The organism is Microcoleus sp. A2-C3, assembly GCF_036706065.1.
GTDB lineage: Bacteria > Cyanobacteriota > Cyanobacteriia > Cyanobacteriales > Microcoleaceae > Microcoleus.
The window spans coordinates 1-56981 of the sequence record NZ_JAUBVX010000031.1 but is presented as its reverse complement, the minus strand read 5'-3'; the positions used below and the strand labels follow the sequence as shown (position 1 = coordinate 56981).

Sequence of the window (56981 nt, the reverse complement as noted above, 5' to 3'; positions counted from 1 at the left end):
GTTCCAACTGCGCCGGCGGTAGCGAGTCATGATTCAGAGAACTCCCGAATAATTTTTTGCGCTGATCCGGCGAAGTTCTCTGAGCAAAATCGTCAAAATTATCGTACTCTTCACCGGTTGTCTCCGGCATCACTTCTTTATTTCCCTGAGCCAAATCCTTCATGATTTGACTCTTATAATTATCGCTGCTACTCATGGTATTTCTTTCCCAATCTACACAAATTTTCTGTTTCAAATCTCGATGATTTCGCCAGCCCTAAATTCCAAAATGCTATTAAAGCTACGCGATCATTTAAACTTTCTTACCAAATCAAGAATTGTATTCAATCTGATTTGATTGCTGGTCGTACTTAGCAGTCAAAATCAGTTTTTTATCAGGAGCGTACATCAAAACACTTACATCCTGGTTGGGGAAATTGCGGTGAAAACCTTGAGCTAAAGACTTCGCCAAATCTTTCACTTCATTAGGGCGGACTTGCGGAGTAATTACAACTCCCAACTTATTATTGTCACGCACGTAAGCATCTTGAACTAAGCCTTGAGCAGTCTTTGTTACCCATTGACCAAAGTCTTGACCTGCCGCAGTATTGCCGCGTTCTAGTTGCGCGTAATAACCCTGACTGCCGCCAATTGCTACAGGTACATTAGTCGGTTGTTGGGCGGAAACGCTGGGGGCGCAAGCAGTCGTAACGGCCAGCATTAAAGCCAACATTAGACCCGCAATAATTTTTCCGCTCTGCTGCAATAAACTCACCTTTTTTCCTCCGGTATGACAACATTTTCAATAATTGAGAGGGTCAGCTTTCTCGACCCTCTCAATTAGTATTAGAATTAGTCTAATTTCTTTTTGATTTCATCTTTCACATCTTCGACTGCGTGACGAGCTTGTGCTTCTGTTTGCTTCGCTTTGCCTTCAGCTTTGTCCTTGGGGTCGCCAGTAACATTGCCTAGGGCTTCTTGAGCCGCGCCTTCGATGTTTTTTGCAGTTGCCTTTGCTTTATCTTCAATGCTCATTTGTTTGTCCTTATCTGTATCTAGTTTTACACTTTCTACTTATTATCATAGGGAACAAGTAGTTCGGTTGCACTCTACCTGTAGGAATAAAGTTTGATGTATTCGGAGTGTACAGAATCTAACAGAAGTCAGGAATAGGGAATAGGAAATCAGGAATAGGAAATCAGGAAAAATTATTCTTGAATCGAGGATAGACTAGGACTTTCCTGCTGACCGTTTTTTGACCTAAATTACTAGCTGCAACGAACGAAGTGTAGTATCGCACAAAAAGTTCGGCGTAAAGCCATTGGTGCACCCAGAACAGTATTTTTTTAAACCCAAAAAAATTTTAAATTTTAAATTTTAAATTTATATTGAATGCGGCCGACTTCCATCGAACTTCAAAAAGCGGGTGTGGGCAAGACAGTCTCTTACCCACACCCTCTAAAAATTGGCATTCGTTTTAATCTGGCGTATGGTGACATTCTGTATCTATTTTTTGCTGCAGTTCTGCTTTTAACTGTTCGACAGCGCGCATAGTTTCAGCCTTTTGTTGTTTCTCCTCGCCTAGGGATTTTTCAGTTTCCTCGCCGAGCAATGTTTCTCTGGATTTTGGTAGCGTGACTTGTAGGTCGCTGACCCTGGTGGTTGCGTTTGGTTCAATATTCATTAGTTTTCACCCAACTCTTTGCAAAATTTATTTTTAAGAAGGCTACTTAAGAGTTAGCCTTAGATATATGCTAAGCGCGATCGCAAAGACTTTCCTCTGCCTGAAGGGAGATTAGGGCTGGGGAATAGTTTTTAGTTTTTATTTCTTAATTTAATAGTCAGACAAATCAGGCAAACCTGAATCGGCCGGAAGAGAGATATAGCTTTTCGATCTCTCATATCAGGTACGCGAACGGCATAGGGCATAGGGCATAGGGCATACCTCACTTTTTTGAGAACCGCTATATAGCAGTTACAGTTCTCATATGAGGTATCGCCCAATCTCCAAATCCAAAAATTGAAAATCTCAAATATTCACCTTTTTGAGAAAGGCTATAGGGGAAGGAGAATAGTGCTTGAGTGCGCGAGATTGCTTTGTGACTCGCGCGCGGGGAGTGCGGGGAGTGCGGGGAGTGTGGGGGAGGGATAGAATTTTTGGGGTATCGCGCATTTATGGACTTTTGTCGTTTGTTTGATGAGGCGGTTTCGACATCGGTACAAGATTAAGAGAGAAATAGGCGACAGATTGGTGCAGACTGAGGTCAAGGCGATCAAGTTTGACGGTTAAAATCAACAGGGTGGGGGAATTCCCAAGTTTTGTGGCGATCGCCCGAACAAATCTGCTAAACCAGAGTTAGCATCAAGGCTGACTTCCTGCAGGATCGAACTAAAATTTATGTTATTAGTAAAAAATATCTAAAACCCTATGGGAGCAAGCAGCAGTAACCCTCTCGAAGCAGCAGGCCTAATTCGTGAGCCGATAAAAATAGGCGTGTTGCATTCGCTGACGGGCACGATGTCCATCAGCGAAATTTCTGTTAAAGACGCGACGCTGTTGGCCGTTGAGGAAATTAACGCTGCTGGAGGAGTGCTCGGACGCCCCTTGGCAGCGGTGATAGAGGATGGAGCCAGCGATTTGCAGACTTTTGCTCAAAAAGCTAAGCAATTGCTCTTAGAATCGCAGGTGGCGGTGGTATTTGGCTGTTGGACTTCGGCGAGTCGCAAGGCTGTACTGCCGGTTTTTGAGCAGGGCAACGGGTTGCTGTTTTATCCGGTGCAGTATGAAGGGCTAGAACAGTCTCCGAATATTTTTTATACTGGTGCGGCCCCGAATCAGCAGATTGTGCCTGGGGTGAACTATTTGCTGGCTCAGGGGAAGCGGAAAATTTTTCTGTTGGGTTCGGATTATATCTTTCCCCGCACGGCAAATCTGATTGTGAAAGCTCAACTGGCAGCACTCGGAGGAGAGTTGGCTGGGGAAATGTATCTGTCGCTGGGTTCTAGGGATGTGGATGAGGCGATCGCACATATTTTAGCAGTGAAACCGGATGCGATTCTCAATACTCTTAACGGCGACAGCAATGTGGCTTTTTTCCAAAAGTTGCGAGAAGCTGGCTTGAAACCGGAAAATTTGCCGGTGATGTCGGCGAGCATAGCAGAAGAGGAAGTGCGGGCGATCGGGCCGTCCAATATTGCTGGACATTTGGTGGTTTGGAACTATTTTCAAACGGTGGATACAGCGGAAAATCAGAAATTTGTCAAGGCTTATAAAGCGAGATACGGGGAAAATCGTGTCACGGATGACCCGATCGAAGCGGCTTATTTGGGCGTTTATTTGTGGAAGCAAGCAGTAGAAAAAGCTGGTTCGACAGATGTGGTTAAAGTTAGGGCGGCTGCTAAAAATATGGAGTTTGCAGCTCCATCGGGCATGGTAAAAATAGATGCCCAAACGCAGCATATCTGGAAAACAGTGCGGATTGGTAAGGTGCGATCGGACGGTCAAATTGAGGAGATTTGGAATTCGGGCGCACCGGTGCCGCCAGATCCTTTTCTTAAAGGCTATCCTTGGGCGGCGGCATTTACTCCGAGGCAGATCTCGGTGGGAACTCGGGCTTCTTTGATCGGGCTGTTTATGATCTTGGTACTGATCACTTGGATGGCGGTGGGAGTTGGGTGGATCGGTGCTGTTCAGATGAAGAACTATTTGCTGGCAATAGAAGCTGCCTCGGCGGCGGCGGGAGTTCCTGACGAATTAATGGGGGTGCTGGTGCAGCAAACTCTGTTTGTGGCGAGCGGCACTCAGCACTGGCTGATGGGGGCTTTGGTTTTGAGTTCGATCACGGGAATAGTGGCTTTTGTGTCGGTGTCGTCGCTGATTCGGAATATCGGCTTGCTGCGACAAGCTGCGGAATTGATGGCGAGCGGGGATTTGACGGCTCGATCGCCTATTGTGTCTAATGATGCGATCGGGGTGCTATCTTCTACTCTCAATACAATGGCTCAGCAAATTAGCAGTTTGCTCAATGGTTTGGAGGTGCGGCAACGACAGCTAGAGGAGCGATCGATCGAATTGGAAGTCGCTAAGAACGCTGCGGAAGCTGCTAACCGGGCGAAAAGCACTTTTTTGGCAAATATGACTCACGAGTTGCGGACGCCCCTAAATGCGATTATTGGCTACAGTGAGCTGCTGCAAGAAGAGGCTGTGGAACTCGGCGAGGAAGAGTTTGTGATGGATTTGGCAAGCATTAATATGGCAGGCAAGCAATTGCTGAACATTATTAGTGACATCTTGGATATTTCTAAAATTGAAGCAGGAAAGATGACTCTTTTCTTGGAGAGTTTTGATGTGTTGAAGTTGGTGGAGCAGGTTGTGACTACAGTTCAACCGCTGGTAGGGAAAAATGGCAACACTTTGACTATCAATTGCGATCGCAATATTGGCACGATATACGCTGATTCGGCGAAGCTGCGGCAAGCGTTGTTGAATTTGGCGAGCAATGCTGCTAAGTTTACCGATCGAGGCAAAATTACAATTAATGTTTGGAAGGAAGAATGGGAAGTTTGGCCGGTGGACAATTCCGAGGAACTCTCGGAAATTGGCTATGAGTTTGACAAATATTCGATCGTGTTTCAAGTCACTGATACGGGCATCGGCATGACTGAGGATCAGGTGTCGAGGCTGTTTGGAGCTTTTGCGCAAGCGGACGATTCCACTACCCGCAGGTACGGCGGCACGGGTTTGGGGCTGACAATTAGCCGGAAGTTTTGCCAGATGATGGGCGGGGATATTACGGTTGATAGCGAGTTTGATTGCGGTTCTACTTTTACGATTCGCTTGCCGACTGCGGTTAAAAGCGAGCAAGAAGTGGAGGGCGATCGAGCATCGGAAGAAACAGGGCTGCAAGAAGTGCGATCGCAACCGCTGGAACTTCCCGATGCTGCAACTGTGCTAGTAATTGACGACGATCCAGACTCGCGGGATTTAATCACTCGCTGCTTGTCGAAACAAGGATTTTGGGTACTCTCGTCAGCTAGCGGTGAAGCAGGGCTTCAGTTAGCTAAGGAGTCGCTACCGGATGCGATTACTCTGGACGTGATGATGCCGAGTATGGACGGCTGGGCGGTGCTGTCGGCGTTGAAAGCCGATCCGGATTTAGCTAATATTCCAGTGATTATGTTGACTTTTTTGGACGACCCAAATCATGGTTTGGAATTAGGAGCGGCGGAGTATTTAAGGAAGCCTGTAGATTACAAGCACTTTGCTGATTTACTGAGCAAATATCAACGTCCGCGAAATTAGCGATCGGTCATATCATGCCCGATGGATTACCATAATAAAAACGGTTCGTAGTGCGGACTTCAGTCCGCTCCCGGATTGCGGACTTTAATCCGCACTACGAACCTGACTTATCGAAGTTAATCGATCGGACACGATAGGAAAACGAGAAATTTAAGATATGACTGATAGAACTGCATTGCTTAAAAGGATTACTCAAACACTTGGTAAAGGTGGCGGTCGCCCCTGTATTCGCGGCATGAGAATTCGTGTTAGCGACATTTTAGAACCTCTAGCAGACAATGTAACAGCTAGCGAGATTCTATCTGATTTTCCTGATTTGGAACCAGAAGACATTCAAACCTGTCTGCTTTTTGCATCTCTCAGCATAGATTTCCCCAGGATCGCAGTATGATTTTCTGGTTGAATGCTCAATTGCCTCCAAGTTTGGCGAAATGGTTAACCGAAACATTCGGTGTCAACGCTGTTACATTGCAAGAGCTTGGGTTGCAGGATGCTCAAGATATTGAGATATTTAATAGGTTAAATTAATAGGTTAAATCAATTACTTTAGACGGTTCAATTGCTGAATCGCGAGGGCCAGTAAATTTGCTACGATTGTTTCATTAGTCATTAGCTAACAGTGAAAAACTAATCACCAATTACTAATGACCAATGACTAATGACTACTGACCAATGACCAATGACCAATGACCAATGACCAATGACCAATGACCAATGACTAATAACTAATGACCAATGACCAATTAATCTAAAAATCCCATTAAGGTCGAGCTGTCGTCAATTTCGTTTGAGGCAATGGGGCGCTCTCCTCCCATTGTGGAGTAAACTTCATCAATGTGCAGAGTGCTGGCGGCAATGGGTCGCGCACCGGACATATTGAACATTTCGCTGACTTGCATGGCGCTGGAGCCGATCGGTCTTCTGCCGAGTGTAGCAACCACTTCCAAGTCGCTGGCTTCGATCGGGCGATTGCCTATAGTGCCGTAGGTTTCGCTGATGTGCAGGGTGCTAACGCCGATCGGGCGATTCCCCGATATCGAGACTGTCTCGCTGATGGTAAAATCATCTGGGCCGACGGGGCGGTTATCATGCATGAGTTGCGGGCGATAAAGTTGGATGCCCGCTGATTGACCTTCGCTGGTGGCTGGTAGGGCCTTGGTAGTGCCTTTGTTGCGGGCGCTCGCTTTGACTTTATCTTTGGGTGTGAGAGCCATAATTTTTTTCCTTGCTAATTGCTGGGGGTTGATTGCTGGGTTCGGACAACTGCTTTTCTGGGCTTTCTGCTTGCTATTTCGGCCGATAATTAAAATAGTATTACAAAGTCTAACTATTTTCTTAACTAAATTGCAGAATCCCTGCATTTTTGTTAATATTTATCGGTAATAGCTACATTTTCCTATGGTAACTGCGGCAGCATCTTTTCAATTGCAAGCGCCCTTCCAGCCCACGGGCGACCAACCGCTAGCGATCGAGCAACTCGTCAAAAGCATTTCTGCGGGCGATCGATTTCAAACCTTACTCGGCGCCACAGGTACAGGCAAAACCTTCACCATTGCCTCGGTGATTGAAAAAATCGGTAGACCCACCTTAGTCTTAGCACACAACAAAACCCTGGCCGCTCAACTGTGCAACGAACTGCGAAATTTTTTCCCCAACAATGCAGTCGAATACTTTGTCAGTTATTACGACTACTACCAACCTGAAGCATACATCGCCGTCAGTGATACTTTCATTGAAAAAACCGCAGCAATTAACGACGAGATCGATATGCTGCGACACTCGGCCACGCGATCGCTCTTTGAACGCCGCGACGTAATTGTAGTAGCATCAATTAGCTGCATCTACGGTTTAGGAATGCCCGCAGAATACCTGAAAGCTGCTATTCCTTTGCAAGTAGGAATGGAAGTCAATCAGCGGCAAGTTTTGCGAGATTTAGTCAACGTCCAATATAGCCGCAACGACACAGAATCAGGCAGAGGCAAATTTCGCGTCAAAGGCGACGTTCTAGAAATCGGGCCCGCCTACGAAGATAGAATTATTCGTGTCGAATTCTTCGGCGACCAAATCGATGCCATTCGCTACGTTGACCCCGTAACTGGTAAAATTCTGGCAAGTACAACCGCTTTAAATATTTATCCAGCGCGCCACTTTGTGACGGCAGATGATAAATTAGAGGCAGCTTGTCAAGGAATAGAACTCGAATTAGAAGACCGACTGGTAGAATTTGAGAAAGAAGGAAAACTATTAGAAGCTCAGCGATTAGAACAGCGCACCCGCTACGATTTGGAAATGCTGCGCGAGGTCGGCTATTGCAACGGAGTCGAGAATCATTCGCGGCATTTAGCAGGTAGAAATGCTGGGGAACCGCCAGAATGTTTGATTGATTATTTCCCGAAAGATTGGATGTTGGTGATAGATGAATCCCACGTCACAGTGCCGCAAATTCGGGGAATGTATAACGGCGATCAAGCGCGGAAAAAAGTATTGATTGACCACGGTTTTCGGTTGCCCAGCGCTGCCGATAACCGCCCGTTGAAAGCGGAGGAATTCTGGGAAAAAGCTAATCAGTGTATTTTTGTTTCTGCGACTCCTGGTGATTGGGAAATGGAAATATCGGAAGGCAGGGTTGCTGAGCAAGTGATTCGCCCTACTGGCGTAGTCGATCCGACAATTTTTGTGCGTCCGACGGAGGGACAAATTGATGATTTGTTGGGGGAAATTAAGGAGAGAGTAAGTCGGAATGAGCGTGTTTTGGTGACGACTTTGACGAAGCGGATGGCGGAAGATTTAACGGAATATTTGCAGGAAAGGGCGATTAAAGTTCGGTATTTGCACTCGGAAATTCAGTCGATTCAACGGATAGAAATTATCCAAGATTTGCAGGATGGTAAGTTTGATGTATTAATCGGCGTTAACTTGCTGCGGGAGGGTTTGGATTTGCCGGAGGTGTCGCTGGTGGTGATTTTGGATGCGGATAAGGAGGGGTTTTTGCGATCGGAACGTTCTTTGATTCAAACGATTGGGCGGGCGGCGCGCCATGTGCAGGGACAGGCTATTTTGTATGCGGATAATCTGACGAAAAGCATGATTAAGGCGATCGATGAAACGGATCGCCGCCGGGGGATTCAGGTAGCTTACAATAAGATGCACGGGATTACGCCGCAGCCGATCGCGAAAAAGCGATCGACTAACGCGATTCTGGCGTTTCTGGATGTGTCGCGCAAGCTGAATTCTCAGCAGTTGGAGGAGGTTTACGAACAGGTTGATGAGTTATCTTTGGATGAGATTCCTCAGTTAATCGGGCGGTTGGAGACGCAGATGAAGGCGGCGGCGAAGAAGTTGGAGTTTGAGGAGGCTGGTAAGTTGCGCGATCGCATTAAGCATCTGCGCGATAAACTGTTAGGACTTGCGTAGAAATAAAATCCCAGCCCTGCAATTGTATTGTCGAAGGAGTAGCCAAAGGATTGGTATAGTATTAAGCTGCAAGCCCCTAAGCTATTTCCTGATTTTCTTGCCAGTTTTCCAATATCTAGGGGCTGTTTGAGGCCCCTTTGCACCCCCTTTGCACCCGCCGTGCGATCGCAATTAGCCTGGTTCAATGCCCGTCACGCTTTTGGGCAAGCCTGCCCGAAAAATCAACTCGGCAGTCAACCTCAGCTCTGGAAAAGCCAGCGACTCAACAGTGTCATCGCCCCGAAACTGCTTGATCTGGTACTCCCCGTCTACTAACTGGCAAACCGAAAGGGTGGGTTGTTTGGGATTGCCGATAAACTTGCGACCGCCCAAACCGAGATAGTCCACAATCCAGTATTCGGGAATGCCTATTTCTTCGTAGTCAGCGAACTTGAAATGGTAATCATCTCGCCAATTGGTGCTAACGACCTCTACAGCCAATCGCACCGAACTGCCCATCGTAATGATGGACTCCCTTTTCCAGCGCGGTTCGGACTGGCGTAGAGCGGGCAACTCCAGAACAATTACATCTGGCTGATAACCTGCCTCGTTGCGGACGGGTTTGAGTAGGTACTCTTTCGGCACGATGCAGGGTAATTGTTGCTGCCGAACCTCTAAAAACACTTCGCCAGAAATAAACCCGGCTACGGCCGAGTGGTCGCCTGTTCCTAAAGGCATTTCGACAATTACTCCATTGTGTAGCTCGTAGCGGCGGACAGAGTTCTCTGGATACCAGGCCGCGAATTCGTCAAACGTAACTGTTTGGGGGATTGCTTGGGTTTGGATCATGATGTTCTGATTCATTTACGCGCTCACATTTCTGTACATAGCTGTGCAATGCTGGAGATGTAACGATAGCAATCCCGTCATTACTGACAGAACAGGTCGAATCCGACAAAGCACGTAACAAAATATTACGTGCGCCGTTCAAATCTCGTCCAATTACCGTTTGGCAATTCGGACATTTGAACACTTTAGAGCCACCAAGCTTGCGATGAATATGACCGCATTTTCCACAAGTTTTGGACGTATAGGCTTCAGATACATCAACAACAATCGAACCATTTCTGTCGGCTTGGTGTTTGATGAATTGCTTGAAACGATAATGCGCCCATGTCAGCATTTGACGTGCTGACTTTTTATTGATTTTCCGTTTAGCACGTCTCACCATTTGAGACGTTTCAAATGTTGGTAGGAAAATAACTTGGTAATTTGTGGTCAGAAAGTGTGCAGCTTTTTTATGAAGTTCATTAACAAGATTTTGAATCTTGCTTCTGATTCTTTCCGCAGCCTTTCTTATCGCTCTTCGTTGCTTGGAAGATACTCTAGTCATCTTTCCCATTAACTTGTCAAGATATTGACACAGGCGGGTGATTCTTCCGATATCTCCACTACCAATCTCAATTACTTTTTCCGAGTCGTAGCCCGTGAGGAATGTCCGAATACCAGGGTCTAAAGCAATTGCCGAGTTAGCTTTTGATGGTTTTGAGTCATATTCTTCGGGAAAAATAGCGAACCAATTACTACGATGCAAAACAAGCTGAGTCCCATATTTGCAAGACATTGGAACAGGCTCGGATGCGGTGAATTTTAGTCCTTTAACTTTTGACTTAAACCACATCCCGCCCCTGAAGTTGGCATCATTGAATTTAACTGTAGAGCGAAGATTGCGAATGCTTCGATACTTGGCATCATGGCTAGCAGCATACGCTCTGTGAGCGTCGAAAATAGCATTTTGCCTGATATGACATGGTGTATCTTTTACCCACTTTGGTAAATCTGATTGCATGATTTTGTTACGCAATTTGAGCTTACCTAGACGGTCTTGCTTTTGTTGAGAAATTGCCTGGTTGTAGCAATATCGTGTTGCTGCCATCCACGTTTTCCAAATCTTGCCCAGTGCTGGCTCTGGGTAAATCTGAATCTTCCTTGATTTTAGTTTTATACTTTCGGAGTCCGTAGAGTCTACAGGAAAAGACGTGAATAATGGCAAGGATGTCTTCAACCATTTCTCGCTCTGGAGAAAGATTGTCTTGGTTGAGAACCACGATTTTTGTTCCATCGAGCTGACAGAGCCATTCAATGAGTTCAAAACCAAATCTGGCAAGTCGGTCTTTGTGGGCAACAATAACAGAGCCGACATTGCCTGTACGGACGGCTTCCAAAATGGATCTAAGTCCTTGCCTTTTGAAATTAAGCCCGGAGGCAATGTCGGTAATGAGTTCGGCTGATGGATAGAGTTCAAGTAGTTTTGCAACTTGTCGGTCAAGGTCAGATTTTTGTCCTCGACTAGAGACTCTGGCATACAAAATTGTTCTAAGGTTGGTTTTGTTTTGTCCGGCATAAGAATTAATTGAGTATCGTCGTTGACCAGCGGGTGTGCGGATGGTTTTGATAATGCCATCCTTCTCCCACCGTCTGAGCGTATGCAAGCAAACTCCAAAATGTTCGGCTGCTTGTCTTGGGGTTGAGTAGGTATCCAATTTATGAATAATGCTTACTGCTTTCACAACTTAGCAAATAATTCAGATATTTTCAGTAAAATTCAATAAATCAACCTACAGGACTATGCTCCTTTGCTAGACATCCGCTAGACATTAACTAACTTCCTTGCTTTCCTTGCCCCGCTTAGCTTTGGTGGCTCATGGGGCTTTGGTTTCTGTGGGTACGCTGACTTGATCCGACGCTCGCTCCTTCCTCTCTATCAAGGCTTTCTTGACCAAGACAAGAACCAGTTGAGGAATAGAACGAAATTCAGAATCAGCCCATTTTTTCAACTCCTTGTACTCGTCAAAGTCAAAGCTGATGGTAGTTCTCGGTCGCTTGGTAGCCATATCGCGCAGTTGTCTATACATATCAACATTATCCGCGACTGTCTACCCAGGCTTCAATTTACCATCAGGTACATCACTTGTCAACTGTGATGTACCTGTATATTACTATAGCACCTATAGACGAATCGATTCCAAATCGATTTCAAATTGATTCCCCTAACCAGGCTAAAATATGGAACTCGAAAACCCGACTGTGATTGACGTAGAGGCTGAAGAAATCGATTACCACGAACAAGAATCGATTGAGTGTTGATACACAGCAGCACAGATTCAAAGCATCTTAGGGTTGAACAAGGCGGCATTGCAGAAAGCGATCGCCAAACTGCAAAACATCTACAATATCGAGCTTAAAGCCCTACGCAGAGGGAGTGCCAGAGCTACGGAATACTCCCAGATGGCTTTAGGGACTTGCGTAGAAATAAAATCCCAGCCATGCAATTGTATGAGACTTGCGTAGAAATAAAATCCCAGCCATGCAATTGTATTGTCGAAGGAGTAGCCAAAGGATTGGTATAGTATTAAGCTGCAAGCCCCTTAGGTCATTAAACTAGGCGCCTGATCGCTCGCTGCTTACAACACGCGAGCGGGGACGCTCCCACTTGGATATAATTCCGAGATAACCGGATTAAATTCAACCTAAGAGCCAGCATTTGCCAATTCTTCTCGCAGCATTTTCTGGTAGACTTTGGGCAAACTAGAACTCATAGAATTGTTCTCAATTCCATATCCCAAACTCGTCCAAGTTCCCGAAAGCATCCGCAAAACATCAGTTAATCTTTCCTGCCGCAACATCTCAGGAATATCAGCTTTCCAAAATTTGCGATCGCTCAACCAAGCATAAACCACAGCATCCTGATCTTCCGGTTCAAAACTGTAATCTGCCCAGAATAAAAAATCAGCGCGACGGGCGTGATAGCGCTTCGCCTTATCATTCCAAGTCGTAGTCAAAAATTGATATCTACCCGCCGCCGTAGTACACTTACCCCGATTCGGGCCGTTAACAATTCTCACGCACCAGTCAGGATGACGGCTCAAATCTAATATATATTTTCCGCCGTAAACAACGTGATAAGGCCGAGAAACATTTGACTCGCTAGCAGAAATAGTACGCATCAAAGCTCGAATATAAGGATCGCCCGTTTTCATAGCTAGCGGTGGCGATTTGCTAACCCGACTCGCCGCAGACGAAAACTGCTGATTTCCTCGCAAATTGGCAACCAAAAAAACAGCGCCGCCAATCACAGCGCCGATTAAAAGTAGAAATCCGAGGATTTGAATTTCGGCTCGCCTCAGCAAAGTTTTTTGGCGGCGGCGCAATTTCTTTATTTCAAATGCAGTCATTTCCATTTCGGCGATTTCGGCTAATTTTCGAGTTGCCCGCATCCGGCGTACTCGAAAATCGTGTTGATATAGCGGCGCGGCTAATAGCGTTAAACTCGATAAAGCCCCCGCCAATTTTACCAGCCAGAAATCTAATTCACCGGCGATCGCAATATTTGTGAGAGTAGAGATTCCTGTGAGAAACTTAGCTGGATCGATCGATCGCGCGGGCCAATAAAAAAGAGCAATTTGCACCAGTAGCGACAGATTAAATGCCAAAAAAATCACTACAACAGCATTCAATCCTTCTCGAAAGTGCGATCGAACTCCAGTATGCCGCCGCTTGAACTTGCGCGCAACTCGAAAGCGGCTCGGCAGCATACTGAGTAAGGGATTGATGATTTTAACGACTAAAAAATGGGCGACAAAGAACAAAGGTAACTGAATTAGCCAAGCCGCCAGGAACAGAGTTAGAAAGCCGATATCGTCGCTGGCGAAAGGAATCCCGCTGCGAAGGACGAAACTAAAACTCTGGGCGAGAGCAAATGCCCTTAACCACGAAATCGGATAGGGCAACCAAGCTGGCCACTTGAGAATTTTCATGCTGAGAGAGGGAAATTTCAATGGCGGATTGTCAAACTCTTAAGATTTTGCCAGATTTGGCGATCGAAAAATTGCGATCGGGTGCGGAGCCTCCAAATTTCGACTTAAATCAAATAGTTTTTTGTCTAACGCACACCGTCAACGACTGATTACTTGTACATTCTAACTTTTAGAGTTAAGCTTCAATAAATATCTAACTTAAGGTAGATGGCTCAATGGTTAACAAGTTGTTAAGCAAAGTAATGATCGCTGCGGGGCTGTCGCTGCCACTGTTAGCGTTGACAGCACCTAGCGTTTTCGCTCGCACGGTCAGAGTTGCCGTGATCAACAACAGCGGCAAGACGATGACAGCCGTTTATATGTCTGCTCCCAGTAAGGATACGTGGGGAGAAAACGAGCTAGCTGAGCCCATTGCCGATCGGGAAAAGGCAGATTTTGCGTGGAATCAAGGTGACTACGAAGGCGTGGATGCGGGCTGTATTTTTGATGTCAGAGCCGAATACTCGGATGGCCAATCCACAGAGTTGGATGCTGTTAACCTTTGTAAAGAACCAGCGCTCAACTTCAGATAGTTCATAATTTAGTAGACAAAAATCGGGTTTTTTCAAGTCCGATATTCATCAAAAAGATTTTGGACTTTGGAAAAACCCGATTGATGCGATTTTATCGGTTAAAAAAACGGTTTCTTTGTTAGCTACCAGGGGCTAAAGAAACCGAGTTTTTTACCTAAACTGCTGGCTGAAACCCGTCTTTTCGTAAAAAAACTGCTGGTTGAGCGTAGCCGAAACCCGGTTTCTGGACACCTGTGCGCCAGCCCTAATTCAATCAAACTACACTAGCAAACAACTCCTCAAAACTCTTTTGCGGGGCCTCCGGCTTCGCCACAATTTCCACAACCTTGTTGCGAGAAGCCGGCTGAAACAGCGCCTCCACGCAGACTTCAGCTACCTTAGTGCGGGGAATGCTGCTTTCAAACATTGTGTCTGCGCCCGTCATGACGATCGCATCTGAATTATCCTCATTTTTGAGACCGCCCGGACGGACAATGGTATAAGTCAAGCCGCTTTTCTGCAAATACTCCTCGGCTTGCTTCTTCCAAACCAGAATCAGCCAAAACAGATTCAACGGGTGAAAAAACTGAGAAACGCACAGAGAAGTCACCAGCACAAAATGCTCAATTCCCTTAGCCTTAGCTGTCTCCACCAAATTTTTAGTCCCCTCAAAATCCACCTTGTAAGGCGCTGTGGGGTCAAAACCAGGGGCTGCCCCTGTCGCGCACAGCAACACCGTACTATCGCCGATAGCATCGCCCAGAGAAGTCGCATTTAATACATCCCCAGTCACTAACTCTACCTCCGGTGGTAAAATTTGTCTAGCTGTCTCTAGATTTCGGACTAAAGCACGCACGGGAATGCCCCGCTTGACTAATTCTGTGACAATTCGGCGGCCCGTCTGGCCTGTGGCTCCTGCTACAAATGCTTTCATAAGTCAAGTTATGCTGTTCTAGGGTAAGTTTTTTTGCTATCTATTTCTCAATTGTAGGGAGGAAACTCCCTTACCACATCCCCAACCCGATCGATTGGCGCGTATTACAGGAGAGCATACGATGAAGCTGGATTCCGCTGAATATCAAACTGTTGAAGCTACTGACGAAAATTGCTACCCAGATGCGAGTTTTGGGCAGCCCGAAAGTGGAGCTGCGGATGCAACAGATGAAGTGGAGCCGATTTGGTTTCACACGCATTTTGAAGACAGCATGGAGATGTACGCCGATGCTGCTACGGTGGCTGAGCATTTGAACAATCACAAGAGTTGGTTTTGCCAGTGCGCTTTGCCGATGACGGCCCAGGCGATCGGCGAAAACGGCTATGATTTGTTAATCGGGCGTTTTGGGGCTTTCGGCTACCGAGTCGAAGCGAGAATTGGTTTAGAATTGCTGCCACCTGACGCTGAGGGCTGCTATTTGATTAAGACAATCCCGGTTCCGAATTATACCTCGCCCGGATATGAGGTGGATTTTCGATCGGCAATGAAGCTAGTGGAGATACCCTCTGACGAGTTTGCCGCCGATTGGCCTGCGTCAGAGCGTGCTCAGCTACCGCCTGCGATTACCAGTGCTACGTGGAAGCTGGATTTAGCTGTAGGGGTTTGCTTTCCTAAGTTTATTCGATCGATGTCTCAACCTCTGATTGAAAAAACCGGCGATGCCCTTTTGGAAAAAATCATCAAACAAGTCAACCGTCGCTTGACTTATAAAACTCAGCTACTTTTTCACGAAAGTTTGAACATTCCTTTTCCGAAAAATCCTAAGAAACACTAACAAAACTTCCGCCTCAACTCACATTTGTAGGGTGCGCACTGCGCACCTTACCCCTCGAAGTAATTCCTTAGACATAGATAGCAACTTGGCTAAAGTTTGATTTTAGGGTTGAACTAGGTCTAACTCTACAAATGGAGCAGCCACTCTCCCGAACCAAACCTTTTCTAATAACAGTTGTTCAATTGCTTTTCCACGATAAATAAATTTTCCTCTCGGCTCCAAATCTTTTTGATAGCTGAAACGGAATTGATATTTCCCTGGTTTGAGTTCGTCACAAACCCAAACACTACCATCTCCAAAATCTATGGTTAGCCCTGTATAATTACCCTTGTACAAGAGGATAGTATCTGGAAATAAGGTAACAGTTTCTCCTGGCATGGCTAAAATAAAATCCGATGCCGATGGTAATCTAAGTACATTGCTGTTTCTACCCCACTCTCTTATTTTGCCATCCGGTTCCAGAAGTTATGGAATTAATGTTGTATATCCACTGAAGTGAAGAGGGTTCGGAGTACCGTTGGTAATTCTCATCCCTAACTCTACAAAGGTATAACCATCCGAATTAGGTTTTTTACCAAAGCACAGGGGATTTAAGCCCCAGCCTAAAAACTTCGCTGTCAACTGTCAACTGTCAACTGTCAACTGTTAAGCAGCAAGTGTTTCAGATCACAAGGCCGGTCGATCGCCCTCACTACCAAAAAACCTAAAAATATGTCAAATTAAGTAAGGGGTTATCAAATAACTCATGCCATATCCGTAGAAAGTTATGACAACAAAACTAAGAGCTACAGACACAGAAAAAATGGAGATAGACTTGCAACAGTTGAGAGCAGACCAAGAACTGATTCTCAACCAAGTAGACAATGCGATCGCTCTGTTCGACTCGTCTGACAGCTTAGTTTTGTTTAACAAAAAATTAGCAGGAACCTGGGGACTGTCCCCAGAATGGCTCGCTACACAGCCTAAGTGCGACTTGCTGTTTGCCGAAATTGTCGATCGCGGTTACTTATCCCTTCAGCAGTGGGAACAGTTTCAGGAAGCACTGCAAAAATCTCAGGATGAAAGTTTATCATTTTATTTCGAGCAATCGAATGCTATTTGTTTGGAGGTGTGCGCCACAATTACCAACAGTGGCGGGCGGCTGTTTACCTTTCGAGACGTTACAATATACCAAAAATCCCAAGCTAGCTTGAATGCAGAAGTCAGGCGGCTGACATTTCTGTTAGGTTTAACCGAACGCCTGCAAAACTCTCACAGTTTGCAAGAAATAGGTCAGTTTGCCCTCAGCTATCTGGTGGAAGCAACGAATGCTGCTTTCGGAGACGTAAAAGTGATTAGCGGCAAGGGAAACGACAGACAAGCGGCGGCAATTTCCAACCAAGTTTCTAGTCAATTTCTGGCTAGTTACGGCGAACCAGTCGCCGCCGGAATGCAAAAATTGCTCGACAAAGGCATTCCCTACGGCACCGGTTTGCTGTGGGAAGTGGTGGCAACCGGTAAACCTTTGTTGGTCGATGATTATGCCCAACATCCCAAGGCTGTGCCACAATTTCGGCATCCGGGAATCGGACAACTGGGCATTTTTCCGATCGCATCTACCGACGGCACAATCATCGGAGTGCTGACGCTGGAGTCGCGCAACGTCAAAAAACTGCAAGCTTCCCTCCACCAAGAAGTGCTGGAGGCTGCTTGTCGCACGCTGGGGGCGGCAATCGAGCGGGCTCAAACACAAGAAAACCTCCGCCAAGTTAACGAACAATTAGAGTATTCTTCTCAGTTAAAATCCGAGTTTTTAGCCTCGATGTCCCACGAATTGCGGACGCCTCTCAATAGCATTCTCGGCTTTTCTGACTTGCTGCTGCGCCAAAGATCCGGCCAGTTGAGCGATCGACAAATCAACTATGTAGAACTGATCGAAAAAAGCGGTCAGCACTTGTTGCAGCTAATCAACGATATTCTCGATCTTTCTAAAATTGAAGCAGGGAAAGTAGAACTAAATTTACAGCCGGTGCGCGTTCACGAACTCGCCACCGACTGTCTGAAAATGATTCAGCCGCGCGCAGACAAAAAGCGGATCGCTTTGTCTTTAGAACTCGATTACCGCATTACTAAAGTTTTGCTCGACGAGCGGCGAGTCAGACAAATTGTGATTAATTTACTTTCTAATGCTATCAAGTTTACCCCGGAACGGGGACAAGTTAAACTCAGCGGGCGTCTGGCCTACGGCAGCGAAATGAGCGACGATTACCGCCCTGATTGTTCTCCTGTAAATGCCAGCACTCCTTACTTTTGTCTTGAGGTGAAAGACTCCGGTATCGGCATTCCTCAAGACCGCTGGCACTTGCTATTTCGACCTTTTCAACAGGTGGATTCTTCCCTGACTAGGCGGCACGAAGGTACAGGTTTGGGTTTGGCCTTGACTAAGCGTCTGGCGGAATTGCACGGGGGAACTGTTTCTTTTCAATCTGTTTGCGATCGCGGCAGTCTGTTCCGCGTTTGGCTGCCTTTGACGGAGATGCGTCAAGAGTTGGGAACTTTTGCCAATTGTGCCTTGGATTCCAAGTTAGTCCCTGCTTCTGCGATCGCATTACCAATTGGTAGCAAGCGGATTTTGGTGGTGGAAGACCAGCCTTTTAACCAAATGTTAATTTCGGAGGTGATGGAATTGGAGGGGTTCGGGGTAGAGATTCTCGCGGATGGGAAGGCGATGGTCGATCGCATCCTTGCCGCCTCTACTGCGCCGGAGTTGCTGCCGGATTTGATTTTGATGGATATTCAGTTGCCGGATGTTGATGGCTTTGAGTTGATGCGCAGAGTTAAGGCAGATCCTGTCTGGGAGTCGGTACCGATGATTGCGGTGACGGCGATGGCGATGGCTGGCGATCGCGATCGATGTTTGGAAGCTGGCGCTTCGGCTTATTTGAGCAAGCCGCTGGATCTGAATTTGGCGATCGCCACAGTCCGTTCTTTTCTCAACTAACAATAATTATTTGCAGTTCCAGCAATGCGATTTATTACAAGTTATAACAAGAAAGGTTAGACTCAATAGTAGATAAATATCTATAGGACTTGCGTACACTTGCCTCCGAAACCCGGTTCCTAAGAAAAATATCGAATTTAATAACCAGAAATACACGAATCAACCAGGTTTCGAGCATCTACACGCGCAAGTCCCCAGCTAAATTCAAAACCTATCATATTCCATGTCAAACAAGTCGCCCTGCATCATGTTGGTTGATGACGAGCCAGCTAATCTGATTTTATTGGAAGAGTTATTGCAAATGAAAGGATACGCCACAGTATCGGCGCGATCGGGCGATGAAGCCCTTTCCCTCGCCCGCGCATCTCGACCCGATTTAATTTTACTGGATATCATGATGCCAGAGATGGACGGTTTTGATGTGTGCGATCGCCTGCGGAATGATACGGCTTTGCAAACAGTACCAGTGATTTTTTTGACGGCTCTTGATGACGATTCCTCTCGCCTTAGAGGGTTGGAAATGATGGCCGATGATTATTTAACAAAGCCTTTTAACAGTCGCTTGCTGCTGGCGAAAGTTGAAAATATTTTGCAGTTGAGCCAAATGCGATCGCAAGTTGTATCTTCTCAATTCAACCAGCAGGTAAAAGAGCAAAGCAAACGCCAAATTGCTGCCGCTTGGGAGGCTAATGAGTATCTTTCTGAAAAATTTCAGCTATTTGTGCCGGAGCAGCTTCTCGAACGAATTGCGCCTAAAGGAATAGAATCGATTCAGTTGGGCAATGTCACAGAAGAAGAGCTGACTATTTTATTTTGCGACATTCGCGGGTTTACGGCGATCGCAGAATCCCAAGAAGCACGCGAGACTTTTGAATGGCTGAATGCTTTTTTTACTAAAATGAACGATTGCATAACATTTCACGGCGGGTTTATTGACAAATACCTAGGCGATGCTATCATGGCAGTATTTGACCAGCCGAATTCTCACGCAGTAAATGCGATCGAAGCCGCAGTAGCAATGCAAGAAAGTTTGCAGGAATTTAATGCCCAGCGCCACAAATACAATTTAAAATATCCCGTCAATATCGGTACGGGAATTAACACAGGTATCGGCATGATTGGCACCTTGGGCTCCGATCGCCGGATGGACTCTACAGTCATCGGCGACGTGGTAAATACAGCTTCTCGGTTAGAAAATTTAACCAAAATATACGGCTGCCAAATTATTGTTAGCGAAAATGCGATCGTTCATGCGAGAGAATTTCTAACTAACACAAGTCCAAACTCAACAGAAAATCTATTATTAAAGTGCGACTTGGAAGCGGAAAAACCAAAGAGGATGATTTCTACTTCTCACGCAACAGCAGCCGACAGCCATTCGCCAACCAACAATTATTACTATCGCTGGATCGATCGAGTAACCCCGCGCGGCAAACAGCAAGCCATTGAAATCTACGAAATCTGGCCCGCCTCCAGTCCCGACTCTGAAGCAAAACAGCTTACCCAGGTTTTATTTGACAAAGGAATTCAAGGATGGCAATCCGAAAGATTTGTCGCCGCCTTGGGATATTTTCAGCAACTAATCGAACAAAACCCTGCGGATACAGTCGTCAGTTTTTATATAACCCGCTGCCAGGAAAAACTAGGTCTTATACCTGCAAGTAGCAGCTCAGAAATGAGATAAATATAATCGGTTCGTAGTGAAAAATTGAGTCCTATATTGAAAGTGCAAGTAAGGACTCAATTCCTCACTACAAACCTATGAGAATATTTTAATTAGAGTTCACATCAAACAGTCGTCAAAACTTGCTCTCTCAACTTCCCAATCAACTCATTAACCCCCCCAGAATTCAAACGATAACTCAAAGGATGACCGATTAAATAAGCCGAACTTTGAAACAAAACATCAATTTCCACCAAACCATTTTCCCGCAAAGTTTTGCCAGTAGAAATTAAATCCACAATCGCCTCCGACATACCCGTAATCGGCCCCAACTCCACAGAACCGTAAAGCGGCACAATTTCCACCGGCAAATTCAAATTATGAAAATATTCTCTCGCACAGTTTACGAACTTAGAAGCAACTCTACCGTGAGGAGGCAAATCCACACTTCGCCGATAGGGACTAGATTCCTTCACCGCCACAGATAGCCGACACTTACCAAAATTTAAATCAACTAAATTAGCAACTTTCGGTTTTTTTTCCCGCAATACATCATAACCCGCAATTCCCAAATCAGCTTGACCATATTCTACATAAACCGGCACGTCGTGCGTTCTTACCAGCAAAGCTTTTGCAGTTCCGGTAGGGTCATAAATTTGAAGTTGACGGTTAGAGGAATCGAGAAAAGCACTGAAGTCTAATCCAACCGATTTAAACAGCCGAATGCTATCTCCTAACAGTCCGCCTTTGGGAAGTGCAACAGTAATCATGTCAATTTTTAGAGTGTAAATTGCTCAATTTGGGAAGGGGGCGATCGCGGCACAAGCAGAAACAGCTTTTACCAAACCCAGAATAGCACATAGAGTTCACAGCGGAAAATAAATTTCGGGTATTGCTCGATCCTTTGTTTGGGTATATATTATATTTAGTCAGTTTTTTCAAGGGCGGTCACTATGGAAAACAATCAAGAGTTTGAGAGTCAAGAATTTGACGGAGAATTTCACAGTGTAGACCCGGATTCCCTGAAAATTACAGTAGATGAAATCCTCTCAGGCGGCGGTGTAGAGGCCGAGGAAATGCACTATACAGTGGTCGTACCTACCGCTAACGATGTCAAACTCGACCGACACAGATCATTCAATGCCAAATCAGGTGTGTTCGGTACAGCCCCCCGATCGCCGTTTGCAGAAAAACGCGGAACGCTGGGAGGCTGTTAATTTAAAATGCTTGCAGAGGCTGGTGCAGAGAACTGGGCGATCCTCTTCGTTGGCGTAGCCCCCGTAGGGCTCGCCATTGTGTGTCACACATCTAACAGTGTATTCAACTCTAAAACTTAAAATTTAACGGGCGATCGCCAATAGCTGACAGCTAAACTATGACTGAATTGACACTTGTTATTGGTAACAAAAATTATTCCTCTTGGTCGCTGCGTGCTTGGCTGGCGATGAAACAAGCTGGACTGGAATTTGCCGAAGTGAGAATCTCCCTAGATAGCCCGACAACCCACGAGGAAATTCGACGCTATTCTCCTTCGGGAAAAGTGCCTGTTTTAATTGACGGCGATCTGAAAGTGTGGGAATCTTTAGCAATCTGCGAATACGTAGCCGATCGCTTTGCGAATGATTTGTGGCCGGCCGATGTAGCCCAAAGGGCGATCGCCCGTTCCATCTGCGCCGAGATACACGCAGGATTCCAAAATCTGCGCGAAAATATGCCGATGGACTGCCGCAACCGCTATCCAGGTGAAGGGATCACTCCCGGTGTCGAAGCAGAGATCGATCGCATCTTTGCCATTTGGCGCGAATGCCGCCAAAAATTCGGCACAGGCGGCGATATGCTGTTCGGAAAATTCACAGTTGTTGACGCTATGTTTGCCCCCGTTGTCCTGCGTTTTGTCACCTACGGAGTCAAATTAGATTCATCAACAAAAGCTTATACTGATGCGATTTTGTCACTGCCGGCAATCCAGGAATGGGTAGCAGCAGCTTGCAGCGAATCGGAAAATTTTGCACATTTTAAGGTGTAGTAAAAATTAGTTCAATTAACCTAAAATCTCAAATCTAAAATCAGGATGCGGATTCTTTTAGTTGATGATGAAGTTGAGTTTACTGACCCCTTGAGTCGAGTTTTAAGCCGCGAAGGTTATACCGTTGATGTGGCATTTGACGGCGCAAATGGCAGCAATTTAGCAATGCAGGGAAATTACGATTTGCTAATTTTGGATTGGATGTTGCCGAGACAAACCGGATTGGCAATTTGTCAGAATTTGCGATCGCAAGGACGGAATACACCAGTCCTATTTCTGACCGCCAAAGACACTATAGACGATCGCGTACAAGGACTCGACGCAGGCGCAGACGACTATCTAGTCAAACCATTTGAACTGCGAGAGCTCCTAGCCAGAGTCCGCGCCTTGCTGCGTCGCCCTCCAACTTTTGACGCCGAAGTGGCTGTCGGGCGGCTGCAAGTGGCAGATTTACAGCTAGACTACGACAATCAAATAGCCTATCGGGGCGATCGGACAATTGACCTATCAGAAAAAGAATGTCAATTATTAGAATACCTAATGCGGCATCCCGGTCAATTACTAACACACGAACAAATCCACCAATACTTGTGGAGTGAAGCAGAAAAACCCAGCAGCAACGTATTAGCAGCTCAAATTCGCCTGCTGCGGCGCAAAATAGAAGCACCGGGTGAATCCGTCCTAATTCACACAGTCTACGGCAGAGGCTATCGCTTTGGAGAAGATAGGACGGCGGTTGAAACCGCGTCTTCTCAAACTAAGTCCGCCTCTGCGGACTGAACAAAACAACCTAATTTTAACCTTCCACTATTCAACCCGCTTTTCTAAGCTTTTGTCTGTATAGACGCGCTTTCAACCGCCGAGTCTTCTTGACAAACCAAAGTAATTACTGTCACCTCCGGCGGACAAAATAGCCTCCCCGGCGCATAAGTCCCCAAACCGCGATTCACATACAACAAATTACTCCCAACCCGATGCAAACCGCTAGCCCATTCCCAATGAGTAACTACTCGATCGAAAGCCGAGAGAAAAGGAATGAACTTTCGGATTGCTGGAGGAATCAAATAACCAATCTTTCTCACCCAAGCATACAAAGGCCCGATCCCAGGAATCACAATTTGACCGCCGTGAGTGTGCCCAGAAAACTGCAAATCAATCCGCCACTTTTGCAGATTTTCAGCAGTATCAGGATTGTGAGACAACACAATCCGAGGAATCGCCGGATTGATTGATATCATTACAGGTGTAGGCGCAAAATCGCCAGACCAAAAATCTGCAAACCCAACTAAAGCCAATTCAGACCCCAAAGGATAAATAGCTTCATTGTACAAAACCCGAATACCTGCATTATTCAAAGCATTAGCAACCTTAATTTTTGCCCCTGGGTAATAGTGATCATGATTGCCTAAAACAGCGTAAATTCCCACCCGACTCTGCAAGTTTTTCAAGCGCTGCACTAAGTCATAAATAGGTGCGGGATCGTAGGTAATAAAATCTCCGGTTAAAAAAATTAAGTCTGGTTCCGCTTCATTAGCCGCTGCAATCGCCTCTTCTAGCAACCATTCCGACAGCCGCTTCCCGTCATAATGAAAATCAGTAAGCTGTACAATTTTAGTACCCGATAGATTTTCTGGAAGATTTGCGATCGGTATTGTTAAACAGTCTACCCGCAGTTTCCCAGTTAATAACCTGTGCATAAATCTAAGGTTTATTGACAGAGCGCAATTTATAGCTTAGCAAATAAACAGGCAAGACTGCAAAACTAAATATTTTTCCCTCTTCATTAAAAATAAGGGTGATGTTTGGATCGCTGATTAAATGCACAACAGCTTAGGGCGGACAGAATATAGTTAACGACTAATAACTAAGTAGGTAGGTACGAATAAATTCGTCTACGGGGATGGCTGCCGCTTTTTCTCCAGATACTGCTGGTGGTAATCCTCTGCTAGATAAAAATCACCAGCGGGTAGGATTTCAGTGGCAATATTTTTGTCGTATTTATAGGACATTTGCAATTTTTGTTTTGACTCACGAGCTGCTTTTTCTTGTTCGGAATTGTGATAAAAAATCACTGATCTGTACTGTTCGCCTCTGTCGGGGCCTTGGCGATTGATTTGGGTTGGATCGTGACAATTCCAGAATACATCTAGCAATGCTTCGTAACTCACTTGCGATCGCTCGTATTCTACCAACACTGCCTCAGCATGACCGGTGATGCGGGCGCAAACATCCAGGTAGCAGGGATTTGGCCAATGACCTCCTGTGTAGCCCGCAGCAGTCGAGACGACACCCGCAACGGCGCGAAACTTGTCTTCGACTCCCCAAAAACAACCGGCGGCAAATGTGGCTTTTTCCATTGTGTTAAGAAGAAGGAAGAAGGAAGAAGGAAGAAGGAAGAAGGAAGAATGAAGAAGGAAGAATGAAGAAGGAAGAATGAAGAAGGAAGAACAGAAATGGAAGTCGGAGGACGGCTTTAGTTATCGTCCCGATAGAAATAATAAGACATACACAGCAAGCTTTTTAGCGATCAATTATTTTATGTTTAATTAAGTAAGTTGATTTACTTAGTTATCTGATTGCGATCGAACTTGGCACTTTGATTATACTTGACAGATTCCCATTAGTGTGCATTCCCAAACTAATCGCGGCTGTACGTAGTTTAGCAAATATTGGCGGGCTTTTTCTAAGGGCTCTAAGGGCGATCGGCTAATCCGCCCTGCTAAAAATTGCTGCCAGTAACAATGCTGTAAATAATCGATTAACCACAACTGAGATTCAGTATCTAAAGTTTTATCAATTTCCTTGGCTAACTCTAAAGCCGATCGCAGATTTTGAGGTAACTGCTTCACTTTTTGCAGGAAATCATCGGGTATTGATTGCAGTTGCTGCCAAATAGCAATTGCTTCCCCAGGACTTCCCTGCGCCATCCCCATTACTTCGGGATGGGATAAAATCTCGGCGAATCCTGCTTGCTGCAAAACTTGTGCCATTGCTTCGGGATTCAGTCGAGAAAACTGGATTTTTTGACAGCGGGAAATCAATGTTGGCAGCAAAGCTTCCACAGTTGGAGCAATTAAAATTAGCGCTGCTTTTCCCGGTTCTTCTAATGTTTTTAATAAGCCGTTGGCTGCTCCTTCACCCATTGTTTCTGCTTGTTCCAAAACTACGACTGAACGCCCAGCTTCTAGGGGCGGTCTGCTTAGAAATTCACCGATTTCTCGAACTTGTTCTAGGCGAATTTGAGGCGGTGCTTTTCGCTTTAAGCCTGCTTCTTCTGCTTCTTTTGTGGAAAGCCGTTTGCCTTGGTTCATGTAGGTTGGTTCTACCCAGAGTAAGTCTGGATGATTTCGCTGTCGCACGCGATTTTGTACGGATTCTGTCGATCGCCTTTCGGGAAGATTGGCTGAGAATAAAAGCTCGATGAAACACTGGGCGGCTAAGCTTTTGCCGATACCGTTAGAGCCTACAAATAAGTAACCGGGAGCAATTCGGTTGCGATCGACTGCTTGGGTTAGTAATTCTACGGCTCGATTTTGTCCGATTAATGATGTGAAATAATCCATGTGACAGTTGATAGTTGACAGTTGATAGTTGATAGTTGACAGTTGAGAGTTGATAGTTGATAGTTGATAGTTGATAGTTGATAGTTGATAGTTGACAGTTGATAGTTGATAGTTGATAGTTGATAGTTGATAGTTGATAGTTGATAGTTGATAGTTGACAGCCCCCTGACGCACCCTATGGTTAGTTAGGTAGGAACTTAGAAATCGGTTTTTTTATCGAGATTGGGGATTTTTAGCAAAAAGTTTGGTAAAAAACCCGGTTTCTGGCTACGTATGTCAGCTTACTTTTCAGCATTGGGATTATTTGAATATCCCCAAGCTTCTAACTTGCGAGTTACGATAGCTTGAATTTCCTGGGCGATTGCATCTTCAGGGCGATCGGCATTGATCCGGACAATTCGAGATTTATTTGACTCGGCTAATTCTGTAAAACCTTGCTGTACGCGCTTGTGAAACTGCAAATCAGCTTGCTCGATGCGATCGCGCTCTCCCCTAGCCTTTACCCTCGCCAAACCCGCCTCCACGTTAATATCCAGCCACAAAGTCAGATCGCTTTCCAAGCCGCCGGTGGCAATAGCATTCAACTGTTTGATTAAATTTAAGTTAAGATTGCGACCGTAGCCCTGATAAGCAATCGTCGAGTCTGTAAAACGATCGCATAAAACAATCGTTCCCTTCGATAACTCAGGTTTGAGACAAGTTTCGACGTGCTGAGCGCGATCGGCAGCATACATCAATAATTCTGCCATCTCGGATACAAATTCTTCCGGATCTTGTTTTAATAGCAAATGTCGCAGTCCCTTTCCCAACTCCGTACCCCCCGGTTCGCGAGTAACCACCAACCGGACTTTCTGAAAGTAACTTGCTCGCAGCAAATGTATCAATCGCTGCATTTGCGTAGTTTTGCCCGCACCTTCAACCCCCTCAAACACGATAAGTTTGCCCTTCATTGCCTTAACTTTCCATCTAAATAAAATAAATCCATATTGTTCTGTTCATCTCTTCTAGGTTCGGTATGATAATAAAATCTAAATGCCTCACCGCTGGAGTTTTCTATGGCTCGCTATACTGGGTTTTTTATCGTTGCCGTTCCCATCGACCGTCTCCGTCAGTCCCTGATTGAAATTTTAGAGTCATGCAATCTTGACATTATCTACAATACAGGAGATTCGCTCATGGCTCGCGAAATTCCCGGTCAAGTTTCGATTCCCAAACTTGTCACCGCCGAAGTCCTAATTGAGAAAAACACGGCTAGCGACTCAGAGGTTCGGATGAACTTCGTGATTAAAAACGAGGAATTGCCCTTGCAAACCAACAACCACTGCCGTCAAATGTTCGAGCTAGTCAGTCATTCAATTATGAATAACAATAATTGGCGACTCTTGGAAAGTATGGCACTGTAGCCATCAGCCATTAGTCATTAGTCATCAGTCATTGGTCATTAGTTCCTAGCTAATCACCAATAACTGATGACTTTTATGTGGAAGGCCTAAATTTAAGCTCGAAAGTTCCGACGACGCAGCAGCAAAGAATTTGTAACTACGCTAACAGAACTAAACGCCATAAATGCACCTGCCGCCGCCGGACTGAGTAGGATTCCAGTTGCAGGCAGTAAGAGACCGGCCGCAACCGGAATTCCCAGAGTATTGTAAGCAAAAGCCCAGAACAAATTTTGGCGAATCTTATTAAAAGTAGCGCGCCCAAGGTCGATCGACTCAACAACATCCATCAAAGCATTTCGCATCAACACAATTTGAGCAGTCTCAACCGCCACATCAGTGCCACAGTGCAAACCGATACCAACATCAGCTTGAGCCAAAGCCGGCGCATCATTGATACCATCTCCCACCACAGCCACTTTACAGCCTTGGGCTTGCAAACTGGCGATCGCCCTGGCTTTCCCATCCGGCCGCACTTCGGCCAAAACGTCAGCCGTCGCCAAACCTAGCTGCTGCGCCACCACAGCCGCAGCCGACGCAGTATCCCCCGTCAGCATGATCACCCGCAATCCCATTTCCCGGAGGCGATCGACCGTCGCCTTAGCATCCAGCCTCAGAGTATCTTTTAGCCCGATTACCCCCAGCAAAACGCCCCCAGAAGCCACGTAAACTGCCGTTTTGCCCTGCAAAGACTCCGACAATTGCGTCGCCACAACGACCCCCTGCTCGCTCATCCACGCGGCATTCCCAGCGAACACCCGCCGGCCATCCACCAAAGCAGAAACCCCAAATCCCGGTTCCGTGTAGAAATCCTCAGCAGGTAGCAGCGGCAAAGCTTGTTTTTGAGATTCCAGTAAAATCGCGGCGGCGATGGGATGACAAGCGCCTCTTTCCACCGCCGCCACAATTTGCAGCAGTTTTGAGTCAATTGTGGAACAGGCATCTTGTCTGTTTCCAGAAACATCATCAATTGCGGAAATTGTGGAAATTGTGGAAATTGTGGAACAGGCATCTTGCCTATTTCCGACATTAATATCCGAGTTAAAATCCAAATCAGAATTCACAAAAATCGGCAAATAATCAGTGAGTGTGAGATTGCCGGTTGTGAGAGTCCCAGTTTTGTCAAAAACCACCGTATCTAATTGATGTACCCGTTCCAAAACATCACCGCCGCGAATCAAAAGCCCGCGTTCCGCCCCGATGCCAGAACCGACTAAAATTGCAGTTGGGGTAGCCAGTCCCAAAGCGCAAGGACAAGCAATAACTAAAACTGCGATCGCCAATTTCAAACTTAACAGCAAAGAAGATTGATAATGAATCATGGGTAATTGATTTCCCAGATTGATTGCGCCGTGTTCCATATTCATCGCCCCTTGTCCTAAAAGCACAGAAGGCCAAATATGAGTCCCGGCAAAATACCAAAATAGGAAAGTTAAAGCCGATATCGCCATTACGCCATACACAAAATATCCGGCGACAGTATCAGCTAAATTTTGAATTGGTGCTTTGCGAGTTTGGGCTGCTTGCACTAAAGCCACCATTTGGGCTACAGTTGTTTCTTGACCGGTGCGAGTTGCCCGCATCACAACTGCCCCGGATTTATTGATAGTTCCCGCCGCAACTGTATCTCCTGGTTGCTTTAAAACTGGCATCGATTCGCCAGTCAGCATCGACTCATCTACAGTTGTTTTGCCTTCGCAGACTTCGCCGTCTACGGGAATTTTTTCGCCTGGCAAAACTTGCAGCCATTCTCCGACTCGGACGCGATCGGCTGGAATTTCAATGTATTGTGGATTGTGGAGTTGAGATGTCGAGTTTACAGGCAATTCTTGAGAGCCCAAATCTAAAATTGGGAGTTTAAAATCAACTAAGCGGGCTGTCGCGGGTTGTAGTGCGATCAAAGCTTGTAAAGCTGATGCAGCGCGCCGTCTGGCTTGCTGTTCGAGAGTTTTGCCCAACAAAATAAAGCCCAGCAGCATCACTGGTTCGTCAAAAAAGCACTCCCATCCCATGCGTGGAAACAGCAGCGCCGCGTTGCTAGCGGTGTAAGCTGTGACTGCGCCTAAAGCTACTAAAGTATTCATGTTGGGTGCGTTTCGCCACAAACTGCGGCACCCGTCAACGATAATCGGGCGGCCAGGTAGCAGCAATGCGAGGGTGGCGAGTCCCCAGTGAAACCAAATGTTGCTGAGAATTGGGGCTTTGGTGCCGAGTACGTGACCTAAACCGGATAGAATAATTAGGATTAGGGCGATCGACAATTGATTGATTTGCTGTCGAATTTCTTGCCGCCGTCGTTCAATTATCGCCGCTTCCGCTTCCCGCTGATTTCCACCTAAGCGAGACTGGGAGGGAAATCCATTATCAGTCAATTTTTTTGCTAAAGCTTCTGCATCGACAGCCCCCGGTTGACACTCAACCGTTGCGACTTCTACGGCTAAGTTAACGCAAGCTGAAATTACGCCTGAATGCTGCATGAGTTGGCGTTCAACTGCTTTGGCGCAGCCCGCACATTTCATCCCGCTGACATCGAAAGTAACAAGTTCTGGCGGCGGTGATTCTTTAACTGGGATGATTTCGGGTTGAATTTCGGGGATTGCTTTGGGGACAAATTGCATGGTTTTTTTTGGTATTGATTAGAATATTTTGGTGTTTCGGAAATTGTTTAATGCAAAAATGAAATAAATGTATCCATTTTGATAATAGATAGTTTCTCCGGCATCTACCGAAAGTGTTAGTTTTTTTTAATTTTTCTCCCAATTCTGAAGATTAGATGGCGGTTGAAACCGCGCCTACACAGACAAAACCCGCCTTCGCGGGTTGAAGATTAGACGGTTATTGTCTTCAGTCCGCGGAGGCGGACATGGTTTGTATAGACGCGGTTTCAACCGTACGTCTTATATTAGTTAGTATCGATCTTTTACTTGACGAATTTAGCTATGACAGAATCACAGAAATTTTATATTGTCAAACGTCCTGCTGGCAATTGCGAGATTTTACCCATCGCCCAAATCGAACAGCAAAGCCCCACTATTATAGAACAGTGGGGCCCTTATGATTCTGCTGAAGATGCGATCGCCCGACGTATCGGATTAATTCGTGCCCGAAAATGTCAACCGCAATAAATCAGATTCCATAAACCGTTCGATTGTTCGGACTTTAGTCCTTCAAAACTTGGAAAGGACTGAAGTCCGAACGATCAAACTTGCTACTTAGATTTAGAAGGTGTCGGACTCGGTTTGGCCTGCGCCGCAGTCGGTTTAGGTGACGCAGCCTTCGGTTTCGACTCAGCCTTATCGTTCCCGGTTTTACCAGTAACTTGCTTTGTCAAAACTTCCAAAGCTTTCGCGTACTGCGGATCTGCCGTCGTAGCAATTTTATCGCGATCGCGCCGCAACTCCTGTTTTTGAGCATCAGTGAGTTCAACCACAAAATCCGGTTTAATTCCCATGTGATTGATATCGGTGCCATTGGGAGTAAAATACTTGGCAATTGTCACCGCCAAACCGGAACCATTTCCCACGCCGCGTACTGACTGAACTAAACCCTTACCAAAGGTTTTAGTTCCCACCAAAACCGCGCGCTTGTTGTCTTGTAAAGCACCGGATAGAATCTCGCTAGCACTTGCTGAACCGCCGTCTACGAGTACAACCAAGGGTTTGTCGGTGATCTCTCCCTTGTTTGCAGTTTGTTTGTCTGCTTCACCGACGCGATCGACCGTTGAGACGATCGTACCTTCCTTGAGCCACATCCGAGCAATTTCAATACTTCCGTACAGCAACCCGCCCGGATTGGAACGCAAGTCTAGGATATAGCCTGCCACCTTTTTCTGTTCCAAATCCTTAATTGCCGATCGCATTTCCGATGCAGCATTGGCGCTAAACTGATTTAAGCGAATATAGCCGATTTCGCCGATCGGGCTTTTCTGCACCGACTTCCGCACGGGATGAATTTCAATTTTCGCGCGTTTCAGCTTAAATTGTAATTCCTTGGTATCCCGCAAAATAGTCAGCGTCACCTCAGTATTCGCCTGGCCGCGAATCAAACTTACCGCTTGATTCGTATCCATGCCTTCCGTGCTCTTGCCGTCAATCTTAGTAATGATATCTTTTGCTAGAATACCAGCAGTAAAAGCCGGAGTATCCTCAATGGGAGAAATCACCACCAACTTCTTAGTTTTCTCATCTTGAGTTAATTGAATCCCGACTCCAATCAACTCCCCAGAAGTTTCAACCTGCATATTTTTGAACTCTTCAGGGTTCATAAACCGCGTGTAAGGATCATCAAGCTTCTTCAGCATTTCGCGAATTGCCTTATAAGCTTCCTCATCGCTGGTATAAGTCCGGTTCAAATAATCATTTCGCACCGCTTTCCAGTCAACCTGGTTAAAAGTGCCATCAACATAACTTTTGTCAATAATCTGCCAAACTTCATCAACCAACTCTTTAGGACTTCCCCGAAAAGAAGCCAGAGATTTAGAACTGCAACCAGTGTTGACAAGAGTTACAGCAGTGAGTGCAACTGCTGTAGCACTTAGAATAAGGCCTCGTTTTGTTATAACCATTTGTCTGACGCGCCGGAGCAAAAGATTTCAGAATAATCACGCCCAATCTAACACAGGCAAGGCTTGGTCGGATTTTGGATACATATTTATTCAACTTTGCCAAGTTGTATTCCCGAAGCCGAGGCTGCCGCGCCTGAATGCGGACGCGGGTTTAGGGGATGGATTTGCAAATGCCTAGAATCCTTTGTATATCTGCTGCACAAGTCTCGATCCCCTAAATCCCCCTTAAGAAGGGGGACTTTGAGAAGACTTTCTTGTCCCCCCCTCTTCTTAAAGGGGGCTAGGGGGACTTTGATCGCTCTTGTCCCCCCCTTCTTAAGGGGGGCTAGGGGGGATCTGGCCTCGGATACAAAGCGAGATTTTTTAACGGTTTCAGGCGATTGTTGACACCCTTTGCTTTGATCAACGCCCCAAACCTCAAAACTAAATCCAGTAAAACCTACTCAGGTTCAAACCAGCGATCGTCCGACTTAATCAAATCAATCAATTCTGCCACACCCTGAGACTCAGGAACCTTCTTAATCTCATCCCGGCCGCGGTACAGAGAAATATAACCCGGTTGCTTCCCGACATAGCCGTAATCAGCATCAGCCATTTCCCCCGGCCCATTGACAATACAACCCATAACTGCAATATCCAAACCAGTCAGATGCTTCGTCGCCTCTCTCACTTTGTGTAACACTTCCTCTAAATTAAACAAAGTGCGGCCGCAAGAAGGACAAGCCACATACTCAACCATCGTTTTCCGCAATCCCAAAGCTTGCAGAATGCTGTAACAGACAGGAATCTCCTTTTCCGGCGCCTCTGTCAGCGAGACGCGAATCGTGTCGCCGATACCGTCAGCCAACAGCGGGGCGATACCAGCCGTGGATTTAATGCGGCCGTATTCGCCATCCCCAGCTTCCGTAACGCCCAAATGTAGCGGGTAATCCATGCCCAATTCGTCCATCCGGTGCGCCATCAAGCGGTAAGCAGCCACCATCACCGGCGCGCGGGAAGCTTTCAGGGAAATCACGATGTTGCGGAAGTCGAGGGATTCGCAAATTTTGATAAATTCCAGGGCGGATTCCACCATACCTTCGGGCGTGTCGCCGTAGGTAAACAGCATCCGTTCGGCGAGGGAACCGTGATTAACGCCGATTCGCAAAGCTTTACCTTGATCGCGCAGGGAAATCACCAGAGGTTCCAGGGTTTCGCGGATTTTTTCGCCAATTTCCGCGAATTCCGCATCAGTGTATTCGGTTCTGTCGGCTTTCGGCTTCTCGAACACGTAAAGTCCGGGATTGATTCTCACTTTGTCTACGTGTTTGGCGACTTCGAGGGCAATTTTCATCCCGTTGTGGTGGACATCAGCAACCAGGGGCACGGCTTGGTAGGTTTCTTGCAATTTTTGCTTGATTTCGGCTAAAGCTTTGGCGTGGGCCATGCTGGGCACGGTAACGCGGACGATTTCGCAGCCTATCTCGTGCAAGCGCCGAATTCCTGCGACTGAACCGTCGATGTCGAGGGTGTCTTCGTTAATCATCGATTGTACGACGACTGGGTTGCCTCCGCCGATCGTGATGCTGCCGACTTTGACGGGACGGGTTTTGCGGCGTTTGATGCTGGTGTCGAAAATCGGTTCGGTTGTGGGGGTTTTAGTTGGATTGGGCAGAGTTTGCATAGTTGATTGGTAGAGTTTTGTTACGAAGGTCTATAAAATTGTGTCTGCTGTTTTTTAGGTTGCCATAGAAAGGGTCTGTTTGGGTAATGAGGTTTTGGGATTTAGGATTTTTGATAAAAATTCGCGTACCTCTGACTCGCATGACGTATGTTGAGCCCGTCGCGAGTCTTACGCAGCTATCACCGGGAAAGCGAAAATATGTTGATGAAGATTTTGGGTGAAATTTATCGTTACAATTCCGGTAAATATCTGGCAAAATTATATAATAAATACTTTGGAGTGTTTAGCAGTTATGCCCGATGAAATGATTAGCATTGCGATAGGTGGTGATACTCCCGATGAGTCACCGGAAGCACCTGATTTGGAAGGTGCGAAGATTGGGGCACATACAGGAGACTATTCTGGTTTTTTTGACGCACAACAGCCCGCTGAGTCTGCACACAAACAGGTGACAAAAGCGGTGGATAGCTTGCGGCTGCACAAAGTCAGCATCAAGAAATTAGAAAGAGAACTGGCTGAGTTCATGAAAACGGTGGATAAAATGTTCAGTGCAGCGGATCTGGAAGCTGACATGAAGGCGATCGAGTTATCTGAAATTGAGTTATCTGTTGGTATTAATGCTGAAGGTTCTTTCAGTTTAATGGCTATGGGTGCAAAAGTTGCAGATACAAGAACTGTATTGTTAAGGTTTAAACGTAAGTCTTAAGGTAAAATGGGAAGAAATTTGGCAATATCAATTGGCATTAATCAATACGAGTTCTCGCAACCGTTAAAGTATGCCAAGCGGGATGCAGAGTTAATGCGAGATTTTCTTGTCAAAGAAGCGGGATTTGAGCGAGTTTTGTTCTGCTCCGACGAGTCGCCAAATATTAAAGGTAAATCGACTCGTGCTTCTTTTGTCAACCTGAGACGAGTTTTGAGGACGACGTTTGAAAAGCCATTTATGGAAGCTGGGGATAACTTTTGGTTTTTCTTCAGTGGGCACGGGATGCGCCATAAGGGGTATGATTATCTGATGGCTTGTGATAGCGATCCGGGAGATGTTGCAGGTACAGCGATTTCGATTAGTTACGTGACAGAACAATTGCGTCGCTGTGGTGCTGATAATGTTGTCCTGATTCTGGATGCTTGTCGGAGTCAAGGAAGTAAATCGGGAGAAGGAATCGGCTATCAAGCCGCTCAGGCTGCGCGAGAAAAAGGAGTAATTACAATTTTCTCTTGCAGTCCTGATGAGTTATCCTATGAAATTAATGATTTACAGCAGGGGATTTTTACAAAAGCACTACTGGAAGGGTTAGGCGCTCAAGGTCGATGTGCAACTGTTGAGCGATTGAATCATTATTTGAATGGGCGAGTTCCCGATTTGATTCGGCAATACAAAAAAGGTGATACGTCTCGACAAACTCCTTATATTATTGCTGAGCCTGCCAGCAAGTATCACTTGATTCTTTGCCCGCAATATGCAACTTTAAATGATGTTGCAACGATGAAAAATGATGCTTTTTATGCTGAAATTCACCAAGATTTAGATATAGCAGAACAGTTATGGATTCGGGTGTTGGCTGCATCTCATGGTACCGATATGGATGCGATTAAGGGATTACAAAGAATTGCCGTTGCCAAGATACAGCCAGCAGCTATACCATATCAACCGAGTTCTAAAAATAGTGCTAAAACCGATAAATCCCCGGAAGCTGCACCTCCTAATCCTACTCCTAGACTGGAAGTACCAATACTAGATCCGCCGAGTTCGGAAAATCCTGCTAAAACCAAATCCCCGGAACCTGCACCTCCTAATCCTACTCCTATTGAGCCTGATGTTCCCCTCAAGTCAGAACGCGGAGTAGACTACACTAAGTTGCGCGATTTACTAGCCATCGGAAAGTGGAAAGAGGCGGATCTGGAAACAGCATATGTGATGCTGGAAGGATCGGGTAAAGCAAGGGAAGGCCGTCTGAACAGTGAAGATATCGATCGATTTCCCTGTGAAGATTTATGCACCATTGATCAACTTTGGGTAAAGTATAGTAATGGACGTTTTGGCTTTTCTGTGCAGAAGCGCATCTATGAAAGTTTGGGGGGAACCAAGGAATATGATCATAAAAGTTGGGAAGCTTTTGGCGATCGTGTGGGGTGGCGCGTGAACGGCCGTGTTGGAGAATTAAAATTTGCATCCAATGCACCAATTGGCCATCTCCCTTTGGTTTTTAGCGGTTGGTTTGTTTGGGGTTGGAGGGTGAAGGTTCTCTTCTCTCGCGTCGAAACTTGTAAACTGTATACAACTGTACCATTACCTATTCCGATTTCGGCTAATGTTCCCCTCAAGTCAGAACGCGGAGTAGACTACACTAAGTTGCGCGATTTACTGGCAACTGGAAAATGGCAAGAGGCGGATGAGGAAACTCAGAAAGTGATGTGGAAGGTGGCGGGTACGGAGGAACAAGAATGGCTGGATGATGAACATATTGATAATTTTCCCTGCGAGGACTTGCGTACCATTGACCAACTTTGGATACAGTACAGTAATGGACACTTTGGCTTTTCGGTGCAGAAGCGCATCTATCAAAGTCTGGGGGGAACTAGGAAATATGAACAGAAAATCTGGGAAGCTTTTGGCGATCATGTAGGGTGGCGCGTGAAGAAAAAATGGTTTTATTATTGTGATCTAAAATTCAACAAGGAAGCACCAGAAGGACACCTTCCAGGGAGGGTATTGGGGTGGGGTATCGGGTGGGGGAAGAATGGATGGGGTCGGATGGAGGTAGAGTTGGAGCATGGGCGTGGCATTCTCTTCTCTCGCGTCGTGACTTGTAATCTGGTAGTAGATTATAATGAGAAATCCTCTCAATCTAGTTCTATTATTTCCAAGTGCAGTAATTCTGTGAGTACGAGCATCGCAGCCAAGGAATCTTCTCAATCCACAGTTTCTCCACCGCCTACAAATGTATCATTAACTATTCCAATTTCGGCGGATGTTCCCCTGAAGTCAAAACGCGGAGTAGACTATACTCAATTGCGCTATTTACTGGCTAGTGGACAATGGAAAAAAGCGGATGAGGAAACGGCGAATAAGATGGTGGAGGTAGCGGGGAGAAGAGAGGATGGGTGGCTGAGATTTGAAGATATCGATCGATTTCCCTGTGAAGATTTACGCACCATTGACCAACTTTGGGTAAAATATAGTAATGGACACTTTGGCTTTTCTGTACAGAAGCGCATCTATGAAAGTCTGGGGGGAACGAGGGAGGAATATGATGATAAAATATTGCAAGCTTTTGCCGATCGCGTCGGGTGGCGTGTGAAAACCAAATGGTTGTCTTTTTATGATCTAAAATTCAACATCAAAGCACCAGAAGGACACCTCCCCGTAGGGGTGGTATGGTCCGTGCGTTGGTGGCGCTTTGGGGGGGCATTTGGAGGTCTCTCTTCTATCGCATCAAGACTTGTAAAATGTAACATCTAAGCGTTACAGGGTTTCGTGAATATTTCTAACCAAGGCTTTAACCACGAAACCGCGCCAATTCTACGTTTCCGATACCTGGCACATTCGATTTACCAAATTACTAAAGAGTAGAAACTAGCTATTTTTCGATCTGCTGTAATAATAGCAGCTTGATTCCTTTGAGCAACTGCTACAACCACTCTATCTGCTGGATCTCGGTGTTCCCATTCTAACTTGACACTTTCTAGCCAAATATCCTCATCAATTGGAACGATCCGAATAACATTAGACTTTTTTAAAGTAGCGATATAGTCATCAATACTTACTCCTAAATCTAACTTATGATTTTTGTTCTTGATAGCTATTTCCCAGATTGCCGTTGATGGAACCAAACCATTTTTTTCTTGTTCCATCTGCTGACAAGCTGCTTTTGCTGGTTGAGAAAGTTTGTCTGGATCTAAACTCCACCAGATGAGAGCGCAGGTATCAAGAACAAATGTCATACTTCCTGCCATTCTTCAGTTGTTGGCGTAGTTAAGTCTTCAAAATATTTTACTTTCCCCCGCATATCCTTAAATAATTCTTCAGTTGAAAGAGACTTTTCATACTGACAAATTCTCACAACTGGTTTATTCCCATCCATCACTAAAATTTCTTCGCCTTCAAGCTCGACAAGTTGCAAAAATTCTAGTAATTGAGCGGTTAATTGGCTTTTGTCAACAGTTTTCATAGGACAATGATTTGTGTTGTGTTAAAACTACATTATATCTCAATAGGGTTCAGTCGTAGGGTGTGTCGCCTCGAAAATTCCTCAACAAAAATCGACAATCTCATAGCGACGCACCTTACAAAATACTTGAGGAAACAAATTGTGTTATGATAAATAAACCTGAGTGTTAACATCGCAAATGTATGACAGCCAAAATACACATCAGCAAATTAGGTAACTCCTTGGCTTTGCCAATACCAGACTACATAGTAAAGTTTCTCAATCTTAAAGCCGAAGATTCAGTAATTTGCACCATAGAAAATGGGAAACTGGTCATAGAGCCTGTAAATAATAAAATATCCAAATATACCCTAGATGAATTATTGGCCGGCGAAATAGAATCTAGCGAAGAAGTCTCTTGGGGAAAACCAGAAGGAGAAGAAGTTTGGTAAACTATATCCCCGAACGAGGTCATTTTATTCGCCTCAATTTTGACCCTCAAGCAGGACACGAACAAATGGGGACTAGGCCTGCATTGGTTGTGAGTCAAACTAAATTTAACCGAAAAATGGGGTTTGTATTCGTCTGTCCTATTAGCAGCACACAACGCAAAAATCCGTTTTATGTTCCCATTCCAGAAGGTGAAGCGATAACAGGTGTAATTATGACGGATCAACTGCGTTCTTTAGATTATCGGGCAAGGCAAGCAAGTTTTCTTAGTGAATGTCGATCGGATATAATTGAGGAGGTCTTGAGGCGAATTCAACCTATTTTGTTTGATAATATGACTGTTGATGAATAGTCAATCAAAGTCAATAGAAAAGAATATTCATAGGTTGAGTTTTGAGTATGACAAACTAAATAGGACTTAGGTACAGGTAGCTAGAAACCGGGTTTTTTAACCAAAATATTTGCTTAAAATCTTCAATTTCGATTGAAAAACCCGGTTTCTTTGCCTTGATGGGTAAGTCCTGCTAAAAGAAGGATTTGGCGTTTTATTTCATCCAAGCGTGGAGAACTTTTAATGCAAAACTTAACTCAACTAACTCAGCTTGAATTAGTGCTTCTTGCATTGGTAGCTAGAGGTAAAGGAAAATGCAATTGGTACCAACTCGCAAAGCAACTTTCCTATCGAGATGTACCGCGAGAACCTGATATGATGGTTGTCTTAAAAAAACTGGCGGCTGATGGTTTGGTTAAACGATATATCGAAACAGGTTCGTGGCACGACAGATGGAAATTGACGGCAGAAGGGTCGATTTTGATGACAGACGCAACCGTTTATGAACTAACTACTTTATCCGAATATGAAGTTTAACTTACCAACCCAATTTGTAGTTTGCATTAACAATCAAGACTATCAAGCATCCTTGGAAGTGCGAAAAATCTATCGAATCATACCCGATAATCGCGCTGCGGAACATCAATTCATCCGAGTTATTGATGAATCCGGCGAAGATTATTTGTATCCAGTCGCATATTTCGTGCCGATAGAATTGCCGAAATCCGTAGAAGCAGTATTTGCATAGGAGAAATTAACAATGCTATCTGTAGAAAAATGCCCAATTTGCGGCGGTGAAATAGTTATCAAAGAAGTCGATAAACTTTTACGGGGCGGCAAGCATACTGCTATCTTAAAAGTATCCGCTGAAGTTTGCCTAAGCTGTGGAGAACGGTTGTACTCTGTGGAAACAGTTAGGAAATTTGCCAAAATTAGACAGCAATTGCAGCGAGAAGAGACTCAAGAATTTTAAGCGATGGGCCAATCTTTTCGCGTTGGGTAAGTAACAGTGCAGTCGTAGGGTGTGTCGCCTCGAAAAATCCTCAACAAAAATCGACAATCTGATCGCGACGCACCTTACAAAATACTTGAGGAAACAAATGTTGGCGTAGTTAAATCTTCAAAGTATTTTACTTTCCCCGCATACCCCAATACGGTTCACTTAAGCAGATAATTGCTCAGCGCGACTTAACCGATAAGTGTCATAGTCTCTGCGATTGCTCTCACGCGCGATCGCTGCTGACAAAAAACGTTAAGTGAACCGTATTGCTTCATAGACAAGATTGTAATTCTTGATCCGCTGTTGAAATACATCTGCGTTGGGCTGGGTTTATCTACCTTGAAGGAGCGGTTTTGCGATCGATCAAAGATTTATCCAATAAGTCTCAACCCATAAATCTAATCAAATCACCACTTCCCCAACGCCCCCCAAACAGTACCCGAAATTACGCCCCAAATCGCGCCCAAACCAGCTCCCACGATCGCACCCGCCACAGGCGCCAACTGCACCGACACCCCACTGCTGACAGCCGGAAACATCGCAGAAACCCCCGCCCCCAACACCGCACCCGCAAAAGTCCCCAAAAAACTGCCCCAAATCGAACCCAAAGCCGCACCGCTGACACCCGAAGGCTGAAACGACACCGGCAGCTTCGGCGCAAACCCACAAACACCCAACAAACTCCCAGAAACCACACCCCCGATCGCACCCACACCCGCCGCCACGATCGCCACACCCAGCAATAAACCCCCAAACTCGATCATCGGCCGCATCTGCCCGTTATATTGCTGCCAAACCACCAACCCAGCCCCCAAACAAACACCAGCCAAAGTCCCTAAAAACGCTCCCCAAACCGCCCCCAAAAATGCTCCCCGCCGGCCCCACACTCTGCCCATTGGCAGCGCCAGAGGAGGCGGAAAACCAGCCCAAACACAGCCCCACACAGTACCAATCCCCGCGCCAGATAAAATCGCCTGTCCGATCGCCGAATTATCACTAATCGCCCCAAACACCACACCGCTGATCGCAGCCAAAAAGAAAGCCCCCCAGAGAGTCCCCACCAAAACTCCCCCCCACTTCCGCCAAATCTGGTTCGGCGACAAAGTAAAAATACCCCACATCATCCCAAAAAAACTGCCCCAAATCGAACCGACAAAAATCGCCCCCAAAATCGCGCCGCCACCCTCAGTAATTGCCGAAAAAATCCCCGCCACCGCCGCCAAACACAAAGTCCCCCAAACACCTCCCCAAGCAGCATCCTGAACAATGCGCTCAAACTTGCTAGGGGGAATCCGAGGCACCGGAGTCCGACTCCGAGAAGGTATCGGTAGCATCGGCAGTTGATAGTTTCCCATTTGGCGTGGCAGCCCCGTGGACTGGTGTTGGCGACGCACTGCGGTCTCCCTCACGACGGGCGGTGGCTGGGGCTTTTTACGCTTGGTTTTCGCGGGCTGCAAGTGCAATCCGTTGCTGACTGCCTGCCGCGAAGGAAACGGATCGCGACCTTTGAGAAGTTTTGCCCGATCGCACCAAGGGCACCGACTCAGATGATTTCCGTATTTGTGCTGAGTGTTTTTGCTGCAAGTAATTAGGGAATCTTCGGCTTCCCGAATCGCATTCACCCAAGTTTTCGCATCCGGGCGCGCCGCCGGATTGCCGTGCCCTTCCTCAAAACAGCGGAGAAACATCTGCCGCAGTTGGGGATGCAGCATCTCGAAGGCTGGCGCAGCGGGCATCGGGCGGTAGGGAATCCGCTTGGTACCGCTGGGAAAATGGCCCGATCGAATTCTCGCTTCTAAAGACGGCGGTTCGTCGCTACCGAGATAAACTCCCGAAAACGGGTGCGTACCTTCCATCAGCAATTGAAAAATTAATACCGCTAAACCGAACAAATCGTGCTCTGGAGCTCGATCGATATCACGGAAAGTCTGCCCCTGCAATTCCGGCGGCGTAAACTCCGGTTTCCCCACCGGACACCGATAAACGTAACCTGTATAAGGATCGCGCACTTGAAACGAATCGGTGTCTACCAGCGTTACCAAAGCCGTATCCGTGACGAGAATGTTCGACTCGTTGACATCGCCAATGACGTAACCCCTGACGTGGAGGGCGTTTACAGCCGAGGCGAGATTTCTGGCGGTGCGATGGAGGTAAAGATAGTTAAATAGCGGTTTTTGTTCGCGCCTGGTTTTGGGTGTGTAGAAAGTGTGTACCGGCAAGGCTTTCTTGACGCGCGGCATCACAAAACCGACGATTTTTTCGCGCCCGCCGACAGTATGCAGCAAATCTATCGGCCAAGCAATTGATGAGTGTCCCACTTCCGAGATCGGCGCATCGGGCGGCATACTGAACATGACAGTGAGTTTGTCGCCGTCTTCGTCTGTCGGTTTGTGGTAGATTTTTGCTACAAGGGACGAGTCTTTGGCGATCGGGTAGATGCGACCTTCACCGCCACTGGCGATCGCGCTGTTGGTGTCGATCGCAATCAGTTGTCCGCTAAATTGGCGCTGCAACTGCATAGAATTCCGTTAGGGGATAGAGGATTAATCAATTTGAGATTTGAGATTTTGGATTTTAGATTAAAGAAAGCTACCCCACTGATAAACCCGTAATTCTATTTTATTGTGAGATGGGCATCCTGCCCGTCCTGGAAAACTCAGCAAGAGGCTTTCGGGCCTGTTCCACAATAGTTCAATTTTGCAATTGTGCTTACAATCGATCGGGATCGATTCCCATTTCTCGCAGTCTTGATTCTAAAGCTTGCGATCGCGATCGTTCTTGTTCCAGCAGCATTTCTGCCTGTTCGGCCCGCTGTCGTTCTTGTTCAGCCCGCAGCCGTTCTTGTTCGGCCCGCGCCTCGGCTTGCTGTCGCAGTCGATCGATCTGAGCAAAACTCATAAATGGTTCTCCAGAGGGCCCGAACATTTCGAGTCCTGTTTCAGATAATTGAAACCGCACTCCCAGTCTCGGACTTACCCAACCCTCCATTTGTTCAATCTGTTCTAATTTTCCCTCAACCCGCAACCATCCTATCAGTTCCAATTTTTCTGGATCGTACAAATAGTATTCTTCCACACCGTAGCGTTCGTAAAATTGAAATTTTTGCATCATCGGAGTCAGACGATTTCCCGGCGACCAAATTTCAAAGGCGACTTGCGGCGCAATATTATCTTCATTCCACTGTTGGTAAGAACCTCGATATCCTTTGGGGATGCCAAAAATTGCCATCACATCTGGTGCTTGGCGTAGTTTATTATTCCCTTCCACTGGATACCAAAGCAAGTCACCTGCTACCAAAACATTTGGATCGTCTGCAAACAGCAATTCTAAATTTTCTTTAATCCAAACGATTAATCGAAACTGATCCGTATTGTTTGACATCGGTTCGCCGTTATCGTCGGGGTAGATGATCTTTGATTTTTCGGGAGATTGCAGTTGTGTAACCATTGCTGTTTTCCCATTTTTTTTAGGAGTTGATTTTATTTTAGTCGATCGCCTGTTTCGTCTTCTAGTTCGTCAACTGCGGTTTTGATGAAATTATCCACCAGCCAGTCGCGGGTACGCGAGAAATTGCTCTCCAATTCTAGGTAATGACTGCCTAATTTTGTTTTAAAGTCTTTCGGGAAAATCTCTTTAGCCCCTAACAGATTTTTCCAACGAGTTAGCTGGCTGCTGTTGCGATCGGGAAAGCGATTGTACAGATAGTCGATCGCGATCGCCTCAAGAATGTCCGCCCCCAGGATTTCCCGCCGTTTTAGCTCATTTTCCAGCGTACCTTTCGACTGCTGAGTTAGATCGAGATGTTCGCCCAGAGTTGGTTCAATCAACTTTTGAATCAGCCAGTTACCCGCACGGCAAAAATCGCGATCGAACTCTAAGTAAATCGCGCCAAACAAAGCCTCAAAAGTCTCAGCTAAAAAAATATTGTACTCGCTTTTGTCTGTTTCTTTCCCGCTCCTAACCCGCCAACTAAGTTCCTTCAATTTCCAACTTTGTGTAAATTCCGCCAGTTTTTTATTGTCTGCTAAACGAGATTTTAAAGTTGAGATAGCATCGCAGTTCAGGTAGGGATATTCGCGGTACAGGTAATCGGTAACAACAGCACCGAAAATCGCTTCCCCTAGGAGTGACAGCCGTTGCTGCTTCACCTCTTGCCCAGTGGGAGACTCGTGCGGGCGATCGCACTCGCTGGTATGGCAGTGGCTAGTCAAGGCGATTTCCAGCAGTTTGGTTTGCCCAAAGTCCGAAAGGTCGATCGCTACTTTGACTGCTTCAACATCTACCTGTTTAATTTTGATCAACTCTAATTCTTCTTCACATTTTCCCCACTTTTCCAACCAATCACCGCCAGCATCTTCCACATAGAAATCAACAAAATCTACCCCATGATTCATCCAATCATCCTGCATTTTTCGGGCAGCTTCTAGTTCTTCAAAGACTTTTTGCAAGTTGCTTTCAACGGTGCTTGTGCCTTGTACTGTCATAGTATTGATGTTGATGTAATTTGATTTTATTTCCAACAACTTCACCGCGATTAAATCAAATCTCTATCTTTCGTAGGGTGCGCAATGGGTACCTTACCGCTATTGATTGCTGCGGTAAATCTTCCCGTTGCTTAGCATTTGTATCAAGTACCTGTTGCCGCAGCTTGCCATACACCTCCCCGAAATAGAAAATGGGAGGAAAAATCTTGGCGTAGCCTTCCTTTTTGCGGGAAGCGGGCTGAGGGTTAGGTTTGTGGCCTTGTCTAGAATTCTGCAATATGTGAGTTATTCAAAATTTTTTGTTCACCGAGTTTTTAGCAGTCGAACTATTCTCAGCAGCAGATCGGGTGAATTTATGGGAATTTGAGGTAACGACCTGCGGGCAAATTATCACTATTATATAATGCAATGTTAACTAACTGGTTCAGGAAATTTGCATCTTTTGTATCATAACTTAAAAATAGTCCTCTGTCAATCCCCCAGCCTTGAAGAGTTTGTTGCCATTGTTGATATTTTTGTTCCGAAAATTCATCAGAAAGAGTGGTGACTTGAATGCAGAGGGGCTGCTGTTGGCGGTTGCTAACGATCGAATCGGTTGCCATAGAAAGATCTGCTACATAGCGATACAAAACACTGCCTTGGCGTTCGACTATCCGGGAGGCGATCGCACGAATGACGCCATCGTCAGCCGGATCGAATTTACCCGCCTTGAGTTTTTGTTTCCAGATGTAAAATTTGCGATCGTTTTCACTCAGCCATTTAGGAAATAGATAGCCGTACCAATACCTTTCTCCCGGAGTCATTAACTCAAACGCCGCTTGTTTTTCTATTTCCGAAGGTAGAGATTGAACTGCCAGCCAAACCTGAGAATCTCGGATAAGCTGTAGCAAAAAAGCCACCACAAATTTCTTAGCAGTTAGCGAACCGGGTTTAACATCTTTCACCCAGCGATTGATTTCATCCAATCTTCTCGCCAAACTCGGATCTATGAGAGCTGCTTCGCTAATTAGGGAGTTGAGCTTATCCTTAATATCTTGTGCTTGCAAGTGACGACCTACTGTACAGACTAAACCAAAATTGTGTGACACCTCGATTTTATTATAGAAGCGCGCCAAATTTTCGCCGCTGGCTCGGTTCAACGAATTAGACTTGTTGCCAAATTCAGAAGCGGGAACTTTTAACCGCAGATCAACGCCGATTGACGCAGATAGATGTTGGCTTTTGCAATTGATCTATTCTAAATTTTCCTTTTCCTCCGAACTCGCAAAAGTTGCCAACAATAATGTTAAGTCATCATCGGTGCGTTCGGAGACTCTGGGCGATCGCAAAAACGACTCTAACTGCTCTTTTGCATCCGAATCTTCCTTCGCTTCGCCCGAAAACCGAAACAACGGCGTAAAAAACGGCTTGTGGGGGGTACCTTCGGGGATTTTGAGAGCTAGCATTTGCAAGCCATCGGAAAACACAGCTAAGTGCCGCAGTTTTTCCCGAAGTACCTGAAATTGCGCTGTTTCGATCGCATTTGGTGAAATCAAAAAGATAGTTTCGTTGATATATTCGCCGCAGGGAGGTATGGTAAGGGCGATCGCATTTCCCTCACTGTCACCCGCCACCGCCGCACCGTCACCAATTTGAGCAACTGCGATTAATTCCGCTGTAGCAACAACCGCAATTAAAGTGCAAGCCAAATCTCTCGCCGCCACTTCCCGCGTTGCCGCTTCTGCTTCCACAGCCGCCCGTGCGACTTGCAGCGATGCTGTTAAAAATACGTGCCACTCGTCATCACTTTCAGGCTGCAAATCCTGTTGGCAAATCGTTTCCACAACCGCTTCCACAGCAATTTTCGCTCCAACTTCGGCGAGTGTAGCCGAGCCCGCGCCGTCGGCAACTGCTGCCACCAAAACACCGTTAGGTAAGACGCGCCAACAGTGGGCATCTTGACAGGGTTGCGATCGTTTTTCGTGGCTCGTACCAGTCACCGATGCCGCGACAACTTGCCAATTAAAAGATGAATTCTCCATTAATAACTCTTGTATTCCAAACTTCGTAAATTCAAAACTATGGAAATTCATTGGGAGCATCTCATTGTTGTAAAAAGCATTTTTCTGTAGTAGTGCTGTCCCCGCTCGCTTCTATAACCAAGCCAGCGGGGATAGCACTCTTAAAGAAAAATTGAGATTCTCCCAATTCATTGTAAGCACTTCGCACCCATGACTAATCACCAATGCCAACTGCCAACTGCCAACTGCCAACTGCCAACTGCCAACTGCCAACTGCCAAATGACTAAACAGTTCCCCATCCGGGCGGCGGTAATGCGACTTGTTCATCAATTTTTGAGTGAGAAACTCTCTGCATACTAGCCGACAGCCAGATGAACATCTCTCGAAAATCTAATCCTCTCAATTTTACAGGCGTGCGCTCGACAATTTCCGCCAGACGGGCGATATTAGCACCTTCCACTCCGACAGCAAAAAACGCCACGCGCTTATTAGTTTCTTCCTGTTGAATGCGCTGTGCTGCTATTTCCACAACATCATCTGATTCGCCTTGAGGTTCACCATCGGTAATCATAAATACCCACGGGCGATAGTAGGTGATCCCATTGTTGCGGTATTCAGATTTACGGGCGGCAATCAAATCTAGTGCTAGCTGAATGCCGGCGCCCATGTGGGTTTGTCCTTGAGCAGTCAGCAGCGGTGTCTCGAACTGGTCGGCGGTCACGAAGTCTTGCACGACTTTGATATTATTGTCAAAGGAAATAATCGCGACTTCGACTCGCTTTTTAGCTAGTTCGTCTTTAATTAGGTCATTCCTAAAAACTTCCAGCCCCTCATTCAAGGCATCTATGGGTGCGCCTTGCATGGAGCCCGATGTGTCCAGCAGGAGGACGCAGGGACAGCGCGGCTCTGGGTTTTCGGCAAATTCTACGGCTTCGTCTAGTCTCATGGTTCGGGGTTGACCTTGGAGTGGCTCGGTTTTTAGGTTGGTTACTTTATAGCAGAAGGAAGAAGGAAGAAGGAAGAAGGAAGAAGGAAGAAGCGATCGACCGCATGGGTTAGGAGCATTAATCACGTTCTAATCGTCTCGATCGCATTTTACCATTTCCGTGAAATATAGCGTGTTAAATATCTGAAGGGCGATGGATGGAGCCCCGCTACGCTACGATCTTTTGTTCATCCGCGCTCATCCGCGTTCATCTGCGGTCAAAAAAACAGATTTATTCCTGTCTGTGCTAGTATAGACTAATAGTATTCCTGCAAAGTAAGGATAAGTCTGATGATTGCAAAAATCAGCTTTGACCAATTTCTTGTAGAATGTCCCGAAGATGGATTATACGAACTGGTGAACGGAGAGATTATCGAAATATTTTCAACCAGAAATCATATTGATGTTGCTAACTGCATCTTAGACTCTTTTCACGCTCAAATAAAAAACCTGAGCTTAAATTATGTAGTGACAAGCAAAACAGCTATCAGAACTGTAACTAAAGCCGGAGTCGAACAAGGACGGAGACCCGATGTCAGCGTAATCGATCGCGATTTGTGGTATTCTGACCGTTCTGCCTATGCTGCTATGCGCGAACCAATTCAGTTAGCGGTGGAGGTAACGTCAATGAATTGGAATGTCGATTATATTCATAAATTGGATGAGTATCAGCGTCTAGGAATTGCCGAATATTGGGTTGTCGATTATTTAGCAATTGCTAGCTCTAAATTCATCGGAAAGCCAAAAGTTGCGACTATATTTGTCCACCTTTTGGATGCAGACGGTAACTATCAAACAACTGCATTTAAGGGTAGCGATCGAATTGTGTCGCAGACTTTTCCAGAATTAACGCTGACAGCCGAACAGGTGATGAATGTTTAAATTGGTTTGCTCTAGAGAGCCAGTCCGTCAATCTATACAAAATTACTGCAAATATGAAAACTGGTTCTGATAAAAAAGCTATTAGTGCTTGGGATTACAAACCTTGGTGGTGTCAGCCTTGGTCGATTCTTTTGACTGGCACGAGTCTGATTTCCGGTAGTTGGTTTTTGCTAAAAACTGTTTGGATAACTGTTTTAGTCGCGATTCCTTTATTAGCTTGGATGGGATTTTTCTTATTAGTTTGGCCGAAGTTGATGGTGTCTAGCGGTGCTTTAGATTCTCATTCAGATTAGGTTTTGGTGGTGCGCTGTTTGAGTAAGGTGCGCCATCAGTGCTCTACGTTTCTAGCAAAGTCTCGATCCCCCTAAATCCCCCTTAAGAAGGGGGACTTTGAAAAGTGGACGGTTTCGCCCTTAACAAAAGGGGCTTTGACGCTCTTGTCCCCCCCTTTTTAAGGGGGGCTAGGGGGGATCGATGGCCTAACGATCAAACAGTGTTTCGCACCCTACAATCACCCTACTTTTGCGGGTAATAGTCTTGAATTGCTTTCACTTCCATCGGGTGAGATTTGAGCGATCGAATTCCCGCTGCTGTCGCTTTGGCACCGGCTATTGTCGTAATAATCGGGATTTTGTAAGTCAAAGCTGTGCGGCGGATAAAGATGCCATCGGCGCGGGATTCTTCGCCGGAAGGTGTGGTAATAATTAGTTGGATATTCTCATTCTTGATCGAATCCAACAAATTTGGCCGCCCTTCATGCAGCTTCAATACCAAATCTATATCTAAACCTTGCTCTAGCAAAACTTTCCGTGTGCCGTGGGTTGCTACTATTTTGAAACCCAATTCCAAGAATTCCTTGACAACCGGTACTACTGCTAGTTTATCCCGATCGCGCATCGAAACCAACACAGTTCCCGACAACGGCATCACTTGGCCTGCGCCAAGTTGAGCTTTGGCAAATGCTTTGCCAAAATCTGTGTCAATCCCCATGACTTCGCCAGTCGATCGCATTTCCGGCCCTAACAATGTATCAGTTCCTGGGAACTTAGCAAATGGTAGCACAGCCTCTTTCACAGAAACGTGAATTGGTACAATCTCTTTAGTAAAACCTAAAGCTTCCAGAGTTTGACCTGACATGACTCGCGATGCCATTTTTGCCAGCGGAACCCCGATCGCTTTTGACACAAAAGGTACTGTACGAGAAGCCCGCGGGTTAGCTTCCAAAATGAAAACTTGTTCGCCTTGTACAGCAAATTGAATGTTCATCAACCCGATCACTTTCAGGGCTTTTGCTAGTTCGATTGTCTGGCGGCGGATTGTGACTAAAGCTGCGTCGGGAAGGGTTTGGTAAGGGATAGAACAAGCCGAGTCGCCGGAGTGGATACCCGCTTCCTCGATGTGCTCCATAATACCGCCGATGGTGACATTGCCCGTAGAATCTGCGATCGCATCTACATCCACTTCGATCGCATTTTCCAAGAACTTGTCAATTAAAATCGGATGATCCGGTTCTACAAGCACCGCATAAGTCATGTAACGTTCCAATTCTGTATCGGAATAAACAATTTCCATGCCCCGCCCGCCCAACACGTAACTCGGCCGCACCACCACCGGATAACCGATGCGCCCAGCTACTATCAAAGCATCCTCAAAACTCCGCGCCAAACCGTTAGCTGCTTGCTGAATATCCAATTCCCGCAGAATCTTTTCAAATCGCTCCCTGTCTTCAGCAGCATCAATAGAATCCGGCGAAGTTCCCCAGATTTTTGTTTGTACGTCAGGATGATTTTCGAGAGCCTTTTGTAAAGGAATCGCCAATTTCAGCGGCGTTTGTCCGCCAAATTGAATGATTACTCCTTCGGGATTTTCCGCCTCAATGATATTGAGAACATCTTCTTTAGTTAGCGGTTCAAAATACAGGCGATCGCTTGTATCATAATCTGTTGAAACCGTCTCCGGGTTCGAGTTGACCATAATTGTTTCAAACCCATCCTCACCTAGAGAATAGGAGGCGTGACAGCAACAATAATCAAACTCAATCCCCTGTCCGATCCGGTTCGGCCCACCACCTAGAATCATCACTTTGCGCTTAGTAGAAGGCAAAACTTCCGACTCCGGCGCGAGACTGTGGCCAACGGGCGAAATCTTCTTTTCTTCATCGCCCAATTCCCAAATTGCCGCTCCCACTTCGTAGGTGGAATAATAATACGGTGTAAACGCTTCAAATTCAGCGGCACAGGTATCAACTGTTTTGTAAATCGGTATTACGCCCAAATTTTTGCGGTAGGCGCGGACTTCATCTTCTGATGTTTTTGTAGCATAAGCAATTTGGCGATCGCTAAATCCCAACTGCTTCACTTCAAACATTGTCTCTTTTGTCAACTGCTTGAGCGTTGTTCGTTTCAAGAACTTCTCTGCTTCCAACAATTCCTGCATTTTATCCAAAAACCAGGGGTCAATTGCTGTGAGCTCGAAGACTTCTTCCACCGACATTCCCATCATCATCGCGTGGCGGACTGTAAAAATGCGATCGGGATTTGGTGTCCGCAATCCGGCGCGAATTTGTTCCAAACTCGGCAATTTTTCCGGTTTGTCGCACCCGAAACCTGCGCGGCCGGTTTCCAATCCCCGCAGCGCTTTTTGGAAAGATTCGTTGAAGCTGCGCCCGATCGCCATTACCTCTCCAACTGACTTCATTTGCGTCGTCAGAGTCGGTTCGGAACCTGGGAACTTTTCAAAAGCAAATCGGGGAATCTTCGTCACCACGTAGTCAATTGTCGGCTCAAAAGACGCGGGAGTTTTCTTGGTGATATCGTTGGAAATTTCGTCTAAGGTGTAGCCTACCGCTAATTTTGCCGCCATTTTGGCAATGGGGAAACCGGTTGCTTTCGAGGCCAAGGCAGAGGAACGAGAAACCCGTGGGTTCATTTCAATTACAATGAAATCTCCGTTAACTGGATTCACCGCAAATTGAATGTTAGAACCGCCAGTTTCCACTCCGATTTCGCGGATAATTTTAATCGAAGCATCCCGCAGGCGCTGATATTCTTTGTCGGTAAGAGTTTGGGCTGGTGCGACGGTAATCGAATCGCCGGTGTGAACGCCCATCGGGTCGAGATTCTCGATCGAACAAATAATCACTACATTATCTGCCAAATCCCGCATCACTTCCAGTTCGTACTCTTTCCAACCAATCAAAGATTGTTCGATCAAGATTTGCGATACGGGACTCGCGTCAACACCACCTTGGGCCATTTCTTCAAACTCTTCTTGATTGTAAGAAATACCGCCTCCCGTACCGCCCATTGTAAAAGCAGGACGAATAATTAACGGATAACTGCCGATTTGGTGACCGATTGTTTTGGCTTCTTCGAGATTGTTAGCAATTCCCGAAGGACAAACGGCGACACCAATTCGCGCCATCGCTTCTTTAAATAACAGTCGGTCTTCTGCCATTTCAATTGCTGGCAATTTAGCACCAATTAACTCGACGTTGTACTTTTCTAAAACGCCATTTTTAGCCAATGCAACTGCTAAATTGAGCGCCGTTTGACCGCCCATTGTCGGCAAAATTGCTTGTGGTCTTTCTTTGGCAATAATTTGTTCGAGGATGCCCGGTGTTAGAGGTTCGATGTAAATGCGATCGGCAGTTTCTGGATCGGTCATAATCGTTGCAGGGTTGGAATTCACCAGAACAACTTCATAACCTTCTTCTCGCAAAGCTTTGCAAGCTTGCGTCCCCGAATAATCAAATTCGCACGCTTGGCCGATAACAATTGGGCCGGAACCAATGAGAAGAATCTTTTTTAAGTCTTGACGACGGGGCATAGGTTCGTAATTGGTAATTGGACAGGATTAACGATAAATTTGATGTTTGGCATCAATCTTAGAAACAGACTTTTTGAGCTGTTCCATCAAAAGCTTACTCAAAATAGTGCAAGTTTTGTTGTTAAGTTGAAATTGTGCACCATTATCAGCATTTTGGAAGCAGAACCTCGCGACTCCGGCTGGCAGACACCGCCAGCTAGGGAGAAATATTGATAGCAAAAGGGTGCAGTCGATCGCTAAATCCAGACTATTTTAAGTGTTGCGCTCAAATCGTGTTGTAAAATACAGAATCCTGGTATTCCGCCCGATCGATCGTTTATTCCTGGGCGCAAGGATAGTCAGAAACCGGGTTTTTTTACGAAAATCCTTGGTTGGAGTCATCAGATTAAGTAAAAAACCCGGTTTCTTTGGTCTTAATGCGTAAGTCCTTGTGCCGTTTCCCTACCGTATGTCATCCAATTTTTAGGGTTTGCGGGACGATCGCTTGATGAGTACACTGATAACTTGTCCCGGCTTTGGGCCTCGCTGCGGCGGACTCCAATCCCCAACGGCGGCAAATCCCAGTCGATACAACGTGTGGATGGTTTCTGACACGGCTGCGGGGGAACCGACAACCGTGATCTGCACGACTTCTTGTTCGGGTACTGTTGAGCCGTCATTTGGACGATCGGACAAGTTGTCGTCAGGCACGAATTCCTGTGACATAATATGGTCTCCTAGTTTTTGGTTTTTCTGGCGAGGAAAACCCAAAAACCCAGCCGCCCCGCACGATAACACAGAGCAGGGCGGCTACAGAGAGTGATAAAATTCTCCATTAGCCTCCAGACTGCTTGTCCCAGTTTGGCGGTTAGCTGTTCATTGCTGTTACAGCAGCTTTGGACAGTGCAACTAGATTTTTGAGCGACGCCAGCTACTTCCTTTCTAAGCAAAGCAGCCTTAATTCCATAGCGTAGCCATAATGGGGGCCGCAGTCAATCAATTTAAGATTTTGGATTTGAGATTCTCCTGAAAGTTCAGTCGGCGTAGCCTAGAAGTTTCTGCGATTGCTTTCCCGAAGCGCAATGACATACAACTCTCCCACTCTCCCACTCTCCCACTCTCCCACTCTCCCACTCTCCCACTCTCCCACTCTCCCACTCTTCCCCTCCCCATCTCCTCTCCCTGAATCCAACCGACTAGATGAGGGAATGCGCCGAGGATCGGGTAAAATATGAAATCGTTCCAAAACCTTAAAATCTAAAATCTAAAATATACCTATGGCTAGAACTCCCAGCGAATATTCCGTCCACCTACTGATTGATGGCGGCCACCGCGAAGAAATCCGTTTTGCAACCCTGCAAGATTTTCAACAGTGGTATAAAACCCTGGTTCCCAAACAAGATTCGTCAGAATTTGTTAATGTCCCGATCAAAAATATTCAAGGCGAATACATGGTAATTCGGCCTACCGCTATTCTCGGAATTCGCGTTGAACCGATATTTAGTTCTAGCATCGAACGATACGATGAATGATCGATCGGGAAAGTTATCAATTGAGTAGGAAAGATTGGAAATTGAGTAAGATTTTTCGTTATCAGCTATTGGCGATCGCCTGTTGTATTTTGGCGATCGCATTTTCGGTGCCCGCGATCGCAATTCCGGCGCTGCAACCCATTAGTGTAAGTCAATTACAACCGAGTGAGTTGGAGTCGATCGCCTTTGACGCTCAAATCTGGGGCGAAAATGGCAAACCGGGGGATAAGCAATTGCTGTTAAAGTCGATCGACAACAGCCTCGGTTATCTCAACTCCCAAGCCGCCGCCAGTGCTTACAGCCGCTATCCTGTAGCAGGTATTACGCGCGATCGAGTTAGGCGATCGCTCGATCGATTCCGGCAATTAGTTGTCAGTTCTACAACTCCAGCAGAACTCCAGGAATCTGTCAAGCGGGAATTTGTGTTTTATAAGTCGATCGGCAAAGACAACAAAGGTACAGTTGCATTTACCGGTTATTTCGAGCCGACTTACCCAGCTTCTCGCACGCCTAATTCCGAATACCGTTACCCCCTGTACAGAGTGCCGCCAAACTTGGGTTCTTGGTCGAAACCTCACCCAACCAGATTGGAATTGGAAGGTGCGGATGCTTTGCAGGGAAGTAAAGGATTGTTGCGGGGGTTGGAATTGGTCTGGTTGCGCGATCGCTTCCAAGCATTTCTCGTCCACGTCCAAGGTTCGGCGAAGTTGCAGTTAGCAGACGGCGGCGTAATGACAGTGGGTTTTGCGGGCAAAACCAGTCAGAGTTATACAGGTGTCGGGCGAGAATTAGTTAAGGACGGCAAGTTTACTTTAGAACAGCTAACATTGCCGAAACTAAACGAATATTTTACCAATTTTCCGGCAGAAATGGACAAGTATTTGCCGAAGAATCAAAGTTTTGTGTTCTTCCGAGATACTAACGGCGCACCTGCTACTGGCAGCATTGGAGTGCCCGTAACTGCCGAAAGGTCGATCGCAACGGATAAAGTGTTAATGCCCCCCGGCGCGCTAGCATTAATTAGCACGAAACTGCCCTATCCCAATGCAGCGGGGAAACTCGAACAAAGTGCCGTAAATCGGTATGTTTTGGATCAGGATACGGGTGGTGCAATTAAAGGCGCGGGCAGAGTTGATGTATTTATGGGGACGGGTAACTCGGCGGGCGATCGGGCGGGTTATATCAACTCTACTGGAGAACTGTATTATCCGCTATTAAAGTAGGAACAAAGCGAGTGGCCATAAACCGAGTTTTTACCAAAATTATTCGCAATCATCGATAGATTAGGAAAAAACCCGGTTTATTCGATATTCACGAGTGGCCATAAACCGGGTTTTTACCAAAATTATTCGCAATCATCGACAGATTAGGAAAAAACCCGGTTTATTCGATATTCACGAGTGGCTAGCAAAACAGAACAAAATAGAAACAACCCCACCCATCACAACCCCACAAATGCTCAACAAAATTTGGCAATTCCTCAAAGGACTAATCCAGCGCCTATTGGGAACTACACCCCCACCTGCGCCACCACCTGCGCCCCGCCCCACCCTAACAGACGCGGAATACGAGTCGAAATTCATGGAAATCCTGGAAGGGGTGAATGCCGGCTGGAGTCGAGGGGATGTCGCGGGATTCTTAATCGCAAAACGCCTGAGAGATGGTGAATTGGCCGCTTGGTTGCGACGGTTTGGGAGTGGATTGTTTGAGGGCGAACATGATGACACCGCTGCTACGGATGCGGTGGTTTCGCTTCAGGAATTGGCGCAGCGGCTGGGTTTGTTGGGGAGATTTGGTAGCGGGGAATTGTCGCAGGTAGCGGGGGATCTTGGGCGGGAGATTTTGACGCGATTTCCGCTGCCGGTGGTTGAGGATGATGGTGGGTATGGGAATGTGATTGAGGCGGTGTTTGTTGGGGATGGTTTGGGTTTTTCTGGGGATGGGAATCGCAGGGATGCGGAGGATGAATCGGAAGTTAATTTAGATGCTGATGCGTGGTGCTATCGAGGGAATGAGCAGTTTGAAGAAGGAGATTTTTTAGCTGCGATCGCATCTTACGACAAAGCCTTAGAATTCAAACCAGATTTACACGACGCCTGGAACAATCGGGGCGGTGCACTGGATAATTTAGGCAGGTTGGAAGATGCGATCGCATCTTACGACAAAGCCTTAGAAATTCAACCTGATTTTGACGAGGCTTGGAACAATCGGGGTCGTGCATTGTTTAATTTAGGCAGGTTTGAAGAGGCGATCACATCTTTCAACCAGGCAATTGCTCTCAAACCAGACTACCACGAATTTTTGCACAACCGAGACGTAGCGCAACGTCAGTTAGAACGTTAGAACAAACTGAATAGCCGAACTCGCCTCGCTCCAGCATTTTGGCGGAGTTGGGCGATCGCCATGATATTCTGATCAATTAAGCTAAGCACCGCATCCGTCGGTAATTTTCACACACTCAAATAAGATGAAAGAGGACTGAAGTCCTCACTACAATCTCAAATCGTAATGACACAAGTAATCGGCATCGACTTAGGCGGCACCGCAATCAAACTCGGCAGATTTAGCGCTGACGGCGTTTGTCACCAATCCTTAACTGTCCCAACGCCTCAACCCGCTACGCCGGAAGCCGTCTTAGCCGCCATCACCGATGCTATTTTACAACTTAATTCACAAGAAAATGCTGTAGGGGCGATCGGCATTGGCACACCAGGCCCCGCAGACGCAGCCGGCAGAATAGCCAGAGTAGCAATTAACCTCAAAAACTGGCATAACGTCCCCCTCGCTGACTGGTTGGAAGCCAAAACCGGACTGCCAACAATATTAGCAAATGATGCCAACTGTGCCGGACTAGGAGAAGCTTGGTTAGGTGCAGGAAAACACTTTAAAAACCTTATTTTACTAACTTTAGGAACAGGAGTCGGCGGTGCAATTATCTTAGATGGTAAACTATTTTCAGGTCATCAAGGCGCCGCCGGAGAACTCGGATTAATTGCCATAAATCCCGATGGCCCAGAGTGCAACAGTGGCAATCGCGGTTCCTTGGAACAGTACGTTTCCGTGCAAGCAATTCGCCGCGAAACGGGTTTAGAACCCCTAGAATTAGCAGATTTAGCAAAGTCTGGAGATGCCAAAGCTTTAGAATATTGGCACAATTACGGACGATATCTCGGTATCGGTTTAGCAAGTCTCATTTATATTTTAACGCCGGAAGCTATTATTATCGGTGGCGGAATTAGTGCCGGTGCAGAGTTTTTCTTGCCAGCAGTTCGATCCGAAATTGAGCGGCGGGTACTCCCCAGTTCTCGCGAATATTTGCAGTTATTGGTGGCCAAATTGGGCAATCAAGCAGGCATCGTAGGCGCAGCAAAACTAGCTTGGCAAGTCGCTCAATAGTGATGAAAAATTAACAATGCAGCGCCTTTGACTGCGCTCTTTTCATCTCTAAACTTACGGTTCGCATCGCGCACATACCACAAAAACAATTAAAATGAATGTTGGGAGTTACTAATAATAATCTCCCTTCATCCTTCATCCTTCTTCCTTCATCCTTCTTCCTTCTTCCTTCTTCCTTCTCAATACTTCTCGGTTAAGGTCTAAGCGGTACTGAGAATAGAAAAATGAAGCTCCTGGCGCTGAGTACCAGTAC

Annotated in this window: 57 protein-coding genes (1 of these 57 running past the window's edge); 27 read left to right on the top strand and 30 right to left on the bottom strand. The window is 46.2% G+C overall.

The annotated features are described in order from the left end of the window. The 4 genes from QUB66_RS18050 to QUB66_RS18035 form a co-directional block, all read right to left on the bottom strand. Positions 1-196: the 5' portion of a hypothetical protein gene (locus QUB66_RS18050; RefSeq protein WP_265233682.1), read on the bottom strand. The gene continues 317 nt to the left of window position 1, outside the view; 196 of the gene's 513 nt are visible here — the first part of the coding sequence; it begins with the start codon at positions 194-196; the stop codon falls past the left edge of the window. 114 nt (positions 197-310) lie between these two features. After that, positions 311-754: a hypothetical protein gene (locus QUB66_RS18045; protein WP_265233683.1), complete on the bottom strand. Its 444-nt coding sequence runs from the start codon at positions 752-754 to the stop codon at positions 311-313. Positions 755-831: 77 nt separating this feature from the next. Beyond that, positions 832-1014 (bottom strand): CsbD family protein, encoded by a 183-nt coding sequence (locus QUB66_RS18040; RefSeq protein WP_265233684.1) that lies wholly within the window; start codon positions 1012-1014, stop codon positions 832-834. 442 nt (positions 1015-1456) lie between these two features. Beyond that, positions 1457-1663, bottom strand: coding sequence for a hypothetical protein (locus tag QUB66_RS18035; RefSeq protein WP_265233685.1), 207 nt, complete (start codon positions 1661-1663; stop codon positions 1457-1459). Positions 1664-2407: 744 nt separating this feature from the next. On the opposite strand from QUB66_RS18035, the gene urtA reads away from it, so the two are divergent. The 3 genes from urtA to QUB66_RS18020 all read left to right on the top strand — a co-directional run bounded on the left by urtA (position 2408) and on the right by QUB66_RS18020 (position 5809). Continuing rightward, a complete protein-coding gene (gene urtA / locus QUB66_RS18030; protein WP_332968991.1) occupies positions 2408-5281 on the top strand; it encodes an urea ABC transporter substrate-binding protein in 2874 nt (957 codons plus the stop codon). A gap of 157 nt (positions 5282-5438) precedes the next feature. Further along, positions 5439-5672, top strand: coding sequence for a DUF433 domain-containing protein (locus QUB66_RS18025; protein ID WP_332968992.1), 234 nt, complete (start codon positions 5439-5441; stop codon positions 5670-5672). Then, complete coding sequence (locus tag QUB66_RS18020; RefSeq protein ID WP_265233689.1) at positions 5669-5809, top strand: DUF5615 family PIN-like protein; 141 nt, start codon at positions 5669-5671, stop codon at positions 5807-5809. The genes QUB66_RS18025 and QUB66_RS18020 overlap by 4 nt, the downstream gene beginning before the upstream one ends. Before the next feature lie 215 nt (positions 5810-6024). Here QUB66_RS18020 and QUB66_RS18015 read toward each other — a convergent pair whose 3' ends face one another. Further along, positions 6025-6495 (bottom strand): hypothetical protein, encoded by a 471-nt coding sequence (locus tag QUB66_RS18015; RefSeq protein WP_265233690.1) that lies wholly within the window; start codon positions 6493-6495, stop codon positions 6025-6027. Between the two features lie 184 nt (positions 6496-6679). Here QUB66_RS18015 and uvrB point away from each other — a divergent pair, with 184 nt between their 5' ends. Further along, positions 6680-8695 (top strand): excinuclease ABC subunit UvrB, encoded by a 2016-nt coding sequence (gene uvrB / locus QUB66_RS18010; protein ID WP_332968993.1) that lies wholly within the window; start codon positions 6680-6682, stop codon positions 8693-8695. A gap of 171 nt (positions 8696-8866) precedes the next feature. On the opposite strand, the gene QUB66_RS18005 is transcribed toward uvrB, so the two are convergent. From QUB66_RS18005 to QUB66_RS17985, 5 genes are all read right to left on the bottom strand, one after another. Beyond that, positions 8867-9523: a Uma2 family endonuclease gene (locus QUB66_RS18005; protein ID WP_332968994.1), complete on the bottom strand. Its 657-nt coding sequence runs from the start codon at positions 9521-9523 to the stop codon at positions 8867-8869. Beyond that, positions 9483-10610, bottom strand: coding sequence for an RNA-guided endonuclease InsQ/TnpB family protein (locus QUB66_RS18000; protein ID WP_265233693.1), 1128 nt, complete (start codon positions 10608-10610; stop codon positions 9483-9485). The genes QUB66_RS18005 and QUB66_RS18000 overlap by 41 nt, the downstream gene beginning before the upstream one ends. Beyond that, complete coding sequence (locus QUB66_RS17995; protein ID WP_321161513.1) at positions 10546-11217, bottom strand: IS607 family transposase; 672 nt, start codon at positions 11215-11217, stop codon at positions 10546-10548. The genes QUB66_RS18000 and QUB66_RS17995 overlap by 65 nt, the downstream gene beginning before the upstream one ends. A 159-nt stretch (positions 11218-11376) precedes the next feature. Beyond that, positions 11377-11589 carry a ribbon-helix-helix domain-containing protein gene (locus QUB66_RS17990; protein ID WP_265233694.1) on the bottom strand — a complete coding sequence of 71 codons (213 nt, stop codon included), beginning with the start codon at positions 11587-11589 and terminating at the stop codon, positions 11377-11379. Between the two features lie 615 nt (positions 11590-12204). Next, the gene (locus QUB66_RS17985) at positions 12205-13491 is read right to left on the bottom strand and encodes a glycoside hydrolase family 24 protein (protein ID WP_332968995.1); all 1287 of its coding nucleotides are present in this window, start codon (positions 13489-13491) and stop codon (positions 12205-12207) included. Between the two features lie 20 nt (positions 13492-13511). Here QUB66_RS17985 and QUB66_RS17980 point away from each other — a divergent pair, with 20 nt between their 5' ends. Both QUB66_RS17980 and QUB66_RS17975 read left to right on the top strand, forming a co-directional pair. Next, entirely contained in the window at positions 13512-13640 is a 129-nt protein-coding gene (locus QUB66_RS17980; RefSeq protein ID WP_265233695.1) for a hypothetical protein, read from the top strand. 66 nt (positions 13641-13706) lie between these two features. Next, a complete protein-coding gene (locus QUB66_RS17975) occupies positions 13707-14063 on the top strand; it encodes a hypothetical protein (RefSeq protein WP_332968996.1) in 357 nt (118 codons plus the stop codon). A gap of 253 nt (positions 14064-14316) precedes the next feature. On the opposite strand, the gene QUB66_RS17970 is transcribed toward QUB66_RS17975, so the two are convergent. Then, positions 14317-14976 carry an NAD(P)H-binding protein gene (locus QUB66_RS17970; RefSeq protein WP_265233697.1) on the bottom strand — a complete coding sequence of 220 codons (660 nt, stop codon included), beginning with the start codon at positions 14974-14976 and terminating at the stop codon, positions 14317-14319. Between the two features lie 121 nt (positions 14977-15097). Here QUB66_RS17970 and QUB66_RS17965 point away from each other — a divergent pair, with 121 nt between their 5' ends. After that, positions 15098-15811 carry a DUF1997 domain-containing protein gene (locus QUB66_RS17965; protein WP_265233698.1) on the top strand — a complete coding sequence of 238 codons (714 nt, stop codon included), beginning with the start codon at positions 15098-15100 and terminating at the stop codon, positions 15809-15811. Positions 15812-15913: 102 nt separating this feature from the next. On the opposite strand, the gene QUB66_RS17960 is transcribed toward QUB66_RS17965, so the two are convergent. Then, positions 15914-16189: a hypothetical protein gene (locus tag QUB66_RS17960; RefSeq protein WP_265233699.1), complete on the bottom strand. Its 276-nt coding sequence runs from the start codon at positions 16187-16189 to the stop codon at positions 15914-15916. 388 nt (positions 16190-16577) lie between these two features. On the opposite strand from QUB66_RS17960, the gene QUB66_RS17955 reads away from it, so the two are divergent. Beyond that, complete coding sequence (locus tag QUB66_RS17955; protein ID WP_332968998.1) at positions 16578-18791, top strand: hybrid sensor histidine kinase/response regulator; 2214 nt, start codon at positions 16578-16580, stop codon at positions 18789-18791. Positions 18792-19014: 223 nt separating this feature from the next. Further along, positions 19015-20475, top strand: a complete 1461-nt coding sequence (locus QUB66_RS17950; RefSeq protein WP_332968999.1) for a response regulator — start codon at positions 19015-19017, stop codon at positions 20473-20475. 104 nt (positions 20476-20579) lie between these two features. Here QUB66_RS17950 and hisG read toward each other — a convergent pair whose 3' ends face one another. Next, complete coding sequence (gene hisG, locus QUB66_RS17945; protein ID WP_265233702.1) at positions 20580-21224, bottom strand: ATP phosphoribosyltransferase; 645 nt, start codon at positions 21222-21224, stop codon at positions 20580-20582. 183 nt (positions 21225-21407) lie between these two features. Here hisG and QUB66_RS17940 point away from each other — a divergent pair, with 183 nt between their 5' ends. The 3 genes from QUB66_RS17940 (at position 21408) to rppA (ending at position 23260) form a co-directional block, all read left to right on the top strand. Further along, complete coding sequence (locus QUB66_RS17940; RefSeq protein ID WP_265233704.1) at positions 21408-21671, top strand: hypothetical protein; 264 nt, start codon at positions 21408-21410, stop codon at positions 21669-21671. A 158-nt stretch (positions 21672-21829) separates the two neighbouring features. Then, on the top strand, positions 21830-22480 hold the full coding sequence (locus QUB66_RS17935; protein WP_332969000.1) for a glutathione S-transferase family protein: 651 nt from the start codon (positions 21830-21832) through the stop codon (positions 22478-22480). A gap of 45 nt (positions 22481-22525) precedes the next feature. Continuing rightward, a complete protein-coding gene (rppA, locus tag QUB66_RS17930) occupies positions 22526-23260 on the top strand; it encodes a two-component system response regulator RppA (protein ID WP_265233706.1) in 735 nt (244 codons plus the stop codon). Between the two features lie 44 nt (positions 23261-23304). Here rppA and QUB66_RS17925 read toward each other — a convergent pair whose 3' ends face one another. The 4 genes from QUB66_RS17925 to tmk form a co-directional block, all read right to left on the bottom strand. Next, positions 23305-24177 (bottom strand): metallophosphoesterase, encoded by an 873-nt coding sequence (locus tag QUB66_RS17925; protein ID WP_332969001.1) that lies wholly within the window; start codon positions 24175-24177, stop codon positions 23305-23307. A gap of 195 nt (positions 24178-24372) precedes the next feature. After that, complete coding sequence (gene msrA, locus QUB66_RS17920) at positions 24373-24837, bottom strand: peptide-methionine (S)-S-oxide reductase MsrA (RefSeq protein ID WP_332969002.1); 465 nt, start codon at positions 24835-24837, stop codon at positions 24373-24375. A gap of 243 nt (positions 24838-25080) precedes the next feature. Further along, positions 25081-26043 carry a DNA polymerase III subunit delta' gene (locus QUB66_RS17915; protein ID WP_265233710.1) on the bottom strand — a complete coding sequence of 321 codons (963 nt, stop codon included), beginning with the start codon at positions 26041-26043 and terminating at the stop codon, positions 25081-25083. A 281-nt stretch (positions 26044-26324) separates the two neighbouring features. Then, on the bottom strand, positions 26325-26993 hold the full coding sequence (gene tmk / locus QUB66_RS17910; RefSeq protein ID WP_265233711.1) for a dTMP kinase: 669 nt from the start codon (positions 26991-26993) through the stop codon (positions 26325-26327). 105 nt (positions 26994-27098) lie between these two features. Here tmk and QUB66_RS17905 point away from each other — a divergent pair, with 105 nt between their 5' ends. After that, on the top strand, positions 27099-27446 hold the full coding sequence (locus tag QUB66_RS17905) for a hypothetical protein (RefSeq protein WP_265233712.1): 348 nt from the start codon (positions 27099-27101) through the stop codon (positions 27444-27446). 92 nt (positions 27447-27538) lie between these two features. Here the strand turns inward: QUB66_RS17905 and QUB66_RS17900 are convergent, their stop codons facing one another. Further along, positions 27539-30100 carry a heavy metal translocating P-type ATPase gene (locus tag QUB66_RS17900; RefSeq protein WP_332969003.1) on the bottom strand — a complete coding sequence of 854 codons (2562 nt, stop codon included), beginning with the start codon at positions 30098-30100 and terminating at the stop codon, positions 27539-27541. A 321-nt stretch (positions 30101-30421) separates the two neighbouring features. Here QUB66_RS17900 and QUB66_RS17895 point away from each other — a divergent pair, with 321 nt between their 5' ends. Next, a complete protein-coding gene (locus tag QUB66_RS17895; RefSeq protein WP_265233714.1) occupies positions 30422-30607 on the top strand; it encodes a DDE transposase family protein in 186 nt (61 codons plus the stop codon). Between the two features lie 83 nt (positions 30608-30690). On the opposite strand, the gene ctpC is transcribed toward QUB66_RS17895, so the two are convergent. After that, positions 30691-32046 (bottom strand): carboxyl-terminal processing protease CtpC, encoded by a 1356-nt coding sequence (gene ctpC / locus QUB66_RS17890; protein ID WP_332969005.1) that lies wholly within the window; start codon positions 32044-32046, stop codon positions 30691-30693. Between the two features lie 439 nt (positions 32047-32485). After that, positions 32486-33709, bottom strand: a complete 1224-nt coding sequence (gene ispG, locus QUB66_RS17885; RefSeq protein ID WP_332969006.1) for a (E)-4-hydroxy-3-methylbut-2-enyl-diphosphate synthase — start codon at positions 33707-33709, stop codon at positions 32486-32488. 217 nt (positions 33710-33926) lie between these two features. Between ispG and QUB66_RS17880 the strand changes: the two genes are divergently transcribed. Continuing rightward, positions 33927-34415 (top strand): Pepco domain-containing protein, encoded by a 489-nt coding sequence (locus QUB66_RS17880; protein ID WP_332969007.1) that lies wholly within the window; start codon positions 33927-33929, stop codon positions 34413-34415. 18 nt (positions 34416-34433) lie between these two features. After that, on the top strand, positions 34434-37172 hold the full coding sequence (locus tag QUB66_RS29780) for a GUN4 domain-containing protein (protein ID WP_442923303.1): 2739 nt from the start codon (positions 34434-34436) through the stop codon (positions 37170-37172). A gap of 89 nt (positions 37173-37261) precedes the next feature. Here the strand turns inward: QUB66_RS29780 and QUB66_RS17860 are convergent, their stop codons facing one another. Further along, entirely contained in the window at positions 37262-37654 is a 393-nt protein-coding gene (locus QUB66_RS17860; RefSeq protein WP_332969008.1) for a type II toxin-antitoxin system VapC family toxin, read from the bottom strand. After that, a complete protein-coding gene (locus tag QUB66_RS17855) occupies positions 37651-37881 on the bottom strand; it encodes a type II toxin-antitoxin system Phd/YefM family antitoxin (RefSeq protein ID WP_332969009.1) in 231 nt (76 codons plus the stop codon). Before QUB66_RS17855 ends, QUB66_RS17860 begins: the two co-directional genes overlap by 4 nt. A gap of 182 nt (positions 37882-38063) precedes the next feature. Here QUB66_RS17855 and QUB66_RS17850 point away from each other — a divergent pair, with 182 nt between their 5' ends. From QUB66_RS17850 to QUB66_RS17830, 5 genes are all read left to right on the top strand, one after another. Then, positions 38064-38312: an AbrB/MazE/SpoVT family DNA-binding domain-containing protein gene (locus tag QUB66_RS17850; RefSeq protein WP_332969010.1), complete on the top strand. Its 249-nt coding sequence runs from the start codon at positions 38064-38066 to the stop codon at positions 38310-38312. Further along, complete coding sequence (locus QUB66_RS17845) at positions 38306-38662, top strand: type II toxin-antitoxin system PemK/MazF family toxin (protein ID WP_332969011.1); 357 nt, start codon at positions 38306-38308, stop codon at positions 38660-38662. The genes QUB66_RS17850 and QUB66_RS17845 overlap by 7 nt, the downstream gene beginning before the upstream one ends. 222 nt (positions 38663-38884) lie before the next feature. Next, a complete protein-coding gene (locus QUB66_RS17840; RefSeq protein WP_332969012.1) occupies positions 38885-39178 on the top strand; it encodes a hypothetical protein in 294 nt (97 codons plus the stop codon). Continuing rightward, complete coding sequence (locus QUB66_RS17835) at positions 39168-39389, top strand: hypothetical protein (RefSeq protein ID WP_332969013.1); 222 nt, start codon at positions 39168-39170, stop codon at positions 39387-39389. The genes QUB66_RS17840 and QUB66_RS17835 overlap by 11 nt, the downstream gene beginning before the upstream one ends. Positions 39390-39401: 12 nt before the next feature. Continuing rightward, positions 39402-39614 (top strand): YgiT-type zinc finger protein, encoded by a 213-nt coding sequence (locus tag QUB66_RS17830; RefSeq protein ID WP_332969014.1) that lies wholly within the window; start codon positions 39402-39404, stop codon positions 39612-39614. Positions 39615-40048: 434 nt separating this feature from the next. Here QUB66_RS17830 and QUB66_RS17825 read toward each other — a convergent pair whose 3' ends face one another. From QUB66_RS17825 to QUB66_RS17800, 6 genes are all read right to left on the bottom strand, one after another. Beyond that, entirely contained in the window at positions 40049-42160 is a 2112-nt protein-coding gene (locus QUB66_RS17825; protein WP_332969015.1) for a DNA-binding protein, read from the bottom strand. A 190-nt stretch (positions 42161-42350) separates the two neighbouring features. Then, positions 42351-43088, bottom strand: coding sequence for a Uma2 family endonuclease (locus tag QUB66_RS17820; RefSeq protein ID WP_265233728.1), 738 nt, complete (start codon positions 43086-43088; stop codon positions 42351-42353). Between the two features lie 32 nt (positions 43089-43120). Further along, on the bottom strand, positions 43121-44125 hold the full coding sequence (locus QUB66_RS17815) for a ribonuclease III domain-containing protein (protein WP_265233729.1): 1005 nt from the start codon (positions 44123-44125) through the stop codon (positions 43121-43123). 353 nt (positions 44126-44478) lie between these two features. Next, positions 44479-45213: a hypothetical protein gene (locus QUB66_RS17810; protein ID WP_332969016.1), complete on the bottom strand. Its 735-nt coding sequence runs from the start codon at positions 45211-45213 to the stop codon at positions 44479-44481. A gap of 144 nt (positions 45214-45357) precedes the next feature. Then, the gene (locus QUB66_RS17805) at positions 45358-46146 is read right to left on the bottom strand and encodes a PP2C family serine/threonine-protein phosphatase (RefSeq protein ID WP_332969017.1); all 789 of its coding nucleotides are present in this window, start codon (positions 46144-46146) and stop codon (positions 45358-45360) included. A 263-nt stretch (positions 46147-46409) separates the two neighbouring features. Next, complete coding sequence (locus QUB66_RS17800) at positions 46410-47072, bottom strand: vWA domain-containing protein (protein WP_265233733.1); 663 nt, start codon at positions 47070-47072, stop codon at positions 46410-46412. 330 nt (positions 47073-47402) lie between these two features. Between QUB66_RS17800 and QUB66_RS17795 the strand changes: the two genes are divergently transcribed. Beyond that, complete coding sequence (locus QUB66_RS17795) at positions 47403-47993, top strand: Uma2 family endonuclease (RefSeq protein ID WP_265233734.1); 591 nt, start codon at positions 47403-47405, stop codon at positions 47991-47993. Positions 47994-48046: 53 nt separating this feature from the next. Beyond that, positions 48047-48286 carry a DUF6737 family protein gene (locus QUB66_RS17790; protein WP_265233735.1) on the top strand — a complete coding sequence of 80 codons (240 nt, stop codon included), beginning with the start codon at positions 48047-48049 and terminating at the stop codon, positions 48284-48286. 223 nt (positions 48287-48509) lie between these two features. Here QUB66_RS17790 and carB read toward each other — a convergent pair whose 3' ends face one another. Then, a complete protein-coding gene (gene carB, locus QUB66_RS17785) occupies positions 48510-51821 on the bottom strand; it encodes a carbamoyl-phosphate synthase large subunit (protein ID WP_332969018.1) in 3312 nt (1103 codons plus the stop codon). Between the two features lie 462 nt (positions 51822-52283). Continuing rightward, positions 52284-52526, bottom strand: coding sequence for a hypothetical protein (locus tag QUB66_RS17780; RefSeq protein ID WP_332969019.1), 243 nt, complete (start codon positions 52524-52526; stop codon positions 52284-52286). Positions 52527-53077: 551 nt separating this feature from the next. Between QUB66_RS17780 and QUB66_RS17775 the strand changes: the two genes are divergently transcribed. The 4 genes from QUB66_RS17775 (at position 53078) to QUB66_RS17760 (ending at position 56728) form a co-directional block, all read left to right on the top strand. Continuing rightward, a complete protein-coding gene (locus tag QUB66_RS17775; RefSeq protein WP_265233738.1) occupies positions 53078-53332 on the top strand; it encodes a hypothetical protein in 255 nt (84 codons plus the stop codon). A 41-nt stretch (positions 53333-53373) separates the two neighbouring features. Beyond that, complete coding sequence (mltA, locus tag QUB66_RS17770; RefSeq protein WP_332969020.1) at positions 53374-54555, top strand: murein transglycosylase A; 1182 nt, start codon at positions 53374-53376, stop codon at positions 54553-54555. Between the two features lie 232 nt (positions 54556-54787). Further along, a complete protein-coding gene (locus QUB66_RS17765) occupies positions 54788-55675 on the top strand; it encodes a tetratricopeptide repeat protein (protein WP_265233739.1) in 888 nt (295 codons plus the stop codon). Between the two features lie 165 nt (positions 55676-55840). Continuing rightward, on the top strand, positions 55841-56728 hold the full coding sequence (locus QUB66_RS17760; RefSeq protein WP_332969022.1) for an ROK family protein: 888 nt from the start codon (positions 55841-55843) through the stop codon (positions 56726-56728). The last annotated feature ends 253 nt before the right edge of the window (positions 56729-56981 follow it).

Bases quoted from the DNA above. Each gene is read 5' to 3' on its own strand.
- QUB66_RS17820 (WP_265233728.1), bottom strand. From the start codon at position 43,088: ATGGTTACACAACTGCAATCTCCCGAAAAATCAAAGATCATCTACCCC.
- QUB66_RS17970 (WP_265233697.1), bottom strand. From the start codon at position 14,976: ATGAAAGCATTTGTAGCAGGAGCCACAGGCCAGACGGGCCGCCGAATT.
- QUB66_RS17975 (WP_332968996.1), top strand. From the start codon at position 13,707: ATGGTTAACAAGTTGTTAAGCAAAGTAATGATCGCTGCGGGGCTGTCG.
- QUB66_RS17830 (WP_332969014.1), top strand. From the start codon at position 39,402: ATGCTATCTGTAGAAAAATGCCCAATTTGCGGCGGTGAAATAGTTATC.
- QUB66_RS18040 (WP_265233684.1), bottom strand. From the start codon at position 1,014: ATGAGCATTGAAGATAAAGCAAAGGCAACTGCAAAAAACATCGAAGGC.
- QUB66_RS17985 (WP_332968995.1), bottom strand. From the start codon at position 13,491: ATGAAAATTCTCAAGTGGCCAGCTTGGTTGCCCTATCCGATTTCGTGG.
- QUB66_RS17855 (WP_332969009.1), bottom strand. From the start codon at position 37,881: ATGAAAACTGTTGACAAAAGCCAATTAACCGCTCAATTACTAGAATTT.
- QUB66_RS17960 (WP_265233699.1), bottom strand. From the start codon at position 16,189: ATGCCAGGAGAAACTGTTACCTTATTTCCAGATACTATCCTCTTGTAC.
- QUB66_RS17815 (WP_265233729.1), bottom strand. From the start codon at position 44,125: ATGACAGTACAAGGCACAAGCACCGTTGAAAGCAACTTGCAAAAAGTC.
- QUB66_RS17895 (WP_265233714.1), top strand. From the start codon at position 30,422: ATGACAGAATCACAGAAATTTTATATTGTCAAACGTCCTGCTGGCAAT.
- QUB66_RS17780 (WP_332969019.1), bottom strand. From the start codon at position 52,526: ATGTCACAGGAATTCGTGCCTGACGACAACTTGTCCGATCGTCCAAAT.
- hisG (WP_265233702.1), bottom strand. From the start codon at position 21,224: ATGATTACTGTTGCACTTCCCAAAGGCGGACTGTTAGGAGATAGCATT.
- QUB66_RS17990 (WP_265233694.1), bottom strand. From the start codon at position 11,589: ATGTATAGACAACTGCGCGATATGGCTACCAAGCGACCGAGAACTACC.
- QUB66_RS17965 (WP_265233698.1), top strand. From the start codon at position 15,098: ATGAAGCTGGATTCCGCTGAATATCAAACTGTTGAAGCTACTGACGAA.
- QUB66_RS17850 (WP_332969010.1), top strand. From the start codon at position 38,064: ATGACAGCCAAAATACACATCAGCAAATTAGGTAACTCCTTGGCTTTG.
- QUB66_RS17915 (WP_265233710.1), bottom strand. From the start codon at position 26,043: ATGGATTATTTCACATCATTAATCGGACAAAATCGAGCCGTAGAATTA.
- msrA (WP_332969002.1), bottom strand. From the start codon at position 24,837: ATGGAAAAAGCCACATTTGCCGCCGGTTGTTTTTGGGGAGTCGAAGAC.
- ctpC (WP_332969005.1), bottom strand. From the start codon at position 32,046: ATGGTTATAACAAAACGAGGCCTTATTCTAAGTGCTACAGCAGTTGCA.
- QUB66_RS17825 (WP_332969015.1), bottom strand. From the start codon at position 42,160: ATGCAGTTGCAGCGCCAATTTAGCGGACAACTGATTGCGATCGACACC.
- QUB66_RS17925 (WP_332969001.1), bottom strand. From the start codon at position 24,177: ATGCACAGGTTATTAACTGGGAAACTGCGGGTAGACTGTTTAACAATA.
- QUB66_RS18005 (WP_332968994.1), bottom strand. From the start codon at position 9,523: ATGATCCAAACCCAAGCAATCCCCCAAACAGTTACGTTTGACGAATTC.
- QUB66_RS18025 (WP_332968992.1), top strand. From the start codon at position 5,439: ATGACTGATAGAACTGCATTGCTTAAAAGGATTACTCAAACACTTGGT.
- QUB66_RS17950 (WP_332968999.1), top strand. From the start codon at position 19,015: ATGTCAAACAAGTCGCCCTGCATCATGTTGGTTGATGACGAGCCAGCT.
- QUB66_RS17860 (WP_332969008.1), bottom strand. From the start codon at position 37,654: ATGACATTTGTTCTTGATACCTGCGCTCTCATCTGGTGGAGTTTAGAT.
- QUB66_RS17955 (WP_332968998.1), top strand. From the start codon at position 16,578: ATGACAACAAAACTAAGAGCTACAGACACAGAAAAAATGGAGATAGAC.
- ispG (WP_332969006.1), bottom strand. From the start codon at position 33,709: ATGCAAACTCTGCCCAATCCAACTAAAACCCCCACAACCGAACCGATT.
- QUB66_RS18015 (WP_265233690.1), bottom strand. From the start codon at position 6,495: ATGGCTCTCACACCCAAAGATAAAGTCAAAGCGAGCGCCCGCAACAAA.
- QUB66_RS17835 (WP_332969013.1), top strand. From the start codon at position 39,168: ATGAAGTTTAACTTACCAACCCAATTTGTAGTTTGCATTAACAATCAA.
- QUB66_RS17805 (WP_332969017.1), bottom strand. From the start codon at position 46,146: ATGGAGAATTCATCTTTTAATTGGCAAGTTGTCGCGGCATCGGTGACT.
- QUB66_RS17940 (WP_265233704.1), top strand. From the start codon at position 21,408: ATGGAAAACAATCAAGAGTTTGAGAGTCAAGAATTTGACGGAGAATTT.
- QUB66_RS17900 (WP_332969003.1), bottom strand. From the start codon at position 30,100: ATGCAATTTGTCCCCAAAGCAATCCCCGAAATTCAACCCGAAATCATC.
- QUB66_RS17905 (WP_265233712.1), top strand. From the start codon at position 27,099: ATGGCTCGCTATACTGGGTTTTTTATCGTTGCCGTTCCCATCGACCGT.
- QUB66_RS17840 (WP_332969012.1), top strand. From the start codon at position 38,885: ATGCAAAACTTAACTCAACTAACTCAGCTTGAATTAGTGCTTCTTGCA.
- QUB66_RS18000 (WP_265233693.1), bottom strand. From the start codon at position 10,610: ATGGCAGCAACACGATATTGCTACAACCAGGCAATTTCTCAACAAAAG.
- QUB66_RS17795 (WP_265233734.1), top strand. From the start codon at position 47,403: ATGATTGCAAAAATCAGCTTTGACCAATTTCTTGTAGAATGTCCCGAA.
- uvrB (WP_332968993.1), top strand. From the start codon at position 6,680: ATGGTAACTGCGGCAGCATCTTTTCAATTGCAAGCGCCCTTCCAGCCC.
- QUB66_RS18035 (WP_265233685.1), bottom strand. From the start codon at position 1,663: ATGAATATTGAACCAAACGCAACCACCAGGGTCAGCGACCTACAAGTC.
- QUB66_RS17980 (WP_265233695.1), top strand. From the start codon at position 13,512: ATGGCGGATTGTCAAACTCTTAAGATTTTGCCAGATTTGGCGATCGAA.
- urtA (WP_332968991.1), top strand. From the start codon at position 2,408: ATGGGAGCAAGCAGCAGTAACCCTCTCGAAGCAGCAGGCCTAATTCGT.
- QUB66_RS17760 (WP_332969022.1), top strand. From the start codon at position 55,841: ATGACACAAGTAATCGGCATCGACTTAGGCGGCACCGCAATCAAACTC.
- QUB66_RS17800 (WP_265233733.1), bottom strand. From the start codon at position 47,072: ATGAGACTAGACGAAGCCGTAGAATTTGCCGAAAACCCAGAGCCGCGC.
- QUB66_RS17790 (WP_265233735.1), top strand. From the start codon at position 48,047: ATGAAAACTGGTTCTGATAAAAAAGCTATTAGTGCTTGGGATTACAAA.
- QUB66_RS17765 (WP_265233739.1), top strand. From the start codon at position 54,788: ATGCTCAACAAAATTTGGCAATTCCTCAAAGGACTAATCCAGCGCCTA.
- QUB66_RS17935 (WP_332969000.1), top strand. From the start codon at position 21,830: ATGACTGAATTGACACTTGTTATTGGTAACAAAAATTATTCCTCTTGG.
- carB (WP_332969018.1), bottom strand. From the start codon at position 51,821: ATGCCCCGTCGTCAAGACTTAAAAAAGATTCTTCTCATTGGTTCCGGC.
- QUB66_RS17775 (WP_265233738.1), top strand. From the start codon at position 53,078: ATGGCTAGAACTCCCAGCGAATATTCCGTCCACCTACTGATTGATGGC.
- QUB66_RS18020 (WP_265233689.1), top strand. From the start codon at position 5,669: ATGATTTTCTGGTTGAATGCTCAATTGCCTCCAAGTTTGGCGAAATGG.
- tmk (WP_265233711.1), bottom strand. From the start codon at position 26,993: ATGAAGGGCAAACTTATCGTGTTTGAGGGGGTTGAAGGTGCGGGCAAA.
- rppA (WP_265233706.1), top strand. From the start codon at position 22,526: ATGCGGATTCTTTTAGTTGATGATGAAGTTGAGTTTACTGACCCCTTG.